This window comes from Brevibacillus migulae, assembly GCF_004521915.1.
Classification (GTDB): domain Bacteria; phylum Bacillota; class Bacilli; order Brevibacillales; family Brevibacillaceae; genus Brevibacillus_F; species Brevibacillus_F migulae.
Window position 1 is genome coordinate 115,344 of sequence record NZ_SDKD01000012.1, and the last position, 46,448, is coordinate 161,791.

51 protein-coding genes and 1 riboswitch (1 of these 52 only partly in view) are annotated in these 46,448 nt (G+C 51.4%); of the genes, 44 read left to right on the forward strand and 7 right to left on the reverse strand.

Annotated features, from left to right (window positions below; genetic code table 11):
- On the forward strand, nucleotides 1-225 hold the 3' portion of the coding sequence (pstA, locus tag EIZ37_RS15225; protein ID WP_134685597.1) for a phosphate ABC transporter permease PstA. 675 nt of this gene lie to the left of the window's left edge; only the last 225 of its 900 coding nucleotides appear in the window; its start codon lies off the left edge, out of view; the stop codon is at nucleotides 223-225.
- A gap of 17 nt (nucleotides 226-242) precedes the next feature.
- Nucleotides 243-1,016 (forward strand): phosphate ABC transporter ATP-binding protein PstB, encoded by a 774-nt coding sequence (gene pstB / locus EIZ37_RS15230; protein WP_134685599.1) that lies wholly within the window; start codon nucleotides 243-245, stop codon nucleotides 1,014-1,016.
- A gap of 144 nt (nucleotides 1,017-1,160) precedes the next feature.
- Here pstB (EIZ37_RS15230) and EIZ37_RS15235 read toward each other — a convergent pair whose 3' ends face one another.
- Complete coding sequence (locus tag EIZ37_RS15235) at nucleotides 1,161-3,155, reverse strand: methyl-accepting chemotaxis protein (RefSeq protein ID WP_134685601.1); 1,995 nt, start codon at nucleotides 3,153-3,155, stop codon at nucleotides 1,161-1,163.
- Nucleotides 3,156-3,381: 226 nt separating this feature from the next.
- Between EIZ37_RS15235 and pstB (EIZ37_RS15240) the strand changes: the two genes are divergently transcribed.
- The 5 genes from pstB (EIZ37_RS15240) to EIZ37_RS15260 all read left to right on the forward strand — a co-directional run bounded on the left by pstB (EIZ37_RS15240) (nucleotide 3,382) and on the right by EIZ37_RS15260 (nucleotide 8,291).
- Nucleotides 3,382-4,137 carry a phosphate ABC transporter ATP-binding protein PstB gene (gene pstB / locus EIZ37_RS15240; protein WP_134685603.1) on the forward strand — a complete coding sequence of 252 codons (756 nt, stop codon included), beginning with the start codon at nucleotides 3,382-3,384 and terminating at the stop codon, nucleotides 4,135-4,137.
- A 114-nt stretch (nucleotides 4,138-4,251) separates the two neighbouring features.
- Nucleotides 4,252-5,547, forward strand: a complete 1,296-nt coding sequence (locus tag EIZ37_RS15245; RefSeq protein ID WP_134685605.1) for an arsenic transporter — start codon at nucleotides 4,252-4,254, stop codon at nucleotides 5,545-5,547.
- 118 nt (nucleotides 5,548-5,665) lie between these two features.
- Complete coding sequence (locus EIZ37_RS15250; RefSeq protein WP_134685607.1) at nucleotides 5,666-6,058, forward strand: hypothetical protein; 393 nt, start codon at nucleotides 5,666-5,668, stop codon at nucleotides 6,056-6,058.
- 6 nt (nucleotides 6,059-6,064) lie between these two features.
- Nucleotides 6,065-6,664, forward strand: coding sequence for a gluconate 2-dehydrogenase subunit 3 family protein (locus tag EIZ37_RS15255; RefSeq protein WP_134685609.1), 600 nt, complete (start codon nucleotides 6,065-6,067; stop codon nucleotides 6,662-6,664).
- On the forward strand, nucleotides 6,654-8,291 hold the full coding sequence (locus EIZ37_RS15260) for a GMC family oxidoreductase (RefSeq protein WP_134685611.1): 1,638 nt from the start codon (nucleotides 6,654-6,656) through the stop codon (nucleotides 8,289-8,291). The genes EIZ37_RS15255 and EIZ37_RS15260 overlap by 11 nt, the downstream gene beginning before the upstream one ends.
- Nucleotides 8,292-8,317: 26 nt before the next feature.
- Here the strand turns inward: EIZ37_RS15260 and EIZ37_RS15265 are convergent, their stop codons facing one another.
- Nucleotides 8,318-8,569: a glutaredoxin family protein gene (locus EIZ37_RS15265; protein ID WP_134685613.1), complete on the reverse strand. Its 252-nt coding sequence runs from the start codon at nucleotides 8,567-8,569 to the stop codon at nucleotides 8,318-8,320.
- A gap of 174 nt (nucleotides 8,570-8,743) precedes the next feature.
- On the opposite strand from EIZ37_RS15265, the gene EIZ37_RS15270 reads away from it, so the two are divergent.
- The 9 genes from EIZ37_RS15270 (at nucleotide 8,744) to EIZ37_RS15310 (ending at nucleotide 17,785) form a co-directional block, all read left to right on the forward strand.
- Nucleotides 8,744-8,923 carry a gamma-type small acid-soluble spore protein gene (locus tag EIZ37_RS15270; RefSeq protein WP_268898755.1) on the forward strand — a complete coding sequence of 60 codons (180 nt, stop codon included), beginning with the start codon at nucleotides 8,744-8,746 and terminating at the stop codon, nucleotides 8,921-8,923.
- A gap of 139 nt (nucleotides 8,924-9,062) precedes the next feature.
- Complete coding sequence (acpS, locus tag EIZ37_RS15275) at nucleotides 9,063-9,446, forward strand: holo-ACP synthase (RefSeq protein ID WP_134685617.1); 384 nt, start codon at nucleotides 9,063-9,065, stop codon at nucleotides 9,444-9,446.
- Between the two features lie 267 nt (nucleotides 9,447-9,713).
- On the forward strand, nucleotides 9,714-10,742 hold the full coding sequence (locus tag EIZ37_RS15280) for a DUF4367 domain-containing protein (protein WP_134685619.1): 1,029 nt from the start codon (nucleotides 9,714-9,716) through the stop codon (nucleotides 10,740-10,742).
- A 185-nt stretch (nucleotides 10,743-10,927) separates the two neighbouring features.
- The gene (locus tag EIZ37_RS15285; RefSeq protein ID WP_134685621.1) at nucleotides 10,928-12,121 is read left to right on the forward strand and encodes a PP2C family protein-serine/threonine phosphatase; all 1,194 of its coding nucleotides are present in this window, start codon (nucleotides 10,928-10,930) and stop codon (nucleotides 12,119-12,121) included.
- Between the two features lie 89 nt (nucleotides 12,122-12,210).
- Nucleotides 12,211-12,295, forward strand: a riboswitch (cyclic di-GMP riboswitch).
- Between the two features lie 89 nt (nucleotides 12,296-12,384).
- A complete protein-coding gene (locus EIZ37_RS15290) occupies nucleotides 12,385-12,846 on the forward strand; it encodes a chemotaxis protein CheW (RefSeq protein ID WP_167568909.1) in 462 nt (153 codons plus the stop codon).
- Between the two features lie 2 nt (nucleotides 12,847-12,848).
- A complete protein-coding gene (locus EIZ37_RS15295; protein WP_134685623.1) occupies nucleotides 12,849-15,449 on the forward strand; it encodes a chemotaxis protein CheA in 2,601 nt (866 codons plus the stop codon).
- Complete coding sequence (locus EIZ37_RS15300) at nucleotides 15,449-17,035, forward strand: methyl-accepting chemotaxis protein (RefSeq protein ID WP_134685624.1); 1,587 nt, start codon at nucleotides 15,449-15,451, stop codon at nucleotides 17,033-17,035. Before EIZ37_RS15295 ends, EIZ37_RS15300 begins: the two co-directional genes overlap by 1 nt.
- A 14-nt stretch (nucleotides 17,036-17,049) precedes the next feature.
- Nucleotides 17,050-17,454 carry an ATP-binding protein gene (locus EIZ37_RS15305; protein WP_167568911.1) on the forward strand — a complete coding sequence of 135 codons (405 nt, stop codon included), beginning with the start codon at nucleotides 17,050-17,052 and terminating at the stop codon, nucleotides 17,452-17,454.
- Nucleotides 17,447-17,785, forward strand: a complete 339-nt coding sequence (locus tag EIZ37_RS15310) for an STAS domain-containing protein (protein ID WP_134685626.1) — start codon at nucleotides 17,447-17,449, stop codon at nucleotides 17,783-17,785. Before EIZ37_RS15305 ends, EIZ37_RS15310 begins: the two co-directional genes overlap by 8 nt.
- Nucleotides 17,786-17,867: 82 nt before the next feature.
- On the opposite strand, the gene EIZ37_RS15315 is transcribed toward EIZ37_RS15310, so the two are convergent.
- Entirely contained in the window at nucleotides 17,868-18,452 is a 585-nt protein-coding gene (locus EIZ37_RS15315; protein WP_134685627.1) for a LysE family transporter, read from the reverse strand.
- Nucleotides 18,453-18,565: 113 nt separating this feature from the next.
- Between EIZ37_RS15315 and EIZ37_RS15320 the strand changes: the two genes are divergently transcribed.
- The 11 genes from EIZ37_RS15320 (at nucleotide 18,566) to EIZ37_RS15370 (ending at nucleotide 27,707) form a co-directional block, all read left to right on the forward strand.
- Nucleotides 18,566-19,120, forward strand: coding sequence for a helix-turn-helix domain-containing protein (locus EIZ37_RS15320; protein ID WP_134685628.1), 555 nt, complete (start codon nucleotides 18,566-18,568; stop codon nucleotides 19,118-19,120).
- Nucleotides 19,121-19,222: 102 nt separating this feature from the next.
- A complete protein-coding gene (locus EIZ37_RS15325) occupies nucleotides 19,223-19,660 on the forward strand; it encodes a hypothetical protein (protein WP_134685629.1) in 438 nt (145 codons plus the stop codon).
- A 3-nt stretch (nucleotides 19,661-19,663) separates the two neighbouring features.
- Nucleotides 19,664-20,842 carry an alanine racemase gene (alr, locus tag EIZ37_RS15330; RefSeq protein WP_134685630.1) on the forward strand — a complete coding sequence of 393 codons (1,179 nt, stop codon included), beginning with the start codon at nucleotides 19,664-19,666 and terminating at the stop codon, nucleotides 20,840-20,842.
- A 283-nt stretch (nucleotides 20,843-21,125) separates the two neighbouring features.
- Nucleotides 21,126-21,377 (forward strand): CopG family ribbon-helix-helix protein, encoded by a 252-nt coding sequence (locus EIZ37_RS15335; protein WP_134685666.1) that lies wholly within the window; start codon nucleotides 21,126-21,128, stop codon nucleotides 21,375-21,377.
- A gap of 4 nt (nucleotides 21,378-21,381) precedes the next feature.
- Nucleotides 21,382-21,732 (forward strand): type II toxin-antitoxin system PemK/MazF family toxin, encoded by a 351-nt coding sequence (locus EIZ37_RS15340; protein ID WP_134685631.1) that lies wholly within the window; start codon nucleotides 21,382-21,384, stop codon nucleotides 21,730-21,732.
- 261 nt (nucleotides 21,733-21,993) lie between these two features.
- On the forward strand, nucleotides 21,994-22,395 hold the full coding sequence (locus tag EIZ37_RS15345) for an anti-sigma regulatory factor (protein ID WP_134685632.1): 402 nt from the start codon (nucleotides 21,994-21,996) through the stop codon (nucleotides 22,393-22,395).
- A gap of 43 nt (nucleotides 22,396-22,438) precedes the next feature.
- Nucleotides 22,439-23,425, forward strand: a complete 987-nt coding sequence (locus tag EIZ37_RS15350) for a PP2C family protein-serine/threonine phosphatase (protein ID WP_134685633.1) — start codon at nucleotides 22,439-22,441, stop codon at nucleotides 23,423-23,425.
- Nucleotides 23,426-23,488: 63 nt separating this feature from the next.
- The gene (locus EIZ37_RS15355) at nucleotides 23,489-23,824 is read left to right on the forward strand and encodes an STAS domain-containing protein (protein ID WP_134685634.1); all 336 of its coding nucleotides are present in this window, start codon (nucleotides 23,489-23,491) and stop codon (nucleotides 23,822-23,824) included.
- On the forward strand, nucleotides 23,821-24,291 hold the full coding sequence (rsbW, locus tag EIZ37_RS15360) for an anti-sigma B factor RsbW (RefSeq protein WP_134685635.1): 471 nt from the start codon (nucleotides 23,821-23,823) through the stop codon (nucleotides 24,289-24,291). The genes EIZ37_RS15355 and rsbW overlap by 4 nt, the downstream gene beginning before the upstream one ends.
- A complete protein-coding gene (sigB, locus tag EIZ37_RS15365) occupies nucleotides 24,272-25,069 on the forward strand; it encodes an RNA polymerase sigma factor SigB (RefSeq protein ID WP_134685636.1) in 798 nt (265 codons plus the stop codon). Before rsbW ends, sigB begins: the two co-directional genes overlap by 20 nt.
- 475 nt (nucleotides 25,070-25,544) lie before the next feature.
- Nucleotides 25,545-27,707 (forward strand): Tex family protein, encoded by a 2,163-nt coding sequence (locus tag EIZ37_RS15370; RefSeq protein WP_134685637.1) that lies wholly within the window; start codon nucleotides 25,545-25,547, stop codon nucleotides 27,705-27,707.
- Between the two features lie 69 nt (nucleotides 27,708-27,776).
- Here the strand turns inward: EIZ37_RS15370 and cmpA are convergent, their stop codons facing one another.
- On the reverse strand, nucleotides 27,777-27,902 hold the full coding sequence (cmpA, locus tag EIZ37_RS15375) for a cortex morphogenetic protein CmpA (protein WP_134685638.1): 126 nt from the start codon (nucleotides 27,900-27,902) through the stop codon (nucleotides 27,777-27,779).
- A gap of 77 nt (nucleotides 27,903-27,979) precedes the next feature.
- The gene (locus EIZ37_RS15380) at nucleotides 27,980-28,315 is read right to left on the reverse strand and encodes a hydrolase/acyltransferase (RefSeq protein ID WP_134685639.1); all 336 of its coding nucleotides are present in this window, start codon (nucleotides 28,313-28,315) and stop codon (nucleotides 27,980-27,982) included.
- 170 nt (nucleotides 28,316-28,485) lie between these two features.
- Here EIZ37_RS15380 and EIZ37_RS15385 point away from each other — a divergent pair, with 170 nt between their 5' ends.
- The 9 genes from EIZ37_RS15385 to EIZ37_RS15425 all read left to right on the forward strand — a co-directional run bounded on the left by EIZ37_RS15385 (nucleotide 28,486) and on the right by EIZ37_RS15425 (nucleotide 36,284).
- Nucleotides 28,486-28,815: a cupin domain-containing protein gene (locus EIZ37_RS15385; protein WP_134685640.1), complete on the forward strand. Its 330-nt coding sequence runs from the start codon at nucleotides 28,486-28,488 to the stop codon at nucleotides 28,813-28,815.
- 74 nt (nucleotides 28,816-28,889) lie between these two features.
- The gene (locus EIZ37_RS15390; RefSeq protein WP_134685641.1) at nucleotides 28,890-29,360 is read left to right on the forward strand and encodes a SprT family protein; all 471 of its coding nucleotides are present in this window, start codon (nucleotides 28,890-28,892) and stop codon (nucleotides 29,358-29,360) included.
- Nucleotides 29,361-29,491: 131 nt separating this feature from the next.
- On the forward strand, nucleotides 29,492-30,517 hold the full coding sequence (gene thiL, locus EIZ37_RS15395; RefSeq protein WP_134685642.1) for a thiamine-phosphate kinase: 1,026 nt from the start codon (nucleotides 29,492-29,494) through the stop codon (nucleotides 30,515-30,517).
- Nucleotides 30,518-30,553: 36 nt separating this feature from the next.
- Nucleotides 30,554-31,030, forward strand: a complete 477-nt coding sequence (gene tsaE / locus EIZ37_RS15400) for a tRNA (adenosine(37)-N6)-threonylcarbamoyltransferase complex ATPase subunit type 1 TsaE (protein WP_134685643.1) — start codon at nucleotides 30,554-30,556, stop codon at nucleotides 31,028-31,030.
- Nucleotides 31,011-31,718 (forward strand): tRNA (adenosine(37)-N6)-threonylcarbamoyltransferase complex dimerization subunit type 1 TsaB, encoded by a 708-nt coding sequence (gene tsaB / locus EIZ37_RS15405; RefSeq protein ID WP_134685644.1) that lies wholly within the window; start codon nucleotides 31,011-31,013, stop codon nucleotides 31,716-31,718. The genes tsaE and tsaB overlap by 20 nt, the downstream gene beginning before the upstream one ends.
- On the forward strand, nucleotides 31,694-32,194 hold the full coding sequence (gene rimI, locus EIZ37_RS15410) for a ribosomal protein S18-alanine N-acetyltransferase (RefSeq protein ID WP_407921146.1): 501 nt from the start codon (nucleotides 31,694-31,696) through the stop codon (nucleotides 32,192-32,194). The genes tsaB and rimI overlap by 25 nt, the downstream gene beginning before the upstream one ends.
- On the forward strand, nucleotides 32,187-33,278 hold the full coding sequence (tsaD, locus tag EIZ37_RS15415; RefSeq protein WP_134685645.1) for a tRNA (adenosine(37)-N6)-threonylcarbamoyltransferase complex transferase subunit TsaD: 1,092 nt from the start codon (nucleotides 32,187-32,189) through the stop codon (nucleotides 33,276-33,278). The genes rimI and tsaD overlap by 8 nt, the downstream gene beginning before the upstream one ends.
- Before the next feature lie 52 nt (nucleotides 33,279-33,330).
- Entirely contained in the window at nucleotides 33,331-33,849 is a 519-nt protein-coding gene (locus tag EIZ37_RS15420; protein ID WP_134685646.1) for a GNAT family N-acetyltransferase, read from the forward strand.
- A gap of 188 nt (nucleotides 33,850-34,037) precedes the next feature.
- Entirely contained in the window at nucleotides 34,038-36,284 is a 2,247-nt protein-coding gene (locus tag EIZ37_RS15425; RefSeq protein ID WP_235828046.1) for a hypothetical protein, read from the forward strand.
- Nucleotides 36,285-36,330: 46 nt separating this feature from the next.
- Here the strand turns inward: EIZ37_RS15425 and EIZ37_RS15430 are convergent, their stop codons facing one another.
- Entirely contained in the window at nucleotides 36,331-38,259 is a 1,929-nt protein-coding gene (locus tag EIZ37_RS15430) for an ABC-F family ATP-binding cassette domain-containing protein (protein WP_134685647.1), read from the reverse strand.
- Nucleotides 38,260-38,394: 135 nt separating this feature from the next.
- Here EIZ37_RS15430 and EIZ37_RS15435 point away from each other — a divergent pair, with 135 nt between their 5' ends.
- The 6 genes from EIZ37_RS15435 to EIZ37_RS15460 all read left to right on the forward strand — a co-directional run bounded on the left by EIZ37_RS15435 (nucleotide 38,395) and on the right by EIZ37_RS15460 (nucleotide 42,281).
- Nucleotides 38,395-38,991 carry a 5-formyltetrahydrofolate cyclo-ligase gene (locus EIZ37_RS15435; RefSeq protein ID WP_134685648.1) on the forward strand — a complete coding sequence of 199 codons (597 nt, stop codon included), beginning with the start codon at nucleotides 38,395-38,397 and terminating at the stop codon, nucleotides 38,989-38,991.
- A gap of 87 nt (nucleotides 38,992-39,078) precedes the next feature.
- Nucleotides 39,079-39,594 (forward strand): MogA/MoaB family molybdenum cofactor biosynthesis protein, encoded by a 516-nt coding sequence (locus tag EIZ37_RS15440; protein ID WP_134685649.1) that lies wholly within the window; start codon nucleotides 39,079-39,081, stop codon nucleotides 39,592-39,594.
- Nucleotides 39,588-40,589, forward strand: coding sequence for a molybdopterin-binding protein (locus tag EIZ37_RS15445; protein ID WP_134685650.1), 1,002 nt, complete (start codon nucleotides 39,588-39,590; stop codon nucleotides 40,587-40,589). The genes EIZ37_RS15440 and EIZ37_RS15445 overlap by 7 nt, the downstream gene beginning before the upstream one ends.
- A 44-nt stretch (nucleotides 40,590-40,633) precedes the next feature.
- Entirely contained in the window at nucleotides 40,634-40,969 is a 336-nt protein-coding gene (locus tag EIZ37_RS15450; RefSeq protein ID WP_134685651.1) for a twin-arginine translocase TatA/TatE family subunit, read from the forward strand.
- A 20-nt stretch (nucleotides 40,970-40,989) separates the two neighbouring features.
- Nucleotides 40,990-41,754, forward strand: coding sequence for a twin-arginine translocase subunit TatC (tatC, locus tag EIZ37_RS15455; RefSeq protein ID WP_134685652.1), 765 nt, complete (start codon nucleotides 40,990-40,992; stop codon nucleotides 41,752-41,754).
- 119 nt (nucleotides 41,755-41,873) lie between these two features.
- Entirely contained in the window at nucleotides 41,874-42,281 is a 408-nt protein-coding gene (locus EIZ37_RS15460; RefSeq protein WP_134685653.1) for a hypothetical protein, read from the forward strand.
- A 154-nt stretch (nucleotides 42,282-42,435) separates the two neighbouring features.
- Here EIZ37_RS15460 and EIZ37_RS15465 read toward each other — a convergent pair whose 3' ends face one another.
- Nucleotides 42,436-43,776 carry a CAP-associated domain-containing protein gene (locus EIZ37_RS15465; protein ID WP_134685654.1) on the reverse strand — a complete coding sequence of 447 codons (1,341 nt, stop codon included), beginning with the start codon at nucleotides 43,774-43,776 and terminating at the stop codon, nucleotides 42,436-42,438.
- A gap of 300 nt (nucleotides 43,777-44,076) precedes the next feature.
- Here EIZ37_RS15465 and groES point away from each other — a divergent pair, with 300 nt between their 5' ends.
- Nucleotides 44,077-44,361 (forward strand): co-chaperone GroES, encoded by a 285-nt coding sequence (gene groES, locus EIZ37_RS15470; protein WP_134685655.1) that lies wholly within the window; start codon nucleotides 44,077-44,079, stop codon nucleotides 44,359-44,361.
- Between the two features lie 57 nt (nucleotides 44,362-44,418).
- A complete protein-coding gene (groL, locus tag EIZ37_RS15475) occupies nucleotides 44,419-46,044 on the forward strand; it encodes a chaperonin GroEL (RefSeq protein ID WP_134685656.1) in 1,626 nt (541 codons plus the stop codon).
- The last annotated feature ends 404 nt before the right edge of the window (nucleotides 46,045-46,448 follow it).

Below are 46,448 nucleotides of genomic sequence, written 5' to 3' on the forward strand. Positions count from 1 at the left end.
TTTGACTTGAACGGCCCTACCTCGCCCCTTAACCCGTTCCGCCCGGCCGAGACCTTGGCGGTTCATATTTGGAAGGTAAATAGTGAGGGATTGACCCCTGACGCCCGTGACGTAGCGGATGGGGCAGCTGCGATTTTGGTGTTGGCAGTCCTGCTGTTCAACCTGTTTGCCCGTTGGTTCGGAACGTGGATTTACAACAAAATTACTTCGGGTGCCAGACGATAGGAAGAGGGGGAGCTAACATGCTTGTAAATGAGGCTCAGCAAACAGTCATCAAAACAACGGATCTATCTGTCTACTATGGCGAAAAACAAGCGTTAAAGCAGATTCATATGGATATCGAACGGAATTCGGTTACGGCTTTCATCGGTCCTTCTGGCTGTGGAAAATCCACCTTTCTGCGCAGTCTGAACCGGATGAACGAATTGATTCCGAACTGTCGGGTAGAAGGATCCATCCAGATCGACGGGATTGAGGTCAATACCGACAGTGTTCCGATTGAGGGACTTCGCAAAACCGTGGGAATGGTTTTTCAACGCGCGAACCCATTCTTTAAATCGATCTATGAAAATATTGCGTTTGCGCCGCGTTTTCACGGGATGAAAAACAAGGGTGATCTTGATCATCTCGTGGAGCAAAGCTTGCGAAAAGCAGCATTGTGGGATGAGGTAAAGGACCGTTTGCATGATTCCGCGCTGGCGCTTTCGGGTGGACAGCAGCAGCGTCTCTGCATCGCGCGTACGATTGCTACGGATCCAGCCGTTTTATTGCTAGACGAACCTGCATCTGCGCTGGACCCGATATCGACATTGAAAATTGAAGAGCTGATCGTGGAGTTGAAGGATGAATATACGATCGTGATTGTCACCCACAATTTGCATCAAGCAGCACGCATTTCCAACCAGACGGCCTTCTTCCTGATGGGCGAATTAGTGGAGATGGGGAATACGTCGAATCTGTTTACCTCACCGCAAGATAAGCGCACGGAAGATTATATCAGCGGAAAGTTTGGTTGAGAAATGGCCCCGCATCATCCGGGAGGGATGAGAGCGGGGCCATTTTTTAATCGAAGCCTTTTTCAGTCGATAAGAATTTATAAAATTCTCATCGACATAAGAGCAACTAAGCTCCGCCAAGTCTTTGGCGGAGCTTAGTTTTTTCTAATTTTTCTCAGCATGTCCTAAATCAAAGTAATTGATTTCTTGCTCCAGGGTGGTCACGACCTGTAACAGCTGCTGTGAACTTTGCAGGAAGTGCTGGGAGATAGACGCGCTTTCCTGAGTGGCCGCGACGGCTTGCTGGGAGACGGAAGCGACGGTTTCAAAGGAATGAGCAAGCTGGGTGATTTCGTTCTGGATACATTGATTTTTCGTGTGAATGGATGCCGAAGAGTTGGTGATATCTGCAAAACAATCATGCAGCCCTTTGATGTTGGTTGCGATTTGTTTGATATTGGCGGCTGTCTCTTCAAGGGTAACCAGGCCCTCGCTGGTGGTCTGATCTGTCTGCGCCATTTTCACGGTAACGATCTCCACTTTGTCCTGGATCACCTTCAATAGGTCTGCGATTTGGATGGTGGCTTCTTCCGTATGTTCGGACAGCTTGCGAATTTCTTCCGCTACGACGCCAAACCCTAATCCGGCCTGCCCCGCACGGGAAGCTTCGATTCGCGCATTCAGGGACAGGAGCTTCGTTTTTTTCGAGATATCCGTAATCCAGGACAGGATATGATTCACCTCATGTACACTGGAGTGCAGATCCGTAAAAGCATGCGTGGATGCTTCCATATTGTGTACGACCCTTTGCATCTTGCCGTTCAGCTCGGTGATCGAATGATTGACCTCGGAAGCGCCTTGATGGGCTTGGTTGTTATAGCTGGCTGCCAGCTGGATTTGCTGGTGAATTTCCTGGACTTCGTTTGCAATGGTATCGATAATTTCCTGGAGCTCGTTCACACGTTCTTTCTGCTTTTCCATATCGAGGGAAAGAGAGTCGGTGATCTGCACGATTTCATTTTGCATCCCAAACGAATGCTGGGAGCTCGCGGTCACATCGAGAGCAATATCCCTTACATCGACGGCGGCTGTGGAAATCTGCATGAGAATGTCACGGACCTTTTGGCTCATGGTGTTAAAGCTGATCGCCAGACTTCCGATTTCATCAGAGGACGAAGGCTCCAGGCGCTGGGACAAATCCCCTTCGCTCAGCTTCACCATTTTGGCTTGTATATCCTGGATCGGGTGTACGATGCGCCGTGCAAAGAAATAGATGCCTAACCATAAAAGGGCGATGCCGATCACGGAGACCATGATAATGATCAGCTGCAATTTGACTGCATCGGCCCGAACCTCTTCGGTTGTTTGTGCGACGACGACTCCCCAGTTCAGCTTAGGCAGGTATTCATATGCCGAAAGATAAGCGGTTCCTTCTCTTGCGAATTCTCCAATTCCGGATTTCCCTTGCATGACCTGCTGAACCACACTGAGGTCAGCCAGAGAAGGGCGGGAGAGCGCATAGGTTTTTTCCGGATAGGCGACAACCTTTCCTTGATGGTCGACGATGAACACATACCCGGATTGCCCAATCTTGATGTTCTCTACAAATGTATTCAGGTTGGCGATGGATACAAAGGCTACCAGTACACCTTTGGCTTCCTCGTCATCACCTGAATAGAGCGGGACGGATATCGCAAATTTCGGGAACTCCGTTTTTGAATATTGGAAGATGTCCGAGATAAAGACCTTTTTTTGCTGGAGCGCACCGGTGTACCAGTCCGATGTGCGAGGGTCATAGCTGGAATCTGTTGGTGAACCGGGAAATGTTAAATATTTTCCGTCTGTGGTCGCCAGCTGCAGCTCGGAGATATCGGGATTGTTGGCCTTCATGCTGGTGAAAATCTCAAAAGCCGCACCGTTGGATATCGTGCTGTTTTGGTAAGTGGCGGAAAACGTTTGTAAGGAGGAGACGATGCTGCCCAATCTTGAATCGACTTCCTTTACGGATGAAATCGAGGCTTCTTGCAATTGATTTATCGTCTTCGCTTCCATCATTGCCTGAGCTTGAAGCTGGATAAAGATTGCAACCATGGCCATCATCAAGACAACCATGAGGGAAATTCCAAGCAAAAGCCGACGTAAAATGGTTTGATTAAACACCCAGTATCCACCCCTCACTCAATTAGACCTAGTACAATTGTAGTAGTGGCAAATGGCATAGTCGATGAGGTTAACGGATTCTTTACCAAGGCTTTACATTCGGACAATATTAAGCTTTTGAAAAAAAATTAATAATTTCTTAATATCAACTCCATATTACGATTAAGCTGTTTCGGTAGAATGGGAATCGGGCTGACTAACGTGTTGGAAAGAGGAGAGAACATAGATGGCAGATGTGATCAAGGTTAGTGAACTTAATCTTTACTATGGCCAACATCATGCATTGACGGATATAAAGATGGATATTGAAGAGAAAAGTATCACCGCCTTTATTGGCCCATCCGGATGTGGAAAGTCAACTTTTTTACGTACATTAAACCGGATGAATGACATGATCCCGAATGTGCGTATAACCGGCACTGTTAAGGTAGCAGGAAAAAACATTTACGATAAAGACGTTGAGGTGGAAAGTCTTCGCAAGGACATCGGCATGGTTTTTCAGCATCCGAATCCGTTTCCGAAGAGTATCTATGATAATATTGCTTATGGACCGCGGCTGCATGGCATCACCGATCGCAGCCGATTGGACGAAATCGTGGAAAAGAGCCTGAAGTCGGCAGCATTATGGGACGAGGTCAAGGATTCGCTGAAAAAGTCGGCTACCGGCCTGTCGGGTGGCCAACAGCAGCGGCTCTGCATCGCCCGCGCTCTCGCTGTCAATCCGCAAATCTTATTGATGGATGAGCCAACCTCTGCGCTAGACCCGATTTCCACGGCGAAAATCGAGGAGCTGCTGGATGAGCTGAAAGGCACGTACACGATCGTCATCGTGACGCACAATATGCAGCAGGCTGCCCGCATTTCTGACAAGACGGCGTTCTTCCTGACGGGAGAAGTGGTGGAATATGATGCGACTCCTGTCATCTTCCAAAATCCTTGTGATAAGCGGACTGAGGATTATATTACAGGCAGATTCGGATAACCAGTGGCAAGGAATAAAAGGAAGGGTATAATGAAAAGGCGTTTGCCATCGAAAAGATGGCACGCCTTTTTCTACATAGATGAAATTTACAGATAGAGAGGAGAACAGGCTGCTGTGGTTCTTGGTATCATTTCATTTCTGCTTTTTGTCGTTACGTTGGTCTTTGTCATCTGGCAGCCAAGAGGGTTATCGATCGCCTGGCCAGCTGTGGCAGGCGCTGTCCTTGCCTTGATCACGGGGGTGGTCTCTCTGGCTGATGTGTGGGAAGTCACCCGGATTGTCTGGAACGCGACGATATCATTGATCGGGATCATTGTGATCTCGCTGATCCTCGACGAGATCGGTTTTTTTGAATGGTCGGCCTTGCACATGGCCCGACTGGCACGGGGCAACGGACGGCTGATGTTCGTCTACATGGTCATCCTCGGGGCGCTGGTATCCGCCTTGTTTACGAATGACGGAGGCGTTTTGATCCTGACCCCGATCGTGCTTGCCCAGGTGCGAGCGTTGAAGCTTCCTCCCCACATGGTGCTGGCGTATATTCTCGCATGCGGATTTGTCGCCGATTCCACCTCGCTGCCTTTTGTAGTAAGCAATCTGGTCAATATTTTGTCCGCCGACTTTTTCCGGATCGGTTTTGGCGAATACGCCGCACGGATGGTCGTGCCCAATCTTTTCTCCATCATTGCCAGCCTTGGCGTGCTGCTGATCTTTTTTCGCAAAAGCATTCCGCTGCGCTACGAGCTGGCTCATTTGCCTGAACCGGTCAGCGTGTTGAAGGATCGCTCGCTTTTTCGCCTGTCGTGGGTGATTTTAAGCGTGCTGTTCCTAGGCTTTTTCCTGAGCGAATGGATGGGGATCCCCGTGTCCGCTTGCATTACGCTGGCGGCTGTCGTATTCTTTGTCGCTGCCCGCAGAAGCCAAAGCATCGAGACGGGACGAATATGGCGGGAAGCGCCTTGGGTTGTGGTCATCTTTTCGATCGGGATGTATGTCGTTGTCTGGGGATTGCATAATTCGGGCTTCACCGAGCTGGTTGCTGGGCTTATCCGCTTCTTCAGCGAACAGGGCTTGTATGCAGCGACTCTCGGCATGGGTTATCTGGCGGCGTTCCTATCCTCGCTGATGAACAATTTGCCCACCGTTATGTTTGATGCCCTGGCTATCGAGCAGGCGCAAACGTCCGGGTTGGTGCGAGAAGCATTGATTTACGCCAATGTGATCGGAAGCGATCTCGGACCCAAAATGACCCCAATCGGTTCGCTGGCTACGCTGATCTGGCTCCATGTGTTGGGGCGCAAAGGGGTACAAATCGATTGGTGGACTTACATGAAAACAGGGATCGTGCTGACGATTCCGACTCTGTTTATCACCTTGACCGGCCTATATCTGACGCTGCGTTTTCTGTAGCATTCGCACCCTCGGGATCCGTTCCCGGGGGTTTTGCTATTTGCCTCCGCATAGCATTTCATTCCATGGCAAAAATAGGGAGTGAATAAGTTGTCACAGAAAAAAGGAGGAAGACGAGATGTGGCAGGGATGGCCGCTGGAGCGGGTATTATTGTTGTTCGCCGGGCTTGCGTTTGCATTGATATTCATACAGGTAACCCTGTTTCACTCGCGCCAGAACTTTCGGCATTGGTCGATGTGGGTTCCGGTGATTGAGACTCCCTTGTTTGCGCTGGTGGGGATTGTTCTTGCCTTCTATCAGCCAGCCTGGCTGCGGTTAACCTTTGGTCTGCTAATGTGGCTGGGGCTTGGAGGAGGCCTTTTTGGGGCGTATCAGCATGCGGTCGGCGTCGGTCAGCGGGTCGGCGGGTATTCGCAACCCCAGAACTTTTTGGTTGGACCGCCGATCATACTGCCATTATTAATCAGTGCGATTTCAGCCTTAGGGCTGCTCGCGCTTTACTGGGGGTGACCAGCCATGGCGAAATCAAGCGAATATCCTGCCTATGACGTGTGGGATCAGCATCAGGAGTGGGATGAGCATACGCGAAAAATAGTGGCAAAGCGGCGCACTCCCGATGTCGCCCATCAGTTTTTGACCCAGCAGGAGGCATTAACTTTGCAGGCAGCCGCGGCTATATTGGTGGACGACATGAGGCTGGACGTGCTGACCTATGTCACTCAGCACATTGATGATTCGCTGGCCAGTCCGGTCGGGGAAAGTCAGCGAAAAGTCGGGGTGCCGGACAAGAAGACGTTGTACCGACAAGGGCTTGCATTTTTAGATGAAGTCAGTCGGAGCACGCATCAAGCGGAATTTTTGGCACTGGACCGGGAGCGTCAGATCGAAGTACTCACCAAGCTGGAGTCTGACAAAGACACCCGGATTGGGGAATGGGAACAGCTGACTCCCAAGACATTTTTCAAGAGAGTGCTGAAAGACGCAGTGGATGCCTATTATTCCCACCCTTTGATCTGGTCGGAGATTGGCTATGGCGGCCCGGCTTATCCGCGCGGCTACGTGCGGGTAGAGAAGGGACTGGTCGATCCGTGGGAGGCGAAGCGGCATGAAGCATGAGGATCGTGTCACGCATCACAGTGATCACTATCAGGGGCATCGCTCCAAGGAGCTGAACCAACGGAAATATGCGGATGGGGCGGATATCTGCATCGTTGGGGCAGGAGCGGCTGGAGGTGTTTTAGCTTACGAATTGGCAAAAGCGGGCCTGGATGTGGTCGTCATTGAGGCAGGGCCCTTTTGGAATCCGCAGACCGACTTTGCCAGTGACGAGCTTGCTATGAAAGGGTTGGGCTGGCAGGATACGAGGCTGGTGGATGGAGCCAATCCGCTGAAAATGGGCCATAACAATTCCGGGCGCGGGGTTGGTGGCGGGACCGTGCATTTCACGGGTGTTTTCCTGCGTTTTCATGAAAGCGACTTTATGACCTACACTGCGGATGGAGTCGGGCATGATTGGCCGATTCGCTACGCGGATCTGGAGCCCTATTACGATAAAATCGAACGCGACATCGCGGTCTCAGGTCCCAAGCATTTTCCGTGGGGTTCCTTCAAGGGGCCATACCCTTATCCAGTGCGTGAACCGATTAGCGCGAACTCCCAGTTGTTTCGGGAAGCCTGCGAAAAGCTGGGGATCAATAGCGAAGTCGCACCATTGGCCATTTTATCCGCCCCCTTTGAGGGCAGACCGCCTTGCATCAATCGCGGCTTTTGCAATCAGGGTTGCATGCCCAATGCGAAATACAGCGGGCTGATTCACCATATCCCCAAGGCGATCGAGCATGGTGCGGAGATTTTGTCAGATTGCATGGTGACGCAGATCCTCACCGACGGCACCAAGGTGACAGGAGTACAGTTTGACCACGACGGAAAGACCTATGAGCAAAAAGCGCGGGTGGTCATTTTGGCTGGCTTTGTGGTGGAGACGCCGCGTCTGCTGCTGCACTCGGCCACCTCTCACTTTCCGGAAGGGTTGGCGAATTCCAGCGGTTGGGTTGGAAAGGCGATCATGCCGCACAGCAGCCACGATGTATACGGTCTGCTGCAGGAAGAGGTACGCCTGTATAAAGGGACGCCTGTCCTTGCCTTGACCCAGGACTTTTATGAGACTGACCGCAGTCGCGGTTTTGCCCGCGGCTACACCTTGAATGCCCATGGCGCACGACCGGTCGCGATGGCAGGAGCGATCTCGACCCAACGTGTGGACGGCTCGCTTCTGTGGGGAAGTGCCTTGCGGGAATCGATGCTGGATTACAATCGTTTTGCCCGCATCACGCTGGTCGGGGAAGTGCTGCCGCATGAGCAGAATCGGGTCACGCTGACCGACGAAAAGGATGAGTACGGAATCCCCCGGGCGAAAGTCACCTTCAGCTATCAGGAAAATGACCTGCTGCTGATCGACCATGCGGTACGGACAATGAAGGAAATCATTGAAGCGATGGGCGGCAGACCCGCGCATATCGTGGAGGATACGGCGCATTTGATGGGCGGCTGCCGGATGGGCGATGATCCGTCGACCTCGGTGGTGAATCAATATGGTCGAACCCATGACATCCCCAATCTGTATATTGCCGGCGCGAGCACCTTTGTGACCTCCAGCGGGGCGAATCCGACCAACACGGTGATGGCGTTGGCGGCACGGACGGCTGATCATTTGATCGAGATGATGAAGCAGAGGGAAATATAGGAATCAAGTCAAAAAAAGCGTTGAATCTAAGCTAGATTCAACGCTTTTGCCAATTGCTCACGGTCATATCCATGAATAACGGTTTGTTCTCCTTGGTCATCCACGATTACAGTGACCGGGGTTGCGCTCGCTCCCAGGTTAATCGCTTCTTGAAAGTAAGCATCATTTGCGCGGATGTCACGGTCTTCAAATTCAATGCCTTGCTGTGTCAGCCACATTTTTTCTTCCTGGCAAGGTCCGCAAGTGATTTGTGTATAAACAACGACTTTTTGAGCCATCGGTTTGTCTCCCTTCTTTGCACAAGTTTTTCCATGTGCTTACTCTAGGATAGCCCTAATGCTTCTTGTCTATCAAGAGGAAATGGAAGCGAAAGTGTAAGCGATGCAGGGAAAAATGTGGGTGCATATGGACTATGGGTCAAGAGCAAATTAACTTCGACACCAGTTGAGGAGGTGAATCCAACAATGGCTAAACGCAATCGCGCTAATGCTAATGCAAACGCAGCAGCAAACGCAGCAGCACAGCAAAACACCGTAACTGAGTTTGCATCTGAAACAAACGTTGCGCAAGTTCGCCGTCAAAATCAACAATCTGCGAACCGTGCAAACCAACAAAACAACCCAACCACCTAATCACTTCCGCAACGACCTCCACCGCATGGGTGGAGGTTTTTCACGGTTTCCGATTCCACAACCTTGCGGCAAGCCTGCAAAAAGTGGTACTGTGAGCAGAAGAGAGGCATGTTCGGAATGGTAGGCAGGTGGAGCAGCGATGATTATCGGAATCGGCATTGATATCGTGGAGATCGAGCGGATTGCCGCGATTGTAAAACGGCAGCCGAACTTTGTGGCCCGAATATTGACTGAGCAAGAACGATCGGTTTCACAGCCGGTTGCGGAGCGAAGGGCAGCGGAGTATCTGGCGGGACGTTTTGCTGCCAAAGAAGCCATGGCCAAGGCGATTGGCACGGGGATTGGAAAAAGTCTTGGTTTCCAAGACATGGAAGTGTGGAAAGATGAATACGGCAAACCATACATACGTTTATCAAAGGAAGCTGCTGGCCGGTTATTTGCAGACCCATCCAAGCTTCGCATTCATTTGAGCATTTCCCACAGCAAGGAATATGCGGTGGCACAGGTCATTATCGAAGAGTAGCAATCTTGACCATTTCATCGGACAAAATCCAACTTGTCTGCATATTGGGACGAGGCGGGACATAGGTATATATCACGTAGATTAGGAGGGACTACCTGGTCGGCTCTTAGGATCAGTCCTGCTATCCAATCTGGTGATACTGACGTCCCGACAATCGTTTCCGGTATCGACAGGTATTGCAGATTGGACAGGCGGACTGACACATTTCCCAGGAAATAGACAGGGTTGCCCTCCTTTGTCGAAACCAGACAAGGAGGAGTTGATTCCATGAAGCGTGGAGCATTTTGGTTGGCATTATTACTCGTTCTATCCGTCTTCGCCAGCGGCTGCGGACAAAAGACACCGGAAGACGTGGTAGGGGATTTGAGTAGTAATCTGGAAAAAATATCGGGGTACAAGTCTAACGCAGAATTAACGCTGCAAACAGGCTCCACACCGCAAGTGTATGACGTGTCGGTATGGTATGAGAAACCGACGAACTATCGGGTTGCTTTGACTTCCAAGCAGCGAAACATCACCCAAATCATCCTGCGTAATGATGAGGGAGTCTTCGTGCTCACCCCCCACCTGAACAAGAGTTTCCGCTTCCAGAGCGGTTGGCCGGAGAATAATGGACCGCTCTACCTGTATGAAACGCTTGCCCGGAGCATTATTGAAGATACCGAACGGAAAATGGAATCCGTCAACAACGAGTATGTATTCGAGGTCAAAGCCAACTACAGCGGAAACCGTTCGTTAACCAAGCAAAAAATATGGATGACCGAGGACTTCAAGCCGACAAAGGCTGAGATCATGGATGCAAATATGAACAAGCTGGTAGAGATCAAATTTACCGATTTCGTCTTCAATCCGCAGTTTGACAAGGATGCGTTTGACAAAGACCGCAATATGACCAGTGCTTTGACTGCGATCCCAACCATGGCTTCGATCGAAGAAAGCGATACCCAACCAAGCAGCCAATTCGGGGTCATTGAGCCAACCTACATTCCGGAAGGCGTCAAGCAAGCGAGCATTGAGACGATCAAGAGAGAAGAAGACCGTGTCATTTCGTTGGAATATTCCGGCGTGTACAATTACAAGCTGATGGAATCCCGTCCGACGGCAGCTACTGTCTCGTATGAGCAAGGGATGCCGCTTGATCTGGGCTTTACGATCGGTGTCCTGACGCAGGATTCGCAAAACCAGCGGATGCTGACATGGGAGCTGGATGGTGTCGAATTTACCTTGATCGGCGACCTGCCGGAAGAGGAAATGGTCGAGGTAGCCAAGTCTACCTATGGTGTAGGAGGAAAATAAGAGTTGAAAGCAGGACGGGGCTAAAACCTCCGTCCTTTTTTTATGGGAAGGGGAATCCAGGCTCTTGAGGCTGCGGACAGCAGGAGTATTCCGGCTGGATCCGCGGCTTTTCGATTGGGGAACGTTTTTGATTGAGCAAGAAAGGGAAAAGAAAGAGAAAGCACCGGGCTTGGTTGGGAGGGAAAATGAAGAAGCAGATGATTTCGACAGCAGACGTACATCGTCTACGCAAGGAACTGGCACAAGCAAATACAAGGGTGCTTGAGCTGCAAAAGAGCAACGAAGGCTTCCTCCATATTCTCGGTAAAATGCGTGAAGTAGTTTTTCATACGGATGGCAGCGGTGTTTGCCTTTTTATAAATGATGCCTGGACTGCGTTGACCGGGTACGCGGTAACTAGCACGATCGGCTCGCCTTTGCTGCCCTTTGTCTGCCAAGAGGATCATGCTGTGCTCATGGAATCTTTGCACGCGCTCATCCACAGCAACGAACAGCGGCGGAGTATGGATATCCGGATCATTGCCGCCAGCGGCGAAGTGCGCTGGGTTGAGGCCGACCTGTTTATGCTGGCTGACACGCGGCATCCATTTCGGGGAATCGGAGGGACGCTCCGCGATAAGACAGAGCAAAAAGTGGCGGAAGCGCGCATGTCGGAGGATCTGGAACAAGCAAAACGAGTCCAGCATAGTGTTCTCTCCGCTCCGATCAGCAACCGGGAGATTGAAATCGATGCGATCTACCTGCCTTCCGCGCAATTGTCTGGCGATATGTATTGCTGGTATCCCATCAGTCAGCATAAATACGGGATCATTTTGCTGGATGTAGTCGGTCATGGAGTGTCTTCGGCGCTGGTCAGCATGTCGATCCGTGCGCTGCTGCGCGGTTTGATTGTACGTGTGGTCGACCCTGTTAAAGTGATGCAGGAGCTAAATAAGCATATCCATCGTTTATTCAAGGAAGAAGAGCAGACGGCCGTGTCCTACGTTACAGGCATATACGCGGTATTTGATACGAAAAATCGGGAAGTGGAGTACGTCAATGCAGGACATCCCCCGGCATACCTGTATCATCAGGGTTCTGTGCAGGCATTGTCGGAAGGTTGTATTCCCCTGGGGATTGTTGATCAACCGCCCATTGCCAAGGGAAAAAAACGGTATCTTCCGCAAACGAGGTTCATCATGTTTACGGATGGGCTGTTGGAAATGCTGTCTCCAAGTCTGCAAACCGGAAGAGAACAGATCCAAACATTATTGATCGATACGGACTCGTTGGAGAACGCCGCGTTTATCAAGCGCTTTTTCCCGCCAACCGCTAAGCATGCGACACAGGATGATGATGTTTGTCTCATCTCGGTCAATCTGCCGAACGGGCATGGCTAAGATTCGCAAGTTTCAACTGGGAAACTGCGGGGTATAGATAGATGAAATAATCTTGCGAATATTTTATTAGTATTAAACAATTGAATCTGTTTTGATAAGGGCAAACTCATTGAAAAGTGGGGACGCAAAACCACAGGTCTACGGTGATTCTACTAAGGCGGCTGGGTTACCGAACGCGAGAAGAAGCTTTTTCTGGCAGACTGTTTTCCCTTTTCGGCAAAACAGTTTTTTTCATGGAAACGGTTCAGCAAGGAGGAAAGTGGGTGGACGCAGTCAGTGTGAAAAAGGAAGGCAAATTCGTTGTGTTTTCCGTAGGAGAGGAAGTTTACTCACTCGGCATTGAAGAGGTCCTGGAGATTATTCGCCCCAGGCCGATCACTTCCATCGAGGGTGTCAAAAAATATATTGAAGGGGTTATCCATCTGCGAGGCAACATTATCCCGGTTGTCAATCTTCGCAGCCGCTTGGGACTCCCTGCGAAACAGCTCGACAAGCATGGAAGAGTGTTGATTGTGAAGGGAGAAAATGACGAGAAGATCGGGCTTGTCGTCGACTTCGTCAAAAAGGTGACAAATATCCAAGACAACGAGATGGAGGGAACGCCTGATCCGATGCTGGCCCATACGGAGGGATTCGTCATCGGTATGGCCAAGCAGGATGATCAGGTGATCGGCATGCTAGATCTGCGCAGACTGCTTTATCCCACGGAAAGCGAGGGGGAGTAACCATGTCTGATTACGATCTGTCTGCCTACTTGGGGATATTCCTTGACGAGGTCGACGAACAGCTGCAGGTGCTGGATGAACAGATTTTGTGCCTGGAACAGAACCCCGATAATCAGCAGACCATTCAAAAAATATTCCGGGCAGCGCATACATTGAAAGGGTCTTCCGCGACGATGGGCATAACTCCGATGAAAGAGGTAACCCATCGGCTTGAGAACGTGTTCGATTTGATTCGAAATAAGCAGCTTACCGCAGATGTAGAAGTCGTCAATCTGGTGTTGAATTGCATCGACTATCTGAAAATGCTGAAGGAAGCCATTTTGGATGGGACGATTGATGAGATTGACATTGACGAAATCGTCCAGCGATTGGATCAGGTCAAGGAATCCGCAGGGGTTAGCGAAGACGCTGTCAACCGGAATGGGAATATGAATAACAGCGGGAGCGCATCACGGGATGAGACCTGGCCCCTGGTACAGCTGGATGAATCCCAGCGGAGCCTGACGGAGGCAGCTCTGGCAAGTGACTTCAAAGTGCTGGCCGTTTACGTCAAAATCCGCGATGACGCTCTGTTGAAAACAGCGCGAGCGTTTCTGGTCCATAACAACTTGAAAGAAGTAGGGGAAATTTTCGCTTCCTTTCCTTCTGTGGAGATCATGGAGGATGAGCAGAAGTTTTCCGGCAGCCTTGTCTTTCTTCTCGTTACGCAAAGCCAGACCCAGGAATGCATGCAATTGGTGAATCAAATTTCCGACATCGAGACCGTCCACATCGATACGATTCATGCAGGCAATCTGGATCAATTTTGCCAAGGGACGACGATCCGTATGGTCCATACGGATCAGGAGGAGACGCGTGATCAGGACGGGGACGAAGCAGAGCCCACGCTTGCACCGCGCAGCCAAGGAGAAGGCAAGGTCAAAGTACAGCAAACGATTCGTGTGGATGTAGATCGATTGGAGAAGCTGATGAATCTGGTCGGCGAATTGGTGATCGATCAGACTCGCCTGCATGACGTGCGCAACCGGATCATCAATGGAGATTGCTCGGATAGCAATATGGAGGTCTTTGGAGAAATCACGCACCATCTTTCCCGAGTGATCAGCGATCTGCAAGAAGGCATGATGAAAACGAGAATGCTTCCGATTGAACAGCTTTTCAATCGTTTCCCTCGGATGATCCGGGATCTTGCCCAAAAGATCGGCAAAGAGATCGATTTTATCATCGAAGGAAAGGAGACCGAATTGGACCGCACGCTCATCGAGGAAATTGGAGATCCGCTTATCCATTTGCTGCGCAATGCGGTTGATCACGGGATTGAGTTGCCACAGGAACGAGTCCGCCAAGGCAAGCCTGCAAAGGGAACGCTCTATCTCCGAGCAGCCCATCAGGAAAATCATATTGTCATCTCCATCAGTGACGACGGAAAAGGGATCGATCCGGCGAAAATCAAAGCGTCCGCGATCAAAAAAGGGATCTATACCCAAGCAGAAGCGGAGGCGCTAACGGATCGGGAGGTTCTGTTCTCCATCTTTCAACCCGGCTTCTCGACAGCAGAACAAGTGACAGACATTTCCGGCCGGGGCGTGGGAATGGATATTGTCCGCTCCCATATCGAAAAGTTAAACGGGATGATCGACATTGAAACCGAAATCGGGAAAGGCACTACTTTCACGGTAAAGCTGCCGCTGACGTTAGCAATTATTCGTTCCTTATTGGTAAAAATGGGCAGCAAAACCTTCGCCATTCCGCTTACCAATGTACTCGAGATTATTCGGTTTCCACTGGCGGAGATCAAGACGATCAAACATCAATCGGTGGGCGTTGTTCGTGGACGCGTACTGCCGCTCAAACGAATGCATGCCACCCTAGGATGCGAGGATGCCGGGCAGGCCGGAAAACATCTGCTGGTTGTCGTGATCGGATTGGCTGAAAAACGCGTTGGCCTGATCGTGGATCGGACGCTGGGCAGCCAGGAGATGGTGATTAAATCACTGGGCAGTTTTCTCGACAATCCACCTTATCTGGCGGGGGCTACCATATTGGGAGATGGAGAAGTCGGTTTGATTTTGGATGTGGCCTCGATCGTCAAGGAGAACGGGACAAACGATGATGCAGATGAAACAGCGAAACGGAAGGAAACGCAAGAAGAAATGCAGCTCGCTGTTTTTACGCTGGCAAAGGAAGCGTATGGTCTTGAGATTGGCCAGGTGAGAGACATTATCCCGGTTCCTCCGATCGCCAGACTGAACGAGGCACCTCCCGAAGTATTGGGGATCGCGGAAGTGCGCGGGGTATTGATGCCGATCATCTGTATGCGACGAAGCTTACAGTACGATGAACAGCCTGTTACTCGACAATCCCGCATTATTGTCGTGGAGACCGCTGACCAGCTGGTTGGACTCCTGGTTGATCGGGTTAACGAAGTGTTACAAGTTGATCGTCGCCGGATCCAAGTACCATCGCTAATCCAGCAGGAAAGGTACAAGGCCGTGCAGCGGATCTGTCAATTGCCGGATCGTATCGTTTTCCTCCCCAATCTGGAAGAAATCATGCACAAGACTACACTCCCGCAGGTGGGAGAAAAGGAGCGTACACGTTAATGAATTGGCTGCGAAATCTGAAAACCGGAAGAAAACTGCTGGTGCTGATCGTCATGAACATGGTTTTTTTGGCTTTGGTGGCTACCTTTGGCCTCGTTTATATGAACACCACCGCACAGCTTGCAGATGACATGTACGAGAATAAGTTGATTCCGGTGAAAGGCTTGAATGAAATTCGTGCTTTCAACCGGGGCATTGAAGTGAACTTGCTGCAGTTCCTGACCCCTCACAAAAAGGAAGAAGAAAGAGTTTTTCTTACTGCAATCAAAGAGCGGCAAGAAAAGATTGTAAAGCTATTGACGACCTATGAGCAAACGGAACTGAAAACGTTTGAAGCAGAGAAATTAGCGATCGTGAAGGAACTATTCGCTGCCTTCCTCACTGAGGTCAACCAGACTGTAGAGTTGGCTGCCTCAGGAAAAATGGAAGAAGCGCAGCGCCATTACCGTGAAAAGGTGACGCCTGTCCGGGAACAAGTAAACGCGATATTGGATGAGCTTGCGATTTATAACGCTGAGCATGCGGCAGCCCAAAATGAAGAAATCAAACGCGATGTGACCAAGACGAACGGGATCATGCTCTCGTTTGCTGTTATTTCCGTATTCGTATCTGCCATCATTGGATGGATTATTTCCCGAAGCATCACAAATCCTTTGCAGCATATCATGAACCTCATGGGAAAAGCAGAATCAGGAGACTTGCGGGTTCGCAGCCAATATCAATCCCGAGACGAGGTGGGATTGTTGTCGGCTACATTTAACAAGATGATGGACAATCTGTCCGTAGTCGTTGGGCAGGTGGTAGAGAATGCTAATAATCTGGCCGCGAGCGCACAGCAAATCTCCGCCAGCACCAATGAAATCGCTACAGGAACCAATCAACAGTCGCAATCGGCAGTAAGCGTATCAGAGACCATGCGTGAAATGGCGGAAGCGATCCAAATGGTAGCCCGCAATTCCGAGCTGGCGGCTACGTCGTCCGAAGTGACAGTAGAGATGGCGGCAAAAGGGGAACGCGTCATCCAAGATACGGTGTCCGGCATGAAGGAGATCAGCGAAAAAATAAACGAGCTTGCTGGAAAGTCGTCCGAAATCGGAGAAATCATTGAAGTGATCGACGAAATCGCAGAGCAGACGAATTTGCTCGCTTTAAATGCGGCAATCGAAGCAGCGCGGGCTGGTGAGGCTGGAAAAGGATTTGCGGTGGTTGCGGAAGAAGTGAGGAAACTGGCGGAGCGAAGCGGAAAAGCGACGAAGGAAATTACGGAATTGATCAAACAAATTCAGCAAAACACCATTGCCTCGGTTGAATCCGTCAAAGCCGGAAATGTACAGGTTGCTCATGCTGGCCAAACCTTTGGAGAGATCATCTCTGTGGTGAAGGAATCGGCAGGAAAGGTAACCGAAATTGCGGCTGCATGCGAAGAACAGGCCGCCCAATCATCCGACGTATTGATGATGGTGGAGAATATCGCCGCTTTGACACAAGAGGCTTCCGCTGGGACAGAAGAAACGGCCGCGACGGCGAATGAGCTGGCAAAGATGGCCGAGCAGCTAAACGAGATTACGGCCAAATTTTCTGTCTAGCTATGGATGGCCAATTGGTATTGATCAAAAAGCGTATTTTCAACGAAGCTGACATATGGGACGCAATGGCACAGACAGAACGGATCGCGAGGGAAATGGCCTTTCCTGCGAGTGAAATCCTTTACCTGCGCCTGGTGACAGAAGAAGCATGCACCAATGCGTTCGAACACTACTCGTCCGTTCAGACGCTGCCATACGAAGTGCGCTGGCAGATTCACCCGGATCGGCTGGAGATCATGATTCGGGAGTGCGGTCAGCTATTTTCGTTACCTGCAGGAGGGACGCTGAATCCGCAATCCCTTCGAGGAAGAGGCCTGCCGCTCATTCTCCATTTGATGGATGAAGTGAACGTGCGTCAAGAAGAGACCTACATCGAGTTTACGATGCGCAAAGATAGGAGTTGTAAAGGCAATGAGTAAACCGATATCGGAACCGGTTGCCACCTTGAAGTGGCCAGAAGATATTACATTGAAAAACGCCGAAGCATTTCGTCTGGAAATGAAGGAATGGCTGGAAGTGGAGCAAGCAGCCCTTCTGCTCGATTTGAGCGATGTCTCGTATTTGAACAGTGTGGCACTGAGCATTATTGCCGATTCTGTGATCCAGGCTCGACGAAAGCAGAAAGAGCTGGTAATCGCAGGCATCCAGCCAACCGTGCAAGAGCTGTTTACGATTGTAAAATTCGATACCTTCATCAAACTGTTTACGGAAAAGTCACAAGCCTGTGCATATTTTGCGCAAAAAAAATAGCGGGAACCAACACGGAGGCCATCTCATCATGAGACGGCCTCCTCTTTTCGGTCTCGGTCTGTCAATGGCGGGGCAAGCTTTCTTACACGATAAGGATCGATACGGCGCTGTATGCCAATAGAAAGGCCATCGTGATATGAAACGGGCGTTGATAGGTTGATAAGAATCTTTGAAATACGGAACCGAATGCGCTCCAGCAAAAAGTGCTTAAAAACCCGACAAAGGCAAGGAAAAGGGAGAAAAACAGCAGTTTTACCTCCGAGCTATGGTAGGGAAGGATGAAGGTCGAAATGACGGTAATCCCGTATAAAATGCCTTTGGGATTGACAAATTGGAGGAGCATGCCGGTCAGAAAGCCGTTCGTTGCCTCACTGTGTTGAGCCAGCCCAGTCGGTTTGCTGAGAAGGAGCAGGAACGCCAAATACAGCATGTAGGCGGCGCCGATGATCGTCAGGATGAACTCAATCCTGGGCATGTAATGGGTCAGCAATCGGTTGAAAAAACAGGACAGAACCATGATGACAAAAAAGCCGGCGCTCACTCCCAAGCAAAACCGGACGGTGCGTTTGAGCCCGTATTTATGGGCAAAGAACAAGGCCATAATGTTATTGGGGCCCGGCGTAAAGCTGGTGACAAAAACAAAGAGCAGAAATGAAAATATCGGCATGCAGAACACCCCTATTCAAATCGTGTGTTATATCGACCGAAACAGACAACATAACGCCCTGCTTTTTATTGTACAATATGGTCGTTATATTGTATACGGGGAGTGTATGATGAATGGCGGACATCAACCTGGTTATTGCGAAGAACCTGAAGGCTTTTCGCGAAAGTAAAAAATTGAGTCTGGAAATGGTCGCAGAGCTTACAGGCGTCAGCAAAACCATGATCGGCCAAATTGAAAGAGGCGAATCGAGTCCTACGATCACCACCATCTGGAAAATCGCAAACGGCTTAAAGATCACGTTTAGTGCGCTGATTGATGAACCGCAGCCGGACACCAAGATGGTTTTTAAAAGCGAGGTACAGCCTTTGCTGGAGGATAACGGCAGGTTCCGCGTATATCCCTGCTTTCCTTTCCAGGGTGACAGACGTTTTGAAATGTATACAGTTGAAATCGAAAAAGGCGGGTATCATGGGGCGGATGCACACACAGCGGGGACGGAAGAGTTGATTACGGTTTTCGATGGAGAAGTAACCATCCGCGTCAATCACATGGAATACACCGTCAAAAGCGGGGATTCTATCCGTTTCAAGGCGGATCGGCCGCATGCTTACCATAATTCCGGAGATAATCTTGCCCGTTTAAGCATGGTGATCTATTATCCGGCGTAACATCCCTCTGCGCCTTGCGAACAACCCCTTCGCTTTATTGACACAGCCTGTCAAAAAAGGATAAGATACGCGTAACTATGGTGTGAGGTGACTGATTACGCGATGAAATACCGGCCGCCTGAAGTACTGATGGAAGTAGAATCAACCTATAAGGACCTGCTGCTGCGAAAAAGCTTGAAAATGCGGGTTTATGAAACGATTCTGTTCGTTTTGGGGATGCTCGTGCTTTCCAATATGTTTGGAACCGAATCAAATATGTTCAAGGTTCTGGCTTTTGCGATCGCGATCGCTGTGGTGGGACTCTCTCCTTTCTTTTATAAAGCAGTCATGAAACCCCGTTATACGCTGACCCGGACACATTTGATCGTCTCGATCTCCGGTCAGGAAAGGTCCTATCCACTGAATGAAGTGGAGCCGGTGATCGAAGGACGACATGTCTTTCGGCTAAGCGGGAAACGTGAATCATTGATGGTCTCCAGGGAGTTTCTTGCCCAGCTGAACGAACGACTTTTTTATTTCCGAAAGAAAGGCAAGCGATGAGCGATGAAGCCGTATGTCCGCGATACATGGGTAGAAGTTGATCTGGATGCAATTCGCGCGAATGTTCACACGATCCGCAGCCATATTCCTGTGGGAACACGCATCATGGCTGTGGTGAAAGCCGATGGTTATGGACATGGTGCGGTTGAAGTGGCGCGTGAAGCCTTGAGTGCGGGTGCGACTGCCTTGGGAGTCGCCATGCTGGACGAGGCCAAGGTTCTGCGCCAGGCGGGGATTCAGGCTCCGATCCTGGTGCTTGGCTATACGCCAGTCGACGGAGTGATACAAGCTAGCGAATGGGAAGTTGAATTAACGGCTTATCATACAGAGTGGGTCGAGGAAGCCGAGAGCCGCCTTGTGCAAGCAGGCGCTGCTCGACCGGTAGGCATCCACATCAAGGTAGATACCGGCATGGGGCGTATTGGCGTTCGCAAGGAGGAAGAGCTTCTGGAGCTGGCTGCGGGGCTTGCTTCGGCCACTCGGTTGAAATGGTCCGGAATCTTTACGCACTTTGCCTGCGCGGATGAGGAAGATACCGCTCATACGCTGGCACAGCATGAACGGTTTACAGCCCTTCTTGCTGCATTGAAGCAGCATGGATTCACCTTGCCGACCGTGCATTGCTGCAATACAGCGGCTGCGATTGCTTTTCCGAAATGGGGGTATGATATGATCCGTTTCGGCATAGGCTTATACGGGTTATATCCATCCATGTATTTGAAAGAGCGTCGTGATGTGGAGCTGACACCAGCCCTTTCGCTCAAAACCAGAATCGTCCACCTGAAAAGAGCCGAGGAGCCCATGACGATCAGCTATGGGGCTACCTATACGGCGGAGACGGGAGAAACCATCGCTACGCTGCCGATTGGCTATGCGGATGGGTTTCCACGCGCTTTCTCGAATCGTGGCTTCGCCCTGCATGCCGGGCAAAAGGTGCAGATTGTCGGAAGAGTCTGTATGGATCAGACCATGATTCGTATTACCGGAGCAACAGCGGACATTGGAGACGAGGTGGTGTTGTACGGTAAGCAAGGAGAAGCGGAAATTTCGTTGGACGAGGCGGCTGCGCTTTTGGGGACGATCAACTATGAGGTTCCGTGCATGCTGAATTACAGGGTGCCGCGCGTTTACAAACGGGAGGGGCAGCTGGTCAGCGTCAGTCATCAGATTTTGCCGAAGTGACAATAAGTAACACTCGCCAAAAAGCAGGATTTCCATTGCCCGGAGCGAATACCTTTAGAGGCAGAGTTTTCGCATGTTTACAATTCCTCATATACTGCGGGGCAAGCAAAGGCATGTGGGTTACGAGCGGTTGCCATCCATCATCTCCTGCAGGTATATTTTTGCATATTGTTCGACATAATGGTATTGTTATATCTGGATTCGTGGACTACTAGAACATTGAGACAGTTACGGTCATGGTTGGAGGTGGATTGCTTTGTCGAAGACCAATTCAAAGCGCATCATGATTAGCCTGCCACAGCATTTATTGCAAGAGGTGGATGGCGTCATTCAAAAAGAGAATTCGAATCGCAGTGAGTTTATCCGTCAAGCGATGAACCTGTACCTAAAAGAGCGGAAGAAACGCTACATTCGCGAAACCATGCAAAAAGGCTATATGGAAATGGCGAAGATTAATCTGAATATGGCATCGGAAGCATTTGGAGCTGAAGAAGAGGCTGACCTCACGCTGGACCGCTTAGTTAGCGGGGTGTAAGCCGGTGATTGTGAAACGTGGCGATGTTTTTTTCGCGGACCTATCTCCTGTCGTAGGCTCCGAGCAAGGTGGCATACGGCCAGTATTAGTCATCCAAAATGATATTGGAAATCGATTTAGTCCGACGGTTATCGTCGCCGCTATCACGGCACAGATTCAAAAGGCCAAATTGCCGACGCATGTTGAAATCGATGCCAAAACATACGGATTCGATCGTGATTCTGTTATCCTTTTGGAACAGATAAGAACCATTGATAAGCAACGGCTAACCGATAAGATTACCCATCTGAATGAAGAGATGATGGAAAAGGTAAATGAATCACTGCAAATTAGTTTGGGATTAATCGACTTTTAAGTGCATATCGCTCACAGGCAGCCACTACCCGAGGAACAGGGTGTGGTTTTTTCCTTTGTACAGCAAAAAAGATGGATTGGTTGTGAAATCAGGGAAATAATTGGAGTGAAGAGAAAGCCTGTCTCCCTACTGGGGAGGGAAGGAATTTATCGAATTTTGGCGAATGTATGCTAGCAGGATATATTTTTAAAATTGACTAGGCACGGACTCGGCTTCAATAGGTCAGGGATGAGATATGCGTCGAGAAGGGAGTCTCTAGGTATGGCCGTGGCAAACCGAATCGTGATAGAGAACGAACAGGACATTGTCTTTGCAAGACAAACTGGCCGAAATATGTCGAAACAGCTTGGTTTCGGCAATATCGTGCAGTCCAGAATTGCAACCGCCATCTCGGAGTTGGCCCGCAACATCTTTCTTTATGCCGGAAAGGGTACGATTACGCTGGAGGCCGTAGAGGATGAAGGAAAGAGTGGCATCCGCATAACCGCTGAAGATCAGGGTTGCGGAATTACAGATATACGCAAAGCGATGGAAGACGGGTACTCCACGTCTGGCGGATTGGGTGCTGGATTGCCCGGGGTAAAACGGATGGTGGATCACTTCACGATCGAGAGTGCAGTGGGGATGGGCACAAAAGTAACGGTAGTGAAGTGGAACAATTAACAGCAGACGAAGAAAGGAGGGATTCACACTGCGACGACAGCATATGCTAGCCCAGTACAAGGAGATTTTACAAGCGTATCTGGAGGGACGGGGAGAAACCCAGCTGTATTTAGCGCAGCAGCTGAGCAAATGGTTTTTGCGGCAAAACATCTCGCCCGAAGAGATTGTCGATATGCATTTGCTCGCACTGGAGCAAACCTTGGACATCCCGGAACCGGTGCAGGAATCCTTCCATTTTCTCACGGAAGTCATGATTGAATACGGTTACTTGTACCGCGAACACCATTCCCTGCGGAACAAGCAGCAGCAATTGGAACATGAGATTGAAGCGGCAGTGACCATGCAGTATCAGCTTCTCTCTGATTGTCGTCCATCCTATCCGGACATCGATATCGGGCTGGTCAGCGTACCCGCCAAAAGGATGAGTGGGGATTATTACAATTTTATCCAGCACGAAGACCATTCATTTAGTCTCGCAATTGCCGATATAACAGGTAAGGGGATACCGGCTGCTCTCTGTATGTCCATGATCAAATATGCGATGGACAGCATGTATCTTTCCTCGATTGATCCTTCGAAAATGCTCTTTTATCTAAATGGGGTCGTCGAGCGAAATATCGATTCCAGCATGTTTGTGACGATGGTGTGCGGCCGATATGATGTGAATCGGCATCGCTTCCAGTATGCAGTGGCCGGACATGACCCGGGAATCCTATACCGCGCAAAGGAACAGCAGTTTCTCGATTTGACAGGACAGGGAGTGGCCTTAGGGGTAAAGCGGAATGCATCTTATCCGGAAAATGAGGTTGACCTGCTTCCGGGAGACATGTTGTTTCTCATGACAGACGGGGTGATCGATCGCAAGGTGGGGCAGCGCTATATGCAGCGGGAGGATCTGGTCGCGTACATACAAAGAGAGATCGGAAATCCAGCGCAGGTCTTGGCAGACAATTTGTATCGCAAGCTTTTGGAAGCATCCAGCTTCGAATTGCCGGACGACCACACCATGATCGTAATTCAGCGCAAGTAAAAGAGTCTGTTTTTTGCAAGCGGTTTTACCAGCATGGCTCGCATACACACAGGGGGAATGGGTATGAACTTATCGATCAGGATGGAAAATGGGGATGGAAAGCAAGTGTTGTCTCTCAGCGGAGAGGTGGATGCATTTACGGCGCAGCAATTGCGAGATCGTTTGTTTCCTCTTGTGCAGCAAGGTTCAGAACAATCTGTAACCATCGATCTCGAGCATGTATCGTATATGGACAGCACGGGAATCGGGATCATCATTGGGGCGTTGAAGGCTGCTGCCCAGAGCGGCTGTCAGCTGCAGCTGGACAAGGTGCCTTCGCGGATTGAGCGCTTGTTCCGCATTACCGGGCTTCATGAAATCATCTCGATTGCCTCGTTAGCTGGGGAGGATCAGGAATGACAAAAGGCGTGGATGTCATCGAAATGTCTTTACCTGCTCGTCCGGAATACGTGGGTGTGGTGAGGCTGACTGTATCGGGGCTTGCCAATCGAGCGGGCATGGCCTATGACGATATTGAGGATGTGAAGCTGGCGGTCGCAGAAGCGTGTACGAATGTGGTTCAGCACGCCTATGGGGCAGATGAAGTCGGCAGCATCCATTTGCGCTGCAAAATCATGGGGGATCGCATGGTCATTGAGGTTGCGGATGACGGTCAGAGCTTTCCGGTTGATGCTGTACCAGCCAAACTAAAACCGATCGATCACACTCTCTCGGTTGACGAGCTGACTGAAGGCGGCCTGGGGCTTTATTTGATCCACACCTTGATGGATGAAGTGCAAATCAGCGGGGAACATGGCGTCATGATCTCGATGACAAAATACCTCCGGCAGGACGGGGTGGCGGAACATGGCGGAGCAGCAAACTAGGCTCACCAAGGAAGCTGTCGCCCAGTTGATCGCCGCTTATCAGCAAACGCCAACCGAAGAAACACAGACCAGACTGGTCATTCATTTCAAACCGATGGTAGAGTCCCTTGCCTCCCGTTTTGCCAAAGGCCAGGAGCCTTTGGATGATCTGGTGCAGGTGGGCATGATCGGGCTTTTGGGGGCGCTACGCCGCTTTGATGCGGAATTTGGACGCACCTTTGAAAGCTTCGCGATCCCTACCATCGTAGGGGAAATTAAACGATATATACGGGACAAGACCTGGAGTGTGCATGTCCCGCGCAGAATTAAAGAACTGAGTCCGAAAATTAAGAAAGCGGTGGACGAGCTTACGATACAATTGCAGCGCTCCCCGCAGATTGCGGATATCGCCGAATATCTCGCTGTGACCGAGGAAGAAGTGCTGGAGACGATGGAGATGGGACGCAACTACCACTCCTTGTCCATGGACAGCGAGATAGAGGCGGACAGCGACGGGAGCACGATCACGCTGCTCGACTTGGTAGGAAGCCTTGACGACGGCTTTGCCCATGTAGAGCGGGAAATCACGCTGGGAAAAATCCTGCATGTGCTTAACGAGCGGGAAAAAGAAATCATTCATCTTACTTTTTTTGATAATCTGAGTCAAAAACAGGCAGGAGACCAACTCGGCATTTCCCAAATGCATGTGTCCCGACTGCAGCGCAGGGCGTTGTCCAAGCTCAGGGAAGCGATCGAAAAGCAAGGCTTGCTGGAGCAGCGCAGGACGGCGGGGGAGTAGTTTTACAAATTGGCTGGCTTCCTGCATCACAAGCTCCATCCGATTCATTATTCTTGTTGTTAATCGATTTTGGAATATAGATGCTTTCTACGCACCGATTTGACGGTGCTTTTTCTTTTTTATTCGCGGTCTTTTCCTAGTTCGAGATAGGCGGTAGTCACGGTGAAGAAGAGAAGTGCGGGAAGCGCGGAGGCCTTGCCACACCTACCCAGGTGGAGCTTGCAAAAACGGGACACGCTTGTCGCTCAACCACTCCCGTGAGATACCCGCGCCCTTTAGGCGCTTTTGGGCGACGTCCCGTTTTTGCGAGCGGAACCGGACAGTCCAACCTCCCTGCAGGTGTGGCATGAACGGAGCGCTCCCGCGCTTCTCTTCCAGACCACTACGTCCCGTCCGCCAAATCCCCAACAGGCAAGGAAATTTTTGTGATACAATAGGACAGCGAAAAGTTCCGTACATAGGGGGATTATCACACATGGATATAGCGTTGATGACCCAGACCATCTCCCGGGAGATTGGGGTAAAAACACATCAGGTAGAAGCCACCATCCGACTGCTCGATGAAGGGAATACAGTCCCGTTCATCGCACGTTATCGCAAAGAGATGACAGGTCAGCTGGATGAAACCCAGATTCGCGAGGTAGAAGAGCGTGTCCGCTACCTGCGCAACCTTACCGTCCGAAAAGAAGAGGTGCTGCGCCTCATAGAAGAACAAGGGAAATTGACAGACGAACTGAAGCAGGCGATCGAGCAATCCGCAAAGCTGCAGGAAGTCGAGGATTTGTACAGACCGTATCGGCAAAAACGCCGCACGCGGGCGACAATGGCGAAGGAAAGAGGGCTCGAACCTTTGGCGGTATGGCTGCTGTCCTTGCCGACACAAGGAAATCCGCTGGCTGAGGCGGAAGGCTATGTGAATCCGGAAAAAGGGGTAGAGACAGCGGAGGAAGCTCTGGCAGGCGCGATGGATATCATTGCCGAGCAGATTTCCGATGATCCGGACATCCGCAAATGGATCCGGGAGACAACCTATCAGAAGGGCAGCATCTCCGCTGAGCAAAAGGAGGCCGAGGAAGACGGCAAGAACGTCTATCAGATGTACTACAGCTACAGCGAGCCGATCAAAAAAGTAGTGCCCCACCGCATCCTCGCGATGAACCGCGGGGAAAAGGAAGGCATTTTGAAGGTAGGCATCGACGCTCCTGTTCCGGAGATCCACAGCTTTTTGACCCGGCGTGTCATCACGCGGGAGACAGTTGCCCGCGAGCAGCTGACGGCTGCGCTGGAAGACAGCTATAAACGGTTGATCGCCCCCTCCATCGAGCGGGAAGTGAGGACCATGCTGACTGAGACGGCGGAAGAGAGAGCGATCCACATCTTTGCCGAGAATCTGCGCAATCTCCTCCTGCAGCCACCGGTCAAGGGCAAAGTGGTGCTGGGTGTCGACCCAGCCTATCGGACAGGCTGCAAGCTGGCTGTCGTAGACGAGACGGGCAAGCTGCACCACGTGAGTGTGATTTACCCGACTCCGCCGGTCAATAAAGTGGCGGAAGCCAAAGAGCATGTCAAAAAATTGATTGACCAGTACGGTGTGTCCCTCGTGGCAATTGGCAACGGAACCGCTTCGCGGGAAACCGAGCAATTTATCGCCGATGTGTTGAAGGAAATCAACAAAGAAATTTTCTATATCATCGTCAATGAAGCGGGCGCCTCTGTCTACTCGGCATCGGCCCTGGCCAAAGAAGAGTTTCCTGAGCTGGATGTAGCGGAGCGCAGCGCGGTTTCGATCGCTAGACGTTTGCAGGACCCGCTGGCAGAGCTGGTGAAAATCGATCCGAAGTCAGTGGGAGTCGGTCAGTATCAGCACGATGTGTCGCAAAACCGATTGGCGGAAAGCCTGCAATTCGTCGTCGAGTCCGCGGTAAACCATGTCGGGGTGGATGTGAACACGGCCTCTGCTTCGCTGCTGCAATATGTCTCGGGCGTGAACAAACAGGTCGCCACCAATATCGTGAAAATGCGCGAAGAGATTGGAAAGTTTCAAGACCGTGGCCAATTGAAAAAGGTTCCTCGCCTTGGAGCCAAGACCTACGAGCAATGCATTGGGTTTTTGCGTGTCATGGAAGGGAAGAATCCTTTGGATAAGACCCCGATTCACCCGGAATCGTACGCGCCTACCCACCAATTGCTGAAAACCCTTGGCCTTGGACCGGAGGATATCGGCACCGACCACTGCCGCGAAAAGCTGCAAAAGGTAAACATCGCCGAGATGGCGGCAGCCTTGGAGATCGGGGAACCGACCCTGCGTGACATCGTGGAAAGCCTGCTGCGTCCGGGGCGCGACCCGCGTGATGAGCTGCCTAAGCCGCTCTTGCATAAAGACGTGCTAAAGCTTACGGATCTGCAAAAAGGCATGAAGCTGCAGGGAACCGTGCGCAATGTCGTGGATTTTGGCGCGTTTGTGGACATTGGCTTGAAAAACGACGGACTCGTCCATATCTCCCGTCTGAAAAAAGGCTTCGTGAAGCATCCGCTCGATGTCGTTACCGTTGGGGACATCGTGGATGTATGGGTCGTGGATATCGATGAACAGCGTCAGCGTGTCGGCTTGACCATGATTGAACCGGGAGCAGAATAAAGCCAGCAAAAAACCCTACAGCATCATCACGCTGTAGGGTCTACGGCAACCAACTAGGCAGCGGCCATCCTATTCCTGAGGACGGCCGCCGTGTTTTTCCAGGTATAAAAACCAGCAGCTGTTCAAGAGACGAATTTGTCTAACGTCTTTTCCGAAGAAGGCACGTTGTAACTGCCTCCGCATCCACTGTGGCATTGGGGCACCTCCTGATCGCTCTTCTGGCAGTGTATGCCCAAGAGGCGATCCGGGTACCTGTCTCTATTGCTTCACATTTATTCTTCTTCCTGCAAATATTCGAGCTGGGCTTGCAGGGCGCGAATTTCCGTCAGCAGGGAGATGAGTGGGTATTCGGTCTCCTGCAGGGCGGCAAAGCGCTGCTCCAGCTTGCTGACGTAGGACAGTCCGTCCTCTAACCGAGCGCTTTCTGCGAACAGCTCCAGATCGCTGCATTCCGCGATTACCGTTGGCAATTTTGGGCGGTCGGCAATGGTCAGTTTGTCGATCTCTTTATGAAGCCGCTTGAATAAGGCGACCAGCTGATACATATGTGAGGCGGGCATGGATACAAAGTGAAGCCCATCCGCTTCTTGTAAAAGTAGAAAGCGCATACGGTTCCTCCGCAATCTCGTATTTTTGACTCCGAATAAAGCCAAGTCCACGTCAAGTGTAGCCCAATTCTCAGCAGGAATTCAAGCAGAAAGTAGCCGCCGTTTATCGCGAGCGAAAGGAAACATGGCTGCTGTTGTGGAAATGCTTGGGAATGAGAGGGGGAGGAATGATGATGCATTTCGTATTGGAAGAATTGCTGCGTACGCAATCTCAAGCAGGGGAGATCTATCATGAGTTTCTTCGCGAGGATTCCATGAGTGTGGGGATCTATCAGTTGGCGGCAGGTGCTGTGGATGGGCAACAGCCGCATACGGAAGATGAAATGTACGTAGTCCTGAAAGGGAGTGCGCAGTTTTGCTTAGAGGAAGAGAATATTGGGGTGAAAGCGGGTTCCATCCTTTTTGTAAAGGCTCATGCCAAACACCATTTCCATAGCATTACGGAGGACTTGACAGTCATGGTCATCTTTTCGCCGGCTGAATACAGTTTGCGATCTTGACCGAATGTCCGTAGCAAGCTAGAGCAAAAACTGATATGGTGAGAGGGGAAGTCTGCCGGAAGGAGGGAATGATGATGACAGATCAAGAGCTGCAAGTATTGGTGGAATCGGTGTCGCAGCAGTTTTTTGCCAAGCCGTTCCGTCATCAGGCCCGCTTTAACGGACGTCTTCGGACTACAGGCGGTCGCTACCTGCTCAGGTCGCATGATCTCGAGTTTAATCCGCGCCATTTGGCCGAGCATGGAGAAGACGAGCTGTTAGGCATCATCAAACACGAGCTGTGCCACTATCATCTCCATCTGGAGGGCAAGGGGTATCGCCATATCGACCCGGATTTTAAGCGGTTGTTGAAAGCGGTGGGTGGGAGCAGGTATTGCCAAAGCCTCCCATCGATGACGAGGAAAGCTCTCCCTTATAAATATGAATTGCTGTGCGATCATTGCGGGATGTCGTATAAACGGAAGAGAAAAATGGATCCGACCCGCTATGTATGCGGCAGGTGCCGGGGGAAACTGCGCTTGCGTCCGCTTTCCGCGCAGGCCTAGCCGGGAAGCGGGTTGCACCTTGTTTTTGCCAACGGTATAATGAATGCACAATCAAACAGAGGGGAGCGAGGCAGGCCGATCGGCTGATTGTCTCGCTTCCGCTGTGTAGATCGGGAAAAGGAGAGAGAACGGTGGCGCTGGATGAATTCTCCCGGATTCGAAAATGGACGAGCCGATCGGCAACAGATAAGGGCGGCGACGGACTGTCCATCGGAATTGGAGATGATGCCGCCGTTTTTGGCGTTGCATCGGGTATGGAGGTAGTCGCCTGCTGCGACGCGATGATCGAGACGGTTCATTTTCTGCGCAGGACGATGAAGCCTGCGGATATCGGATACAAGGCGTTGGTCAGCAATTTGAGCGATGTGGCCGCGATGGGCGGCATCCCCAAGTACGCGATGGTCACGATCGGTGTCTCCCCTACATGGACAGAAGAGGACTGTGAGCTTGTGTATGAGGGCATTTATGAAGCGGCTGAAGCCTACGGCGTGCGGATTATCGGCGGGGATACCGTGTCAACACCTGACGCCCTGCACCTCTCCATCAGCGTTCTGGGGGAAGTGGAACGGGGAAAAGCCATCCGGCGCTCGGGTGCAATGCCCGGTGATCTGATTTTTGTCACGGGGAACGTGGGAGGTTCAGCGGCAGGTCTCCACCTGCTGCTGTCCGCAGAAGAAGCGGGGCAACGAGACGAAGCCGCTTTCCGCGAGTGGGCCGAGCTGATCCGCAAGCATCGCCGGCCGGTTCCGCGCATCCAGGAAGGACGATTATTGCTCACCGGTTGCTTAAGGCCGGGGGCGCTCAATGATGTGAGCGATGGCCTCGCTTCCGAGCTGTGGGAAATTGCCGAGGCGAGCAGTGCGCTGCTGGTCGTAGAAGAGTCAATCATTCCCATTGCGGATGTGACGCGGCAGTACGCTTTGCATGCTGGAAAGTCCGCTTTGGACTGGGGCTTGTACGGTGGCGAAGACTATGAGCTTGTCGGCACTGTGGCTGCCGGGGAAGCGGAGCGAATGGAGCAGCTTTTCCGAGAGCACGATTGTACGTTCCGCGTGATCGGCCGTGTGGAAGCCGGGGAACCAGCGGTCTGGCTAACGGATGCGCAAGACAGGAAAAGACCGCTGCCAAAAGGCGGCTACAATCATTTCTCCCGTTAGCGAAGCGGGTCTGATACATACGGGGTGATTCGGTACATGACGAAGGAATATCGGTGGGTGCTGCAAGGCGAGGAGGAGACAAGAAGCTTTGCCGAGCAGTTTGCCGCTCTTTTACAACCAGGCGACTTCCTGGCGTTGGAAGGAACGCTGGGCGCAGGCAAGACCACCTTCACACAAGGGCTGGCTCGGGGGCTGGGCATCAAAAAGGTGGTCAACAGCCCGACGTTTACGCTGATTAAAGAATACGCAGGCAGGCTGCCGCTCTATCATATGGATGTCTACCGGGTGGAGGATGATGTGGCTTCGCTGGGCTTGGACGAATACTTTTTCGGCGAGGGCGTCTGTGTGGTGGAATGGGCCTCGTTAATCGAGCCGTATTTACCAGACGAGCGACTCACGATTACACTCGCCCGCGGTGAAGGGGAGAGCCGGATTTGCCAGTTCGAACCGCTGGGTGAGCGATACATAGAAAAATGTGAAAGGTTTGATTACAATGCGCGTACTGGCGATTGACACGTCCAACCTGGTACTGAGCGTGGCGGTCGTGGACGAGAAACGTGTGTTGGGCGAAATCACGACCAATCTGCAGAAAAACCATTCCGTCCGGATGATGGATGCCATCTCCGAGCTGCTGGACGACTTGGACATGGGACCTGAGGAGCTTTCCGGGATTGCGGTAGCAAAGGGCCCCGGTTCTTACACGGGTGTGCGCATTGGCGTATCCACCGCGAAAAGCATGGCTTGGTCGCTCCAGATTCCTGTCGTAGGGGTTTCGAGCTTACAGGCGGTAGCCATGAACGCGTTTGGATTTTCCGGCGGGATCATTCCGCTCTTTGATGCCCGGCGCGGTCAGGTATATACCGGGTATTATCAGGCGGACCAAGCGGGACTGGCCGAATTGGTCTTAGAAGAGCGAATCATGTTGCTGACGGATTGGCTGTCCGTTGTTAAGGAGCAGGCAAAAGGAGCGCCGCTGCTCTTTTTGGGGGATGATACCGCTGTGCACCGCGAGTCCATACTCGCTGATTTGGGAGAGCAAGCGCTTTTCGCTCCGGTCTCTTTTAATCATCCGCGCGCAGCCCACATCGGCTGGTTGGGGCAAAAGCTTTTGATGCAGGCAGGCACGGTCCATGAGCTGGTGCCGGAATATTTGCAGGTCGCTGAGGCGGAAGCCAAATGGCTGGCCAAACAGAACGGGTAATAGAGGGGCAACGGATGGAAGCGCAAGAGCAAATCGATATTCGGTTTATGACTTTGGATGATGTGGATGCGGTCGTGGAGCTGGAGCATCTCTCTTTTACCACACCTTGGCCTAGGGACGCATTCGTGAACGAGTTGACGATCAACCAGCATGCCAAGTATGTGGTGGTGACCAGCAACGGCAAGGTAGTCGCTTATTGCGGCATGTGGGTCATTTTGGATGAAGCGCATATTACCAATATAGCTGTCCACCCGCAGTTTCGGGGGAGGAAGCTGGGCGAGGCCTTGATGCGCCAGATGATGGGCATGGCTGTCCTGTACGGCGGCAAGCGGATGACGCTCGAGGTGCGCCCCTCCAATCTGACGGCGCGAAATTTATACGCCAAGCTGGGCTTTACAGAAGCGGGTAGAAGAAAGAACTATTATTCCGATAATCAGGAAGACGCCATTATTATGTGGGTGACATTACATGAGTAGACAAAAGGAATCGCGTTATCAACAACGCGTACAAGCAGCATACCGCAGCCAATTGACGGCAGGTCGCCCGGTCACGATCCTCGGGGTGGAAACGAGCTGTGACGAAACCTCGGCCGCTGTCGTAGTCGATGGAACGACTGTGCTGTCCAACATCATCGCCTCACAAGCGGACATTCACAAACGTTTCGGAGGCGTAGTGCCGGAGGTTGCCTCCCGCCGTCATGTGGAAAATATTACGATGACCATTGAGGAAGCCCTGCAGGAAGCCGGAAAACGGCTGGATGAGATCGATGCCATTGCAGTCACCTACGGGCCAGGACTGGTCGGCGCTTTGCTTGTCGGGGTAGCGGCCGCGAAGGCGATCTCTTTTGCAAGGGGCATTCCGCTGATCGGGGTGCATCACATCGCCGGGCATATTTACGCCAATCGCTTGGTGACCGAAATGCAGTTTCCGCTGATTGCTTTAGTGGTCTCCGGCGGTCATACCGAACTGGTCCTGATGAAAGAGCATGGTCATTATGAGATTCTCGGAGAAACGCGGGACGACGCGGCGGGAGAAGCATACGACAAGGTGGCGCGCTCATTGGATTTGCCATACCCGGGCGGACCGCATATCGACCGCTTGGCTCATGAAGGGGAAGCCAATGTTCCCTTGCCAAGGGCTTGGCTGGAGCCGGATTCTTATGATTTCAGCTTCTCCGGCTTAAAATCGGCCGTGCTCAATACGCTGCACAACGCAGCCCAACGCGGGGAAACCATTGTCCCAGCCAATCTGGCCGCCAGCTTTCAGGCCTCCGTGGTGGAGGTCTTGGTGGAGAAAACGATTCGAGCGGCAAGGGAATACGACGCCAAGCAAATCTTGCTGGCAGGCGGGGTTGCCGCCAATCGCGGGTTGCGAACCGCATTGACGACTCGTTGCGAAGCGGAAGGGCTCAGCTTGGTCATTCCTCCTTTGTCGCTGTGCACGGACAATGCGGCGATGATCGCTGCTGCCGGCTACGTTTCCTATACCAAAGGGGAGTTTGCCGATTTGGATTTGAACGGTGTCCCTGGCTTGGATTTAACCGCCTCTTGTGCTGAATAAGGGGCGGTTTCTTTCATTTTTACATACGAAAAAGAAAGAGAGGCACAACAACATGGTCACTGCGTTTCCGCAAAAGAGCAGCCGTTTAACCTACCGTCCCACCACTTCTGCCGACATTCCGCAATTGGTAGAAGTGTATAACTCCAATCCGTTTTTCATGGAGATATCAGAAGGAAAGTCCGCTGTTACCGCTCAGGAAGTCATGCGCGATTACGAGGAAAATCAGGCGATGCCCGGGTCGTATACGATCTCTGTTTGCGAGATGCAGACGGATCGGGTGATTGGCATCCTTCAGTTTATTTTGGAAAATCCGCGAGATGGTCACCCTTGGCTTGGCTTGCTCATGATGCATCAGGAGAAGCAGGGGCAAGGAATGGCAGCAGAGTGCCTGCATACATTGATGGCGTGGTATCGGGAAAACGGCTTCGCTTCCCTGCACTTAGGGGTGCTGGAGAAAAATGAGCGTGTCGTTCCTTTTTATGAAAAGCATGGATTTGTCCGCTATGAATTGCGCGCGACGGAGAGCATGGGAAATGTGATCTGTATGTCGAAGGACTTATCCACAAACTAAAAAAAGATGAAAGCGGTTGTTAACATGTATTCTTGTGAATAATGGTGATAAAACTGTTCAAGCCCGAGCAGATCGAATTTTTCGCTGTGGGTTGAGCTGTGGAGAATGTGGATAAAGCTGTTGATATGTGAGCAGTTATCCCGTGGATATCCACAGTGTTGTTCAGAACATTGTTTACAGGAGGATACATGAGACCCTTTTCGATTCGCTACATGCGGTTATTTCTCGTGGCTGCGATGCTATGCCTGTGTCTGCCAGCTGGGAAGCTTTTGGCCAAGCCAGCGGATCGGCAGGTCATTGTCCTGTTCATCAGCGGTTTTTCATTTACTGACCTGGCGAAGCTGAAAAACTATCCACATGTGGACAAATGGATATCCAAAAGCGCCATAGGGGCCATGACGATTCGTCCGGCCGGGGCCCGGAATGAGGAAAACGCCTATTTGCTGCTGGGAAGCGGCGGGCAGGCTGTTTATACGGAAGCAAGCGGTACGGCTTACCACGCGATGGAGCGTATGGAAAGTGGAGAAACGGCCGCGGAACGAATGCAACGCTATCGCGGCGATCCTGTCCGTCTATCGGAAGAGACACTGTTATTCCCGGGTATTTACCGTTTGCAGGTGGAGAATGAGAACAAGCCGTTTACGGCACGTATTGGTCTATTGGGCAATATGCTGTCTGCCAATGGCATGATCGCTGCTGTCTTTGGAAATTCGGACGCGGAGGGAAAAAAACATCGGCATGCCGCATTGTTTGCAATGGATGAGCGGGGCATCATCCCTGCTGGCGACCTTTCCTCCCGCACCTATCTGGCTGATCCCTCGTTTCCGGGCGGGCATCGCACCGATTACGCTTATCTGCTGGAGCGTATGACCCAAGAGCGGAGATCGGGAGTGCTGGTCGCAGAGGTGTCGGATCTAGCGAGGCTTTATCAGGCGCAAAGTCAGATGGATTCCGGGCATTTTCAGCGCCAGTACAATCAGGTTCTCACAGACCTGGATCAGTTTCTTGGGAATCTGCTGCAGACGCGAAAGGCCAATCAAATGGTGATCGTCACCTCGGCGTTGGTGAATGAAGCGGCAGTCAAGGAAAAATCATTGCTTACCCCCTTACTGCTCTGGCAAGAGGGAGGAGCGGGTACATGGCTGCAATCGGCTACGACCAGACAAGCAGGGGTAATTAGCGGCTTGGACTTACTGCCGACCCTCTTGCATTGGCTTGCCGTACCTTTGCCTCAAGGGTTGCTCGGGCATCCGTTGACGAGCAGTCCTCGGCAAGCGGGAAATATCGAGGCATTGCTGACCCATGTGCAAGAGATTGACCGGGTGTATGAGAATCGTTCCCCGATCATGTATACCTATGTCATGCTGCAGATTATCATTTTGGTCGCAGCCGCGCTGTTTTGGCTCTGGAAAAAAGACGAGCGGGGGAAAGCGGCGGAGAAGCTGAGGCGGGGCATCCGGCTTTCGCTCTTGTCGATGCTCTTTTACCCGTTATTGTTTTTGCTGGAGCCGCTGCTTTCTTGGTCGGTGCCTCCTCCTGTTATTTTGGGAGTCATCATCATGTTTGCGTTGGGCGGGGCATTGATCGTGGAGTCATGGCGGTTGCCGCGCATGCTGATGCTCGTGGCAGGAATGACGATCGGGGCAGTCCTTATTGATGGCTTTACGGGTGCGGAAGCGATGCAGCGCTCCTACCTTGGATACGATCCAGTCATTGGAGCTCGTTTCTACGGCTTGGGCAATGAATACGAGGGTGTTGTCGTGGGGGCAACGATCCTGTTTGTTTCCGCGTTGTACCAGCTGCGCAAGCCGGTAGGATCGGTATTTTGCATGACCGCAGCAGTGATGCTTTTCGGGCTCGTCTTGGTCTATATGGGAGCACCGTCATTAGGGGCGAATGCGGGGGGATTTTTGGCGGCGACCGTTGGATTTGGTGTGGCCGGGTTTCGCTTGCAGGAGTGGCGAGTGGGAAAAAAAGGCCTCCTGCTGATCACAGGAGGCTTGTTAGCTGGGGTCGGTGCTCTGATCATCATCAACCTGAGCTCAAGCCAGCCGCTGACCCATGTTGGCCGTGTAGCCAATGACATGGTCCAGGGCAACTGGGATGAGGTCATGAAAATCGTGGAACGAAAGCTGGAGATGAATTGGCGGTTGATCCGAATCTCTGGCTGGAGCAAGGTATTTGCGGTATCGCTGGTCGTGATCGGTCTGCTGAGCCTGCGTACCGATCGCTACCTGCGGAATCTCTCCGGGGAATACCCTTATCTGGTCAAAGGCTTTACCGGACTGATCGCCGGGTCGCTTGCCGGTTTGCTGCTGAACGACTCGGGAATCGTCACGGCAGCTACATCCATCATCTTTTTTGTGGTGCCCGCATTGTCTGCCGCGATCGGGGAACCGCTCGATCGGGAGTACAGCACGAATGACACCGTATGATGGTGGGGTGCATAGACCGAGCAGCCATCACGGAGGAGCGGGGATTTTACTCGCTCAATTCGCTCCATTCCTCGTAGAGCTTCTCGATTTCTTCCTTGGCCTGCTGGATGCTGTCGTTTCTTTCCTTCGCTTGCAAGTGATCCGTATATACCTCGGGAAGACAAAGCTCCTCTTCCCACTTGGCGATTCTTTCTTCCCGCTCGGCAATGGCTGCTTCGATTTCCTCCAGGCGGCGCTGGCGTTGACGCTCGCGCCGCTTCGCTTCCTTGTCCAGCTCATAGTTGGACTTGTCGGGAGCGGGAGCAGCAGTCCCTTTCCGTGCGGCGTTTTGCGCAGCCGCTTCGCTGGCCAACTGGGCCAGCTCTTCTTTTTTCTCCACGTAGTAGTCGTAGTTGCCGAGATAGCTGGTCACGCCGTTTGGCGATAGCTCCAGCACACGCGTCGCGATTTTGTTCAGGAAATAGCGGTCATGGGACACGAACAGGATCGTGCCGGGATAGTCAAACAAAGCGTTTTCCAGCACTTCTTTGCTGAACAAATCCAGGTGGTTGGTCGGCTCGTCCAGGATGAGGAAATTGGCTTCCTTGAGCATCAGCTTGGCCAGCGATACCCGGGCACGTTCCCCGCCGGAAAGCTCCCGGATCCTTTTTTGCACATCATCCCCGCTGAAGAGGAAATTGCCCAGCAAGGTGCGGACATCCTTTTCCTGCATGTGGGGGTAATCATCCCAAATTTCCGCCAGAACGGTTTTCGTTTCATTCAATACGCGATGTTCCTGATCGTAATAGCCAATCGTAACATTGCTTCCCAACTGAAAGGTGCCGTTGACGGCAGGAAGCTTCTCTACGATCGTTTTTAACAGCGTCGATTTCCCAATCCCATTGGGACCGACGAGCGCGATCCGCTCTTCCCGCTCTACCTCAAAGCTCAGGTGGCGGGAAAGGACGTGATCGGGATAACCGACACTCAGATCGTTTACCTTTAAGACGAGATTCCCGCTCATTTTCGCGATATCGAATGAGAAGTGGGCTGACTTCGTATGCATCATCGGCCGGTCCATCCGATCGATCTTTTCCAATTGTTTGCGCCGGCTTTGCGCGCGTTTGGTCGTAGAAGCGCGGGCGATGTTGCGGGCGATGAAATCCTCCAGCTTGGCGATTTCCTCCTGCTGTTTCTCAAAGCGCTTCAATTCCTGCTCCAGCTTGGCCGCCTTCATATCCAGGAACTCGCTGTAGTTGCCCGGATAGCGGGTGGCGCGGGTACGCTCGATCTCATAGACGACCGTCACCAGCTTGTCCAGAAAGTAGCGGTCATGGGAGACCAGCAGAATGGCTCCGTCGTAGTTGACCAGATACGTTTCCAGCCAGGTCAATGTCTCGATGTCGAGATAGTTGGTCGGCTCGTCCAGCAGCAGGATGGAAGGAGCTTGCAAGAGCAGCTTGGCCAAGGCAAGCCGGGTTTTTTGTCCGCCGCTTAACGTCTTGATCGGTGTATTCACGTCCATATCGGAGAAGCGCAGGCCGTGCAGCACACCGCGGATATTCGCTTCATAGCTGTACCCGCCGCGTTCCTTGAAGCTCTCGGAGCGCCGCGAATAATCCTCTAATATTTGCTCATATCGCTTTGTGTCCGCGAGTACCTCGGGATCGCCCATCCGTTCCTCCAGCTTGCGCAGCTCCTGCTCTTCCGCCTGCAAATGGGTGAAGACCGAGAGCATCTCCTCGCGTATCGTCCGCTCCGATTCGAGACCGCTGTTTTGCGCCAGATAGCCCAGCGTCACCTCTTTGGGCTTGCGGATGGTGCCGCTGTCATAGCTGAGCTGTCCCGCCAATATCTTCATTAACGTAGATTTTCCGGCACCATTGACACCGACCAGTCCGATGCGTTCTCCTGTTTGTATTTGCAGGTTAATATCTTGTAAAATGATGTCGATACCATATGCCTTTTGAATTTGTTCCGCTTGAAGCAAGATCATGGTTTTCACCTCAAATATATTCACGTTCGTCTTGGAACGGTCGCCTTCCTTGTCATGGCTCTCATACAGTGTAGCGTATAGGAAAAGGCAGGGACAAGTGGAAACGGGTGCAAAAGGACAGAAAGAGGAAGCTGCATGGGAGAAAAGGAAGCAAAACAGAATCTCCGACGCGAAGTCCTGGCTTTGCGTGCATCGCTGACACCTGAACAGAGAGCTTATCGCTCCGTGCAAGCAGCCGAACGATTGCTTGCGCTGTCAGCCTTGTCTGCATGCCAAACGATCATGGTGTTTCATCCCTTTCAAGATGAGATTGATACCCGGATCTTTTTGGAGGAAGCAAGGAAACGAGGCAAAGAACTGTGGCTTCCCCGTACAGAGGTGGCTGCACGCAAGCTCACGCCGTACGTTTATGACGGTGATGAACATCTGATTCCGGGTGTTTATGGAATCAGAGAGCCGGATCCTGAGCGGAGCCGCTTGGCCGACATTTCACGTTTGGACGCCATTGTAGTGCCAGGGGTGGCTTTTGACCGGACGGGCGGGCGTTTAGGCTACGGCGGCGGTTTCTATGATCGCTTCCTGGCGCAATTGCCGCGAAAGCCTTTGCTGATTGGCTATGCGTTTTCCATCCAAGTTGTAGAGCAAGTGCCTCTGGAGGAACATGATTATTCACTCGATTATTTGGTTACGGATGAAACGGTCTATGGGCCGTTTTCTGGCAAGAGTTTGTGACAGGTATAAAACAATTCGGTGTGGACTATCTACAGCAATAGGAAAAGAGTGTACTATTAATCACATAGGCTAGGGGAGGAAAGCGTTATGGATAATTGGAAGGTAGGCGTTATTTCGGCGAGTGATACCATTGCCAGCGGGAAACGTGAGGATGATCGCATTCCGGTCCTTCGTCAGATGGTGAACACATGGCTGAAGGTCGATGTGGCGATATATCGGGCGATTAGCGATGATATGGAGGACTTGAAGGAAAACATGATCGAGCTGGTGGATCGTGAAAAATGCGACCTGCTGATCGTGACCGGGGGAACCGGACTGAGTCCGCGCGATGTAACGCCAGAAGTGACGAGCTGGGTGATCGATCGACCTGTCCCAGGACTGGCGGAGGAAATGCGCCGCGCAGGCTTGCAGCAATCCCGCCGTGCTATGCTTACCCGAGCTGTAGCGGGGACCCGCGGCAATTCATTGATCATCAATCTCCCCGGCAATCCCAAAGGAGTCGAGATCTGTATGAATGCCATCGGGGACATGCTTTCCGATGCGCTCCATATTCTGCAGGGAACCGATCAAGTCAATGAGGATTGGGGCGGCCTCGGATGGTAAACAAACCAAAATTCAAGGAAGTGCCGGTGCGTGAAGCGGTAGGGTTGGTGCTTCCGCATGACATGACGCAGATTTTGCCCGGAGAATTCAAGGGACGCTTGTTCAAAAAAGGGCATGTCATCCGCGAAGAAGATATCGAGCCCTTGCTGTCGATTGGCAAAGAACACATCTACATCATGGAGATGCCAGCAGGCCACATTCATGAGAACGATGCGGGGATTCGGATCGCCCAAGCCGTGGCTGGAGACTGCCTGACGCTGACAGAGCCTTATGAAGGAAAGGTCAGCATGAAATCAACCGTCTTGGGGTTGGCCAAAATAAACCAAGACGCCATCCATACGATCAATGAGTTAGAGGGCATCGCGTTGGCAACACTGGAAAGTAACCAGGTGGTGAAGCCTGGGGATTCGGTTGCTGCTGCCCGCATCATCCCGTTGATTATGGAAGAGCAGCGCATTGAGCGTCTGGAGGAGATTGCCGCTGGCTATGCTCCGGGCATCGTCCATGTTGTACCTTTCGCCGCCAAAAAAGTCGGAGTCGTGACCACGGGCGGAGAGGTATTCTCCGGCCGGATCGAGGACAAGTTCGGTCCTGCGATAAGGGCAAAGGTGGAAGCGTTGGGTTCGACGGTTGTCGAGCAAAGGTTCGCACCGGATGACAAGGAAAAGATCGAAGCCGAAATCCGTTATTTTGTGGACCAAGGTGTCGACTTGATCCTGGTGACCGGCGGTATGTCGGTGGATCCGGATGACCGGACGCCCGGAGCGATTGCAGGAGCAGGAGCGGAAGTTGTCCGCTACGGGACCCCCATGCTGCCAGGTTCCATGCTGATGGTGGCGTACATCGGCGATACCCCTGTACTGGGCCTACCAGGTGCGGTGATGCATGAACCCTTTACTTCCTTCGATGTATTCCTGCCCCGGATATTGGCGGGAGAACGGATTGAGGAGCGAGACATGACCAGATTGGGATATGGCGGTCTGCGCAAGTGTTAGACAAGAATAAATAATGCCAACAAGAAGTTGAGGAGTGAGTAAGAATGAGCGGAATTGGAATACCCGGATTGATTTTAATCCTTGTAATTGCACTAGTATTATTTGGGCCCAAAAAACTGCCTGAGCTGGGCAGAGCGATTGGTCACACCTTGAAAGAATTCAAACATGCGACACGCGGTTTGACCAAGGATGATGACGAAGACGAAGTGAAAGAAGCGCCGAAAAAGGTGGAAGTGCTGACAGAAAAGGATGCCTTCGACCGTGAAAAAATTGAACGGGAAGTTCGCGAGCGCCTGGAACGTGAACGCATCGAAGCTGAAGTCAAGGCGAAACTGGAGCAAGAGCGCATTCAGGCCGAGAAAGAAAAGCAGCAGGCGTAGACAGACGGGCGGGTGTATTGATGAGCGAGAGTCAAGAAATGACGTTGGTGGAGCACCTGGCAGAGTTGCGAAAACGGCTCATCTGGGTGATCATTGTCTTTATCCTGTCCATGGTAGCGGGACTCGTATATGCCGGGCAGGCGATTGAATATTTGAAGCAAAGCCCATTGGCCGGGGGAATCCCGCTGAAATCGTTTCATCCATCCGATGTTTTAGGCATTTATATGCAGTTTTCGTTCGTTATCGGATTGATCGTGACTTTGCCGGTTGCCTTGTACCACATATGGAGATTTGTCAGTCCGGGATTGCATGAACAGGAGCGAAAGGGAACACTCATGTTTATCCCGGCTGCCTTTTTCCTGTTTTTGCTGGGCCTTAGCTTCGGTTACTTTGTTGTGTTTCCGTTTGTGATGCAGTTTGTCACCAATATCGCGGGAACGATTCAGGTGGATCCAAACTACGGGATTTCCCAATATTTCAGTTTCATGTTCAATATGGTCATTCCGTTCGGTTTTTTGTTTGAGTTGCCGATTCTGGTCATGTTCCTGACCAGGCTGCGTATCTTGAATCCGATGCGCTTGGCCAAAATGCGGCGTTTTGCTTACTTTGGCTTGACGATTGTCGGGATCACGCTGACCCCTCCAGAAATCGTCAGCGATATCCTGGTGACGGTTCCGTTGCTGCTGTTGTATGAGATCAGCATTTGGCTCTCGCGCACGGTTTATCGCAAACAGCTGAAAGAAGAAGAGCGATGGAGACAAGAATACGAGAATCAGCATGAATAGCTGCGAGACTCTCACCGATCTGGTGAGGGTTTTTTTCTTTTTCACATAATGTGGCAAAGTTTGGACAGAATGAACGTATCGGAAGTGATTCGCATCATTGGTCGGAAGGAGCGAGGCAAATGTGGGCATTCCTGGCGGTTTGGTTGATGCTGTTTTCAAGTCAACCGCTTCCGCTCGAGCCGGTAGAGGTATTTGATACGGATAAAGAGCGCGTCGTGAGCACGTTTGAGAATTCCGAGAAATATCAGCAGGCAGCGAGGATGCTGCTTGCGAGCGTCACGGCAAGGGTATTGGAGCTGAATCCGCCTTTGACGCATGCATATATTGTCAAGATACCTGTGGTACCGCCCCAGCGACTGGAGGTGCCAGATGCCAAGATCAGGGAAGAAATTGTCCGGATGTTTGTCGTGATGCCCAAGCGTGGGGAGCGAAAGCCGTATCTGATCCTGCACACCAAAGATAATGCGACATTGGTCGTGGAGTTTGTGGAACCGGTCGAATCGCTGCGCAAGATGGTTCGCTTATAAAGAAGCTCCGAAATGAGTATTCATTGGATAGAGGACTTGGTGACGGACATGCTGCTCGGCTCTCTGGTGATGGATGAGAGCCGGGCTTTTTTCATGGAACAACAAAGGCTTCGCTAAAAAATGTAGCGGAGCCCTTGTCACTGCCGTGTTTCCATCAAGGAACCGTCAGCAATGTGATGAAGTTCTGGGTGTAATAGTCGGCATATACGCCTGTGCCCAACTGCAGGAAGCCCTTTTCGAGAACATTTTTGCGATGGCCAGGGCTGTTCATCCAGTTCTCGTGGGCCTCGATCGCATCAGGGAAGCCGGCCGCAATGTTTTCCCCGGCCATTTTGAAGACGACGCCGCCTTGCTTGAGCCTTTGAAACGGATCGAGACCGGTCGTGGCGGATACGTGGGAAAAGAAACCGGCGTTTTCCATATCTTTGCTGTGCCCCTTTGCTACTTTTGCAGCGGGATCGTACCAGGTGAGGAGCGGCAGCTTGTGACGATAACGGATGATGTTTACGAGATCAAGCAGCTGGCGTTCATGGGCGGCGTCAACCAGCTCCCGCATCTTGATTGTAAGCGGAGGAGGGTCGAATTCCGGCGCTTTGCCTTGGTACGTCCATTTGGTCTCATAAAATCCCCCCTGCAGCAAGACGAGCTTGTCGATCAAACGCAGGGCGGTGACCTTTTGGCTGTTTTGGGTGTCCAGGTAAAACATGATCGGTGTATCGCCGGCGATGGTCAGCGGACGCTCTTTCATCTGGTTCGTAATCTGAATGGAGGCGCCTTGATAGGTGAATGTGACGCTGCGCTTGATATCGTGCTTCCCGGTCAAAGAGGAGTAGCTTGTCCCGATGCTGACATTGCCAATCTGGGCTAGCGGAGCATTGGAATAGACATCGACGACTTTGCCTTGGCGAATGCCCACCTGCACGTATCGATCATAGGATTTGTTGTAGATCCACCATTCGTATCCTAGGGCACTCGGCTCTCTTCTGACAGGTTGCCCCAAGCGCTTGATGACATCCTGCTCGCTGTCTCCCAAGGAGATTTCAAAAAGCGAAAGGCTGGAAGCTGCCGGGGGAGCCGATGGTTGTGGCGCTTGGGGAGTGGAAGCGGCAGCACTCACTTGTTCAGCCGATGCAGCATGATTAGCCTGGGAAGCCGGTGGCTGTGCAGCTGGGGCTGTGGCGGCAGCAGACGCTGGGGCTTTCCCCAACCAAGCGACCTCCTTGGCAGGATCCCATCCGACTGGTTTCGCCAAATGCTTGCCAACCATCGAGAGAGGCACATAGATGGTACCTTCGTATTCCAAAGCGGCGGGAACATAGTCTTTCCCGTTTTGATAGTAGCCAGGTCGATCGCTTATGTTTACTTTTTGGCCATCCAGATAAAAGTCTGCCGGACGCAGCGCAGCACGAATCATGGAGAAGTCATCGGAAAAAAAGACTCGCGAAAGAGCAAAAAGCAAGATTCCGGACAAGAGTAGCGTTAACCATTTGCGCATGTTTTCTCCCTCCTGATGAATGTGGTTCTTGGCTTTGTCTTATTTATAGTAGAGCAGAGAGAATAATAGAACAAATTTATAGAAAAGAGATGAAAAATTGCTAGAGAGGGAACTGCATTTTTCAAAGAAAAAGTGCAGGAAGATACTTGCAAAGTATTCAGGGATTCATTATTATAAGAAATGGATGTTAGCACTCCCTTAAGTTGAGTGCTAACAAAACGATGTGGCTGTTTTTCCGAACCGGAGAAGCAGGCATGTCAACACTATTCAGTATTCACTATTTTGAGGAGGGTGTTTTCTGTGTTAAAGCCATTAGGTGACCGTGTGGTAATTGAACCAATCGCAAAAGAAGAAACAACCGCTAGCGGTATCGTACTTCCAGACACCGCAAAGGAAAAACCACAAGAAGGCCGCGTTATTGCAGTCGGATCCGGTCGCGTAGCTGACAACGGCGAGCGTATCGCGTTGGAAGTAAAAGAAGGCGACAAAGTAATCTTCTCCAAGTACGCAGGTACTGAAGTGAAGGTTGACAACAAAGAATTGCTCGTACTGCGCGAGTCCGACATCCTTGCAATCATCGGCTAATTGCGCAATTGACATACTGTACCATCAAAACACATAACGCAGGAGGTAGAGTTTTCCATGGCAAAACAAATCAAGTTTTCTGAAGATGCTCGCCGTTCCATGCTTCGCGGTGTAGAGGCACTTGCGAACGCAGTGAAAGTAACCATCGGTCCAAAAGGCCGCAACGTAGTATTGGAGAAAAAATTCGGTTCGCCGCTCATCACCAATGACGGTGTAACCATCGCGAAAGAAATTGAGCTGGAAGACGCTTATGAAAACATGGGCGCTCAACTGGTGAAAGAAGTTGCTACCAAAACAAACGATGTAGCGGGTGACGGTACAACTACTGCGACCGTTCTGGCTTATGCGATGATTCGCGAAGGTCTGAAAAACGTAACTGCAGGCGCTAACCCAATGGTAATCCGCCGCGGTATGGAAAAAGCGGTTCGCGCTGCTGTAGAAGAGATCAAAAAAATCTCCAAACCAGTTGAAAACAAAGCTTCCATCGCTCAAGTAGCTGCAATTTCTGCTGATGATGCAGAGATCGGCGAACTGATCGCAGAAGCAATGGAAAAAGTGGGCAAAGACGGTGTAATCACCGTTGAAGAGTCCAAAGGCTTCTCCACTGAGCTGGAAGTAGTAGAAGGTATGCAATTCGACCGTGGCTACGCTTCCCCTTACATGATCACTGACACTGACAAGATGGAAGCGGTATTGAATAACCCTTACATCTTGATCACCGACAAAAAAATCGGCAACATCCAAGAAATCCTGCCAGTGCTTGAGCAAGTCGTTCAAAGCGGCAAACCGCTCTTGATCATTGCTGAAGACGTAGAAGGCGAAGCTTTGGCTACTCTCGTAGTAAACAAACTGCGTGGTACGTTCACAGCTGTTGCTGTTAAAGCTCCTGGCTTTGGTGATCGCCGCAAAGCTATGCTGGGCGATATCGCAACCCTGACTGGTGGCGAAGTGATTACAGAAGATCTGGGCCTCGACCTGAAATCTACAAAAATCACGCAACTTGGCCGCGCAGGCAAAGTGGTTGTTACCAAAGAAAACACCACAATCGTGGAAGGTGCTGGCGACAAAGCAGCTATCGACGGTCGTGTATCTCAAATCCGTCAACAAATCGAAGACACTACTTCTGAATTTGATCGTGAAAAACTGCAAGAGCGCCTGGCGAAACTGTCCGGCGGCGTAGCGGTTATCAAAGTTGGTGCAGCTACTGAAACTGAATTGAAAGAGAAAAAACTGCGCATCGAGGACGCCCTCAACTCTACTCGCGCTGCGGTAGAAGAAGGTATCGTACCTGGTGGTGGTACAACTCTCGTGAATGCTGCGAAAGCTGTAGAAGCTGTGAAAGCAGAAGGCGACGAGGCAGTTGGTGTACAAATCGTACTGCGCGCTCTGGAAGAGCCAGTTCGTCAAATCGCTGCGAACGCAGGCCTCGAAGGCTCTGTAATCGTAGATCGACTGAAAAAAGAAGCGGTTGGCATCGGCTTCAACGCTGCTACTGAAGAGTGGGTAAACATGCTCGAAGCTGGTATCGTTGACGCTGCGAAAGTAACTCGCTCCGCTCTCTCCAACGCTGCATCTGTAGCTGCTATGTTCTTGACTACTGAAGCAGTTGTGGCTGACAAACCAGAAGAGAACAAAGCTCCAGCAGGCATGCCTGACATGGGCGGCATGGGCGGCATGATGTAAGAAACGCCTCGTGCGTAAAAAGAGGGGCAGACTTGGTCTGCCTCTCTTTGCTTTTGTATGGTGTCCGTAAAGGCATTGGCATATGAAGGTAGTTGCTTTTTGGGGTGAGAGTTGTTAAGATAACTTTTGTCTTTTTTCACACAGAATGAAAAAACGATAAACCGCACAGAAAATACCACTTGATTTCTCTGGTAGTAATGTGATAGAGTAATAAAGGTCGGCAGCACAACTGCTGCTGATTGCTAAGTAGAAATGCTCTTTGAAAACTGAACAGCAAAAGCGTGAAACGAGTCAATCAATTACTTGTTTCAAATAAGCCAAGCTTAAAGGTTGAGCAACGATTAATCACCAATTTATTGGAGAGTTTGATCCTGGCTCAGGACGAACGCTGGCGGCGTGCCTAA

Coding starts and splice junctions, on each gene's coding strand:
- pstB (WP_134685603.1), top strand. CDS start 3,382: ATGGCAGATGTGATCAAGGTTAGTGAACTTAATCTTTACTATGGCCAA.
- EIZ37_RS15250 (WP_134685607.1), top strand. CDS start 5,666: ATGTGGCAGGGATGGCCGCTGGAGCGGGTATTATTGTTGTTCGCCGGG.
- EIZ37_RS15460 (WP_134685653.1), top strand. CDS start 41,874: ATGTGGGCATTCCTGGCGGTTTGGTTGATGCTGTTTTCAAGTCAACCG.
- EIZ37_RS15350 (WP_134685633.1), top strand. CDS start 22,439: ATGCTAGCCCAGTACAAGGAGATTTTACAAGCGTATCTGGAGGGACGG.
- EIZ37_RS15265 (WP_134685613.1), bottom strand. CDS start 8,569: ATGGCTCAAAAAGTCGTTGTTTATACACAAATCACTTGCGGACCTTGC.
- EIZ37_RS15370 (WP_134685637.1), top strand. CDS start 25,545: ATGGATATAGCGTTGATGACCCAGACCATCTCCCGGGAGATTGGGGTA.
- EIZ37_RS15440 (WP_134685649.1), top strand. CDS start 39,079: ATGGATAATTGGAAGGTAGGCGTTATTTCGGCGAGTGATACCATTGCC.
- EIZ37_RS15335 (WP_134685666.1), top strand. CDS start 21,126: ATGATTAGCCTGCCACAGCATTTATTGCAAGAGGTGGATGGCGTCATT.
- EIZ37_RS15380 (WP_134685639.1), bottom strand. CDS start 28,315: ATGCGCTTTCTACTTTTACAAGAAGCGGATGGGCTTCACTTTGTATCC.
- EIZ37_RS15295 (WP_134685623.1), top strand. CDS start 12,849: ATGTCTGATTACGATCTGTCTGCCTACTTGGGGATATTCCTTGACGAG.
- cmpA (WP_134685638.1), bottom strand. CDS start 27,902: ATGCCACAGTGGATGCGGAGGCAGTTACAACGTGCCTTCTTCGGAAAA.
- EIZ37_RS15450 (WP_134685651.1), top strand. CDS start 40,634: ATGAGCGGAATTGGAATACCCGGATTGATTTTAATCCTTGTAATTGCA.
- tsaD (WP_134685645.1), top strand. CDS start 32,187: ATGAGTAGACAAAAGGAATCGCGTTATCAACAACGCGTACAAGCAGCA.
- EIZ37_RS15310 (WP_134685626.1), top strand. CDS start 17,447: ATGAGTAAACCGATATCGGAACCGGTTGCCACCTTGAAGTGGCCAGAA.
- EIZ37_RS15430 (WP_134685647.1), bottom strand. CDS start 38,259: ATGATCTTGCTTCAAGCGGAACAAATTCAAAAGGCATATGGTATCGAC.
- EIZ37_RS15345 (WP_134685632.1), top strand. CDS start 21,994: ATGGCCGTGGCAAACCGAATCGTGATAGAGAACGAACAGGACATTGTC.
- tsaB (WP_134685644.1), top strand. CDS start 31,011: ATGCGCGTACTGGCGATTGACACGTCCAACCTGGTACTGAGCGTGGCG.
- EIZ37_RS15315 (WP_134685627.1), bottom strand. CDS start 18,452: ATGCCGATATTTTCATTTCTGCTCTTTGTTTTTGTCACCAGCTTTACG.
- EIZ37_RS15385 (WP_134685640.1), top strand. CDS start 28,486: ATGATGCATTTCGTATTGGAAGAATTGCTGCGTACGCAATCTCAAGCA.
- tsaE (WP_134685643.1), top strand. CDS start 30,554: ATGACGAAGGAATATCGGTGGGTGCTGCAAGGCGAGGAGGAGACAAGA.
- sigB (WP_134685636.1), top strand. CDS start 24,272: ATGGCGGAGCAGCAAACTAGGCTCACCAAGGAAGCTGTCGCCCAGTTG.
- EIZ37_RS15325 (WP_134685629.1), top strand. CDS start 19,223: ATGAAATACCGGCCGCCTGAAGTACTGATGGAAGTAGAATCAACCTAT.
- EIZ37_RS15425 (WP_235828046.1), top strand. CDS start 34,038: ATGAGACCCTTTTCGATTCGCTACATGCGGTTATTTCTCGTGGCTGCG.
- EIZ37_RS15285 (WP_134685621.1), top strand. CDS start 10,928: ATGAAGAAGCAGATGATTTCGACAGCAGACGTACATCGTCTACGCAAG.
- EIZ37_RS15445 (WP_134685650.1), top strand. CDS start 39,588: ATGGTAAACAAACCAAAATTCAAGGAAGTGCCGGTGCGTGAAGCGGTA.
- rsbW (WP_134685635.1), top strand. CDS start 23,821: ATGACAAAAGGCGTGGATGTCATCGAAATGTCTTTACCTGCTCGTCCG.
- acpS (WP_134685617.1), top strand. CDS start 9,063: ATGATTATCGGAATCGGCATTGATATCGTGGAGATCGAGCGGATTGCC.
- tatC (WP_134685652.1), top strand. CDS start 40,990: ATGAGCGAGAGTCAAGAAATGACGTTGGTGGAGCACCTGGCAGAGTTG.
- EIZ37_RS15300 (WP_134685624.1), top strand. CDS start 15,449: ATGAATTGGCTGCGAAATCTGAAAACCGGAAGAAAACTGCTGGTGCTG.
- rimI (WP_407921146.1), top strand. CDS start 31,694: ATGGCTGGCCAAACAGAACGGGTAATAGAGGGGCAACGGATGGAAGCG.
- EIZ37_RS15390 (WP_134685641.1), top strand. CDS start 28,890: ATGACAGATCAAGAGCTGCAAGTATTGGTGGAATCGGTGTCGCAGCAG.
- EIZ37_RS15435 (WP_134685648.1), top strand. CDS start 38,395: ATGGGAGAAAAGGAAGCAAAACAGAATCTCCGACGCGAAGTCCTGGCT.
- alr (WP_134685630.1), top strand. CDS start 19,664: ATGAAGCCGTATGTCCGCGATACATGGGTAGAAGTTGATCTGGATGCA.
- EIZ37_RS15420 (WP_134685646.1), top strand. CDS start 33,331: ATGGTCACTGCGTTTCCGCAAAAGAGCAGCCGTTTAACCTACCGTCCC.
- EIZ37_RS15355 (WP_134685634.1), top strand. CDS start 23,489: ATGAACTTATCGATCAGGATGGAAAATGGGGATGGAAAGCAAGTGTTG.
- EIZ37_RS15280 (WP_134685619.1), top strand. CDS start 9,714: ATGAAGCGTGGAGCATTTTGGTTGGCATTATTACTCGTTCTATCCGTC.
- groL (WP_134685656.1), top strand. CDS start 44,419: ATGGCAAAACAAATCAAGTTTTCTGAAGATGCTCGCCGTTCCATGCTT.
- EIZ37_RS15465 (WP_134685654.1), bottom strand. CDS start 43,776: ATGCGCAAATGGTTAACGCTACTCTTGTCCGGAATCTTGCTTTTTGCT.
- pstB (WP_134685599.1), top strand. CDS start 243: ATGCTTGTAAATGAGGCTCAGCAAACAGTCATCAAAACAACGGATCTA.
- EIZ37_RS15320 (WP_134685628.1), top strand. CDS start 18,566: ATGGCGGACATCAACCTGGTTATTGCGAAGAACCTGAAGGCTTTTCGC.
- EIZ37_RS15255 (WP_134685609.1), top strand. CDS start 6,065: ATGGCGAAATCAAGCGAATATCCTGCCTATGACGTGTGGGATCAGCAT.
- EIZ37_RS15260 (WP_134685611.1), top strand. CDS start 6,654: ATGAAGCATGAGGATCGTGTCACGCATCACAGTGATCACTATCAGGGG.